Source organism: Soonwooa sp., from assembly GCF_030151385.1.
In the GTDB taxonomy this organism is placed as follows: domain Bacteria; phylum Bacteroidota; class Bacteroidia; order Flavobacteriales; family Weeksellaceae; genus Soonwooa.
This window is the reverse complement of record NZ_JASLDS010000073.1, coordinates 57,672-115,342: the sequence shown is the minus strand read 5'-3', so window position 1 is coordinate 115,342 and position 57,671 is coordinate 57,672. Positions and strand designations below refer to the sequence as shown.

The following is a 57,671-nucleotide window of genomic DNA, read 5'->3' as shown; positions in this document are numbered from 1 at the left end:
AAAACGTCCTGGCGCGAGAATCTCTGGATCGATGTCGGAAATATTTTTTGCAGCTCCAATCATCAGTATTTGCTCTTTCTCAAATTTGTCAATAGTATGGAAGATGATATTTTTGGTTTCCTTTAATTCCCAAGCATAACTGTCTTGACTTTCTTTTTCTTCCATAATCAAGTCAAAATCATCCAAAAACAATAGGATTTTTTCTTGCTTCATAATCGAAATCAAAAAATCATTAAAGTCCGATTTTTCGTGTGTGAAGAAATTTGTTTTTAAATAAGATTTTCGAATCTCCTCAAATTTATAATCAATAATTTTTGCAATGCGTTTTGCCCAAAATATTTTTCCACTTCCTGGAGGTCCATAAAGTATGATTCCTGCGGCACGATGGATTCCCCAATTGTTAAGCTGATTCTCATCAGTGAAAGGTTCCAACATGTCGATAATGTAGAAATACAAATCGCTGTAACCGATAAAATCTTTTTGGAAAAGCGGTGTTTTTTTACCAAAATAATCGTAAACAAATTGATAGTTACCACCTAATTCTCGATCGATGTTAAAACTAGACACCGAGGTTTTGTAAGGGCCGTTGTCGAAGATGTTTTTATGTTCTTTTTTGATGAAGTCGTCTACTTCTTCTTCAGGTTTCGAAATGGCTTCTGCAATATCTTTGGCGTTTTTTTCTTTGTTAAGATCATCACTGTATTTTGCAAGGAATTCTTTTTGTTCTTTTACGAACTTGGAAAACTCTGGTGTTGCTTGCATTTTATCATTGATCACAGAATTGATGTTAAGATCAAAATCTTGAACAAATCTTTTCAAATTTTCGATGGGTATGTTAATGTCTTTCGCAAGACTAGAAAAATCTTTAAGCATATTCTTTCTTTTGTTCTAAATTATCAAAAATTATACAAACTTGAGTCGTAAAGTCACTTGTTCAAGAAAATTATTCCATTTACTTTTGTGATATGACTTGGAATGAGATTTTAGAACCGATAAAAGAAAGTGCGTATTTTAAAAATTTGTGGCAAAATGTTAAACAAGAATATGCTACCAATAAATGTTTTCCGCCAAAAGAGCAGATTTTTCGAGCTTTGGAGTTAACGCCTTTTGATGAGGTTAAAGTCGTGATTATTGGTCAAGATCCGTATCACAACGATAATCAAGCAAATGGACTTTGTTTTTCGGTGACAGAGGGCGTTAAAGCACCACCATCTCTTAAAAATATTTTTACTGAACTAAAAAATGATCTCAATATTGACCGTTCCAAAACCGAGTTGGACGATTGGGGAAAACAAGGAGTTCTGCTGCTCAATGCAACATTGACGGTTAAAGCCCACGAACCGAATTCTCATAAAGATTTGGGTTGGGAAAAATTTACCGATTTTATCATTCAAAAAGTTTCTGAGGAAAAGGAAAATGTTGTCTTTGTATTGTGGGGCGCATTTGCACAAAAAAAAGCAGGACTTATCAATCCTGCTAAGCATTTTATTCTTCAATCTGCGCATCCATCACCGTTTTCGGTACATCGTGGATTCTATGGAAGTAAAGTTTTTTCTAAAATCAATGACTATTTAGTTTCTAAAAACGAAACTGCCATCAATTGGTAAATTAATTATCTTCTTTAATTTCTAAACTTACAGCATCTGCAGCGTTCGCGGATTTTCCGCTATTGGATGGGTAAGGCGACACATTTTGTAAGCTGATTTTGTAACCATACACATTTTCTGATTTTTTAAGACCGCGAGATTCCATATCCATGGTTGCCAATTGGATGGTTCTTGGACGAGAAGTTGTTGACATAACTTCTAATTCTGCAACAGCAACGCCTGCCCAAACGCAAGTCATGCCCTCTGGACAACGGCTATCCTCGATAATTCCGTTATATTTAATGTTAAGATTAGTGCCAGCAATTTGTTGGTAATCGCCCATTTTTAAAGTTACTTTTTTCACACCAGAGGTTGTTGTGCTGCTAGAGCTGGTTGATGTCGAAGTCGAAGTCGAGGTTGTTGTATTGGTTTTGGTAGTTTTCTTTTGAGCATCGCAACTTAATATCGCTAAAGATAAAATTGTTGTTAAAAAAATGGGACGTATCATAGTTTAATATTTTAAAAGTTCTAGGAGCTTATTTTAATTCTAAGGCTATTTTTTTAAGTTTTAAATGTATTTAAAAAAATGCATAATAAAGCACTACCAAAAACATTGCCATTCCGACCATAAAGTTAAAGCCTGTGCCATAAAGAAAGCCTATCAGTGCACCTTTCATTGAGTTAAAAGCTTTTTTCCGATCATTAATATCGTGTAAAAGTTCACCAATTAAAACACCCAAAAGCATCCCGATTAAAAAACCAAACGGAACGGGAATCAAAAACATACCAGCAATAGTCCCAACAAAAGAACCAATGCTTCCCCAACGTGTGCCGCCATATTTCTTATTGGTTCTTGCAGGAATGACGTAATTGAGAACAGCAGAAGCAAGAGTTAAAATCGCAAAAATCCAAACATATAACATGGGCATCGGCGAATCTGTTCCGAATTTAAAAATTAAAAATCCAGCCAAGCTGATAACCAAACCGGGCAATACAGGAAGAAAAGTTCCTAGAATCCCGATGATAAGGAGTATGATGCTAACCAATGTTATTAATCCGTCTTGCATATTTTAATTTGAGATAAAAATACGGAATTTCGGGTAGGTGAAGAATAAATTGTTAATTTTGTAAGTATGAAAGACGAGCTAAGCGATTACCGAGACATTTTGATGGATATTAGTGATAGCATTAATGTCTTTTTTGCGCAATTTCTTAATGGTAATGTTGCGTGGATTTTTCAGGTTGCCAGTAAGATTTTGGTTTTAGTAGCCTTTTTTCTTTTGGTGGATTTGGGAATTCGTTTTCTTTTAAAAATTCTGAAAACATCTTTATTTAAAAAAGATAAATATCCTTTTGTAGAAGCGCTCTTCGAGTCAAAATTTAATATTTCTATTGCGCATGTTATTGCATTAGGTTTGTGCAGTTTTGCCCTCGATTCACTTTTCTATAAAGGAATGCATCCTGCGACTAAATCGGTTTTGGATGATATTGTCAAAGTAATTCAAATAGTGGTTATTGGTGGAGCTGGCTTGCGCCTTTATCGTTCGGTTGAGATTTATTACATCATTATCAAAGAAAATTACAAGCTTATTGCTTTTAAAGCGATGTCCCAAATGTTAAAGATTTTGGGTGGCCTTATTTTGTTTTTTTTATTGGTGAAAATAGTTTTCAAGGTTAATAGTAGTACTATTTTAGGAAGCCTTGGGGCGATTACAGCAGTTTTGGTTTTGGTATTTAGGGATACTATTTTGGGTGTTGTTACTGGTATCCATGTTGCGACTTCTCGAAGTTTGAAAGTTGGTGACTGGATTGGTATTCCCAAATATAATTTGGAGGGTAATGTGATGGAGATAAGTCTTTTGACAACCAAAATTCTGAACTTTGATAAAACGATTTCGACGGTGCCAACTTATGATTTGATGACCACTGAGATTAGGAATTTTCAAGTGATGACCGAGGGTAATCTTCGACGTATAAAACGTTCCATGATTTTTAATATTAAATCTTTTCATTTTTTAGAAGAGGAGGATCTCGATCGTTTAGAAAAAGTGAATTTGATTTCTGACTATATTAGAAGAAAACGTTCGGAAATTGAAAAAGAAGAAAACGAATATCATAATCCCGAATATGATCTTAACCGTCAACAATTAACCAATATCGGCGTTTTCAGAAAATATGTTGAGACTTATCTTAAGCATAATCCAGATATTGAGCAGAACGAAATTATCCTTGTTCGACAACTCGAAAATACGACCCAAGGCCTCCCATTAGAAATTTATTGTTTCACAATCTACTCCAATCTTGCTGATTACGAACGCGTACAATCTGATATTTTTGACCATCTATTGGTCGCGACGCAGGATTTTGGTTTGGAAATTATGCAAGTGAATAAAATTTAAACAAAAACAAATAAGAAAATGACAACAAAATTAAGTGTCAATATTAATAAAATTGCAACGTTAAGAAATGCTAGAGGTGGCGATGTGCCAAGTGTAACGCAAATTGCAATCGATGCACAAAAGTTTGGCGCGCAAGGGATTACGATCCATCCACGTCCTGACGAAAGACATATCATGCGAAAAGATGTGTATGATCTAAAGCCTTTGGTGACAACAGAATTTAACATCGAAGGAAATCCTTATCCCGATTTTATTAAAATGGTTTTGGAGGTGAAACCTGAGCAAGTGACTTTGGTTCCTGATGCAGAAGATGCGATTACATCAAATGCTGGCTGGGACTGCAAAACGCATTTGGATAAATTGATGGAAATTGTTTCGACTTTTAAAAATGCGGGAATCAGAACTTCGATTTTCTTAGATCCAAATCCTGAAATGGTGGAGTGGGCTGCGAAAACGGGAACAGATCGAATCGAACTTTACACAGAAGCTTTTGCTAAAGAATATCCAAATAACAAAGAAGCAGCGATTAAAGACTATTACGAAACTGCCGTTAAAGCAACAGAATTTGGTTTAGGAATTAACGGGGGACATGATTTAAGTTTAGACAATTTAAAATACTTTTCGGACAATATTCCGAACTTGTTGGAGGTCTCCATTGGTCACGCTTTAATTTCGGAAGCTTTGTACATGGGACTAGAAAATACCATCCAAGCTTATCTGAAGCGACTGGCGAAGTGGTAGGATAAACACAAATCAATAATGAAAAAATATTTTAAAAATATCCTATCGAGTACTTTTTTGATGTTTGGCAGTTTGGCGTTTTCACAAGATAATGTAAAGGAATTTCAAATAAATTCTAAAAAAGGTTTAGCAGACGAAAATGGCGTCGAACTGATAGAGCCGAAATATAAAAATGTCGATACAAAGCAATCAGGAAATGTCTTTTTGTTTAATGACGGAAGCAATGTTGATGCCTACTACAATGCGAAAACTAAGAAGAGTCTACTTCTTAATAATCTAAGTTGGACAGTTATAAGGATGAATGACAAAGCTTATCTGAAATACTCTGATAAAGCTGATAAAAAGACTTTTTTGATTGACATTGATAATGACCAAGTCATGCCTTTGAAACAATATTATCACTCGATAAAGTCTGTGGGCGATTATCTTTTGACGATTGTTGAACCTACAAAATTGCCTGCCAAACCTGAACCGAAAATTATTGATAAAAAAACAGGTTTGCCTCAAATTCAGAAAGTTCCTGAGGATAAGTATTCCGAAGATTTTATAGTTTATAAAAATGATGGAAAGTTCGTTCCTATTTTCAAAGCTTATGCAACTAATTTTTATCCATTGTATGAGGATAAACTAAAAGTTGTAAAGGAAAATAATACAGACGCGCAGGAAGTTAAACTTGTCAATATTTCCGAACAGAATTCCGAGAACTTCGATTATTTGGCTTTGAGGGATTATCGAAAAAATAAAGACATTTTGATTTATGATTCAAAATTCAAAAAAGTTGGTGCTATCAATTATGATGGACTGGACGAATATAAAATTTCGAGTTTAGCTTCCGAACTTTTAAAAAAAGAATTGAGTGTGTCTCCTTTTTCGGGCTCTGGGATTGTTCCGCCTTCTGGTATATCGACTAAGAAAATTTTTTATCCTCACTTTGTGGTTGAGAAAGCTACTGACGGAAAAAATATCTTATATCAAGTGAAATCCGAAACTGAAAAACTAGCTTTGTTCTCAACTTCTAACACGATTGAGGTTTATGGATCTTCAAAAATTAAAATAGAGACAAAGGATAAAAAAGATGATGCAGCATTCTCAGTTGGCTTGGACAATGGGAAGATTTATTTTCCTAAAAAATATTGGGAAAAATTTGATATGAATTGACAATACTGGAAATATGACATTCTAAAGTATACAGTGAAGATTAAGCGATATTGTTATTGCTTGTGCTTTATCGTTTATTTGGAGTGTTTAATATAGTTTTAAGAAAAATCACAAATTATAAAAAATGATGAGAAAATATTTGCAATTTTTGTGTTTGCTTTTTGCAATTTCCACTTTTGCGCAAACCAAATATTTTGAATTTAGAACTAATTCTAAAATAGGATTAGTCGATTCGTCAGGAGAGGAAATTGTTCCTGCAAGTTTTCAATATTCTAATAGTTATAAGGACAATAAGGCCTTTGTTTTTAAAGATTACGACAAAGATGTTTATTTGTTTTTTAGTGCGGATACCAAAAAAAAACAAACCTATGCATCAATCTATACTAATCTTATTTACATAAAAAATAAAGCCTACTTGCTTGCGAAGAAAAAAGATAAATCTTATCTCATAAGTATTGATTATGGCTCAGAAATGCCTTTGAAAGATGAATTTTATAGCTTGCAGAATAATGGAAATTACCTTATAGGAATTTATACTCCTAGCACCGAAATTAGCAAACCAATTGTTGCCGAAAAGAAAACGACAGGTCAAGGTTCTAAAGTAAAAGCACTGCCTAGCATTGAACCTATAAAGTCTTTAGTTCAAGATAAGTTTATCATTATGAAGGATGATGGTAGCTTTACGCCTATATTTAATGCTGTTAGTGACAAATTTGTTGTCTTGTATGATCTTAACAAATCGAATGACGATGGATTGGCGAGAGATGAAAGTGTAAATTTGGATGACAGGAGTCGTAAAGCCTTTGATTATCTGCTATTGAGAGATATTACCGCAAGTAAAGCAAATTTATGGACGATATATGATTCTAAATTAAAGAAATTAAAATCTTTTGGAGAAAGTTTTAGTGAGGATGAAGCACTTGCTACTGCGGAAAAATTACTGGGAAAAACACTTTCTACATCATCATTTGCTGTGCCTCCATCAATGGGAATAGGTTCGTCAGCTAGTGCGGAAAAGATTAATTATCCAAGTCTTTTGAAAGAGACGGTGAACGGAGAAAATGTTGTCTATTTTTTAAAATCAGAAACTGAGAAGATAAAGCTTTTTAGCACTCCTTTGGAAGTTGAGTTATCGCCGAGAAGTTTTGATGTCACTGTGGAGAAAAACGATGATGATGCAGCGGTTTTTGTTGTAGATGAAAATACGAATAAAGTACTGTTCCCTAAAAAATATTGGGAAAAATATAAAATGAAATAATGGAAATATTACATTCAAAAATATACGGAGAAGATAAGGCTGGGACGCCTTTGTTGGTGTTACATGGACTTTTCGGAATGCTTGATAACTGGGGAAGTTTCGGAAAAGAATTCGGAGAAATGATGCCGACGCATTTGTTGGATCTTAGGAATCATGGCAGAAGTTTTCATTCGCCATCGATGACGCATGACGATCTTGCAAACGATATTATCAATTATATGGATGCTCACAATATTGATAAAGCGTATCTTTTGGGGCATTCTCTTGGTGGAAAAGCAGTGATGCAATGTGCGATTAATTTCCCCGAAAGAGTAGAAAAACTGATTGTTGTTGACATCTCTCCAAAGGCTTATCCGCCACATCATCAAGGTATTATTAAAGCTTTACAAACTGTTGATTTTTCTAAAGTTGAATCGCGTCACGATGTGGAAGATGTTCTTAAAGAATATATCCCAGAGACTTTTGTTATTCAGTTTTTGATGAAGAATCTTTATTGGACAGATGACAAAAAGTTGGATTGGCGTTTTAACTTACAAACTTTGGCAGATAACTATACAGAATTTGTATCTAACGCGATTAAGTTTGGTGTTTACAATGGACCGACTTTGTTTATTAAAGGTTCGAAATCCAACTATATTCTTCCACAAGACGATTTTTTAATCAAACAACAATTCCCTGATTCTAGTTTGGTAGAGATTGCAAATGCCTCGCATTGGGTACAAGCAAATAATCCAACGGATTTTGCAATTGCTGTTAAAGCTTTTTTGTTTGATAAATAGAGGTTTTAATTTAGAATTTCTATGCGTATCTTTGTCGGGATTTGATTTTTTAAAAACTACAGCTTGGAGGCATATCCGCAGGAAAAATACATTTTAGTAACTGGTGCAACGGGGATTTTGGGGCGCGTTATTGTTTTAGAACTTCTGAAACAAGGATGTAAAGTTCGTGCTACCAAACGACCAAATAGCAACCTGAAGGATGTCTTACATTCGTATAAATTCTATACAGACCAGCCAGATTTTTATTATAACCAAATCGAATGGGTAGATGCGGATTTTAACGATATTTTTTCTTTAGAAAAAGTAGTTGAAAATGTATCTGAAATTTATCATTGTGCCGCAAAAGTGAGTTTTCACCCGAAAGACCGCGATGAGATGTACAAAACCAATATCGAAGGAACAAAAAATCTACTTTATGCAGTACAAGATTCTGGTGTCGAAAAATTTTGTTTTGTAAGTTCTGTTGCTGTTTTAGATGGTTTTAATGAAGAGAAATTACAAGACGAAACCTGTGATTTTAATTCTAAATTAGATCATTCGGCTTACGCAAAGTCTAAGCATTTTTCCGAAATGGAAATTTGGCGCGCTGCTGCGGAAGGTCTCAATGTTGTTATCATCAATCCTGCAATTATTGTCGGTTCTGGTAATTGGTCGAGTAGCAGCGGCGAGATGTTCGGGCAACTTGCAAAATCGGGATTTTCGACAGATGGATCATCAGGTTATATAGATGTTCGCGATGTGGCAAAAGTTGCTGTGACTTTAATGGATTCCAATGTATTTGATCAAAGATTTGTTTTGGTTGAAGATAATGTTAAAAACGAAGTCATCGCTAATAAGGTTAGAAAAGCTGTTGACAAAGCGCCTGTAAAGCTTGTTTCGAAATCGGTGTTAAATATCGGGCGAACGCTTAATGCTTTATTTGGCTGGTTAGTCCCAAGTCTCCGAATGGCGAATAAAGTCAATATCGAAGCCATTACAACTGATTCTAAACTCAGTAATAAAAAAATAAAAAAACAATTGAATTTCGATTTTATTCCTGTTTCGGAAAGTTTTGATTTTCACTTGAAAAACTATACACAAGATCAATAATGAATATCGCAAATTTCCTTGTAAGCAATGCACAAAATTATCCTCTAAAACAGGCTATCGGTTTCAAAAGTGGAGCTGGCTGGTCGCATATTACGTGGAGAAAATTAAAGACCGTTGTTTTCAAAACGGCTAATGCGCTAAAGGAAGCTGGCATCCAAAAAGGTGACCGCGTTGCCATCTATTCGGACAATTCTGCAGAGTGGATTACAATGGATTTGGCGACTTTGGCAATTGGCGCGGTAACGGTTCCGATATATTCAACCAATACAAAAGATCAAGCCAAGTATGTAATTCAGGATTCTGGAGCAAAATTGATTTTGACGGGTAACAAGCAACATTACGACAACGCTATTGCTTTGTTGGAAGAATGTCCAAGCCTTGAAAAGATTGTCGTTACCAAAACTTATGAAAGAATTATTCATGATCAAAGTATTCATCTTCAAAAATTCATAAAACCTGCGAGCGAAGACTTGGAGATTTTGGACATGCAAGATGATGATTTGGCGACCATTATTTATACATCTGGTACAACGGGAACCCCGAAAGGCGTGATGTTGATGCACGGAAATTTTGTGAAAGCTTTTGACGCTCACTTCGAATTTTTCAAATTTAAAAACTTTGAAGATGAACATTCATTTGCTTTTTTACCGTTAACCCATGTTTTCGAAAGAAGTTGGACATTGTTAGCAATGACTGGTGGTGCAAAAGTTTCATTTTTGACAGATACCAAGGCGATTGCTGAAGAGTTGCCGATTGTACAGCCAACGATGATGTGTTCGGTTCCGAGATTTTATCAGAAAATTTATATTAAAATTCAGGAAACCATCCAAAGTTCATCACCAACAAAACAGAAAATTTTTAACTGGGCGATGGGGGTTGGTTCTCAATATCACGAATTAAAACGACAAGAAAAGTCAGTTCCATTGGGATTAGGCTTAAAATATAAAATCGCCAATACTTTAGTTTTCAAAAAAATTAAAGGACAGCTAGGAGGTAGATTGTGGTTTATGCCATGTGGTGGAGCATCAATTTCTCCCGAAATTGCACAGTTTTTTGATGCAATGGGCATCCATTTAACTGTTGGTTATGGACTAACTGAAACAACGGCGACTTTGGCACTTTATCCTTTGACCAAATATAAATTTGGGACAACTGGTAAGGCTCTTCCAGGCGTCGAATTAAAAATTGGTACGGAAGAAGAAATTCTTGCCAAAGGAAATGGCATTATGAAAGGCTATTATAACCGTCCCGAAGAAACAGCAAAAGTTTTCACCGAAGATGGATGGTTTAGAACTGGAGATTGTGGCTCAATTGACAACGAAGGAAATTTGACTATTACCGATCGAATCAAGGATTTGATGAAAACCTCGAATGGTAAATATGTTTCGCCTCAAGCAACGGAAAACCTTTTGACCAATGATGCTTTCGTACAACAAGCGGTTCTTATCGCTGAAGGACGTTCTTATGTAACGGCTTTAATTGTTCCGAATTTTGAAGCTTTGGAAGAAAAAGCAAAACAAGAAAACATCAGTTACCAATCTCATGAAGATTTGATTAACAATCCAAAAGTTGTTGATTTTTACAATCAAAAAATCAATGAACTTCAAAAAGATTTGGCATCTTACGAAAAGATAAAAAAAATCACGTTGTTGCCAAGAGATTTCCAAATGGACTTAGGCGAAATGACACCAACCTTAAAAGTTCGCCGCAAAGTTGTTTTAGAAAAATATGCTGACCTTATTGAAAAAATGTACCAAGGTCACTAAAAAAAATATGCAGTCATCCCGAAGGGATGAATGTACATAGCCTAGGATGTAATCCTAGGAAAAAGAGAACGCATTCCTAGAAAACCCCGAAGGGATAAATGTACATAACCTAGCACGCAGTCCTAGGAATTAAAAATAATATGCAATCATCCCGAAGGGATGAATTTTAATAGCCTAGGATGTAATCCTAGGAAAAAGTCGGACGCAGTCCTAGCAATAAAGAAAACATGGAGAATCAATTTATAAGAAATAAAGACTTTAATATTAGCAATCAGACTGTAACAGAATCTTGTCCGTCGAATATTGCGATTATTAAATATTGGGGAAAATACGAAAATCAGATTCCAGCGAATCCGAGTATCAGTTATACACTTAACAACTGTAAAACCAATACAACGATGGAATTTTTAGCAAACGAAGAATTTTCGGTTCAGACTTTTTTGGCTGGAAAAGAAGAAAAAAAGTTCGCTGATAAAATTGAAAAATATTTTAAGAATATCGGAAAATATTTGCCTTGGATTTTGAAAGGAAAGTTCATCATTAAAACTGAAAATACTTTTCCACATAGTTCTGGAATTGCAAGTTCGGCATCGGGTTTTGGAGCGATTGCTAAATGTTTGATGGCTTTGGACGAAAAATTTTCTTCAAATAAGCAACAACCGACAACCGACAACCAAAAAGCCAGTTTCTTAGCGCGATTAGGAAGTGGAAGTGCATGTCGAAGTCTTTACAATGGATTGATTGTTTGGGGAAAAACAAAAGAGGTTTCAGAAAGCTCTGACTTGTTTGCTGTTCCATATCCAAATGATGAGATTCATCCAATTTTTAAGCGATTTAATGATTGGGTGTTGTTGATTCATGAAGGAGAAAAAAGTGTTTCTTCGACGGTTGGACATGGATTGATGAATACCAATCCTTATGCGGAACGTCGTTTTCAAGAAGCTCATGAAAACTTTGAAAAGCTAAAAGATATTTTGGAGAGTGGAGATTTGGATGGTTTTATCAAATTAACTGAGCATGAAGCACTAACCTTACATGCAATGATGATGATGAGTGATCCAGCTTTTATTTTGATGAAAACTGGAACTTTGGAAGTGATTAATAAGATTTGGGAGTTCCGAAGAATTACAAGTTTACCATTGTTCTTTACGTTAGATGCTGGTGCAAACGTTCATCTTTTATTCCCGAATCATCTTGAACAAGATAAAATTGAAAACTTTATAAATCAAGAATTGTTACCATTTACACAAAAAGGAGGTGTTGTGAAAGATGTGATGAGGTTTTAAGTTTTAAATCATTAAAAATTTATGAAGTTGAGTGGAAAAAATTTACTCAACTTTTTTATTTAATGTTGATTAAAGAAATAAGAAAAATCAAATCATTCATTTTTGCGAACTTTTATCCTTTTGTGATTTAACCAAAACAAAGTTTCTGATTTTAAACGAAGTGAAAGATCAATTTTGAATAATATAATTCTAATTTTAAATCAAAAAAAATGAAAATCCACCATATTGCAATCATTTGCTCCGAATATGAAGTTTCGAAAAAGTTTTATACGGAAGTTTTAGACTTAAATATTATTCGTGAAGTTTATCGTGAAGAACGACAATCTTACAAATTAGATTTGGCGATTGATGACCATTATGTCATAGAGCTTTTCTCTTTTCCAAACCCTCCTAAAAGACCTTCACAACCTGAAGCTTGTGGATTGCGACATCTAGCTTTTTCGGTCGATGATGTAGAATTGAAAAGACAGGAGTTTATTTCAAAAGAATTAATCTGTGAAGAAATCAGAATTGATGAATTTACCGATAAAAAATTCTTTTTTACTCAAGATCCAGATGGATTGCCTTTGGAGTTTTACGAAGCTTAATTAATGTGCATAGCCACTAAAGAAACTCACAAACATAATTCCTAACACAATCAAAGAAATTACCACGTAGATATAATCTTTCTCCTTAAGGTAGCCGATTAGCGCAAAAATAATTCGCATAAGTGGTGTGATAATCAAAAGCAAAATCCCAAGCTGAATGATGCCCATTCCTTCAAGGTTTTTAAGAGAAATCCAAAAATGCTCCCAAACATTTTCACTTGGAATACTTAGTTGATCATAAGTTTTTGGCATTTTAAAACCCTCCAAAAAAAGTTTAATAAAACCAATAAGAGAAGTTGCAACGGATAAGATAACGCCCAAACGAAGAAGATTTCCGACAGAGCGATTGAGGTCGAGGTCTGTAAATTCTTTTCTCATTAGATGTTATTTAAAATTGTTTGTAATTCCGTTATACATCATATATACTGACAAAATTGTGATAACGATGGCGAAGAAAGTTTTCAGTTTTTTAGTTTTCGAAACCATTAAAGTTTTAGCTCCGATTAAACTTCCTACAACCACGCCAATCAATACTGGTGCAACAATTACAGGAATAATTTCGCCACGTTGGAAATAAATCAGCGCACCAGCAACTGCCGTTACACCAATCATAAAATTACTAGTTGTTGTTGATACCTTGAAGGGCAACTTCATCATATTGTCCATTGCCAATACTTTCAGAGCACCAGATCCAATACCTAATAATCCTGACATCATCCCAGCAAAAGCCATCATCAAAAATCCTGGAATGGTATTTCTTGCGGAATAGCTTTTAATAACACCTTTATCTGGAAAAGTACCGTAAAGCTTTAGTTTATCTTCGAGACTTCCTTTGATCAGCGGTTCTTGATGATCAGGTTTTCCTTTTAGGTTTAATATTACGGTCAAAAGTAAAATACTTGCAAAGATAATCCCAATGGTATTTGGGTTTAGCATTCCTGAAACCAACGCACCCAAAATGGCGCCTGCAGTTGTGGCAATTTCTAAAAACATCCCAATCCGCATATTGGTAAAACCCTCTTTTACAAAGGCTACAGCTGAACCAGAAGAAGTCCCGATTACCGAAATTAAGGATGCGCCAATAGCATAATGCATTGGTACGCCGAAGCCTAATGTAAGAAGTGGAATAATGATGACGCCGCCGCCTAATCCTGTCAATGAACCCAAAAGTCCAGCGGCAACTGCGCCTAAGAATAATATGATGATTTCCGTCATATCGCAAATATAATCGTATTGTGTCGCTTTTGCAAAAGAATTACTTATGTTTTTTTAGAAAATCTTGTAATTTTTATGCTTGGATTGAAGATCGTTTAGAAATTAATCTTCTCGCAAAGTGTTGTCGTGGGAATCTTGTATTTTTAGCTTCAAATACTGAGAAGGTGTCATGTCAGCGTATTTTCGAAAATCTTTGATAAAGTGCGATTGATCGGCATATTCCAAAAAGTTAGAAAGACTCGTCAAACTTTCTTCGTTTTTTATTAAAGATAAGGCTTTTTCGAATCTTTGGATGGATTGAAATTTATTAGGACTGACTCCAATTTGAGATTTAAAAATACGTTCTAATTGGCGTCTCGATAAGTTAATTTCTTTTGATACTTCATCGAGATTGGTATTATGTCGCAAAACTTTTTGACCAACTAGATGCTTAAGCGCAGGATGAAAAAGCTTTTTCTTGGATTGTATTTTTGTATAAGCAAAATGAAAAATGCATTCCACACGTTCGTCAGTCGTTTTACAACGAAGGATACAATCTGTAAGTTCTTTTGCCTTAAGATGATTAATATCGATTTGCATATCAATCAATTCTTTTGGAGCAATGTCAAAGATATCTTGTAAAGCATGTGGATAAAAACAAACGCCAATGATGTCGGACTTTGGGGCGATTACCGCAGTAGATTTTTGAGTGTCAATACCTTTCAGATGACAGATAGGTAAAGCTTTTCCAGTTTCTGTTCGAAGCTCCGAATCCTCTTTTGGATTATAGAAATACATTCGGGGATTGGTTTCTGCGAATTTGCTAATTCGGATTTCGGAAGGAATCGGATAAACAGATAAATCATCCGACCAAATGTATTGGATGTGATTTTGAAGACTTGTCGGAGGTTGAAACAATCGGATAGGCATTTCTACTTCATTTTCGTTTTACAAATATCGTTAAATATTGTATAAAATGTCGTTTTAATACAATTTTAGAATCTCTAGATTAATTTAATTTTGAACCGAAATACAAATGATGAAAAATAATAAAGTGATATAAGGTTCGCCTTGTGTCACTTTTTTCTTTTAAAACGGAAAGAATAGCTTTTTCGTTCTTTTATTGCTATTTTTGTGAATCAGTGAAAATCAAAAAAAAATCAGATTACTAAATTCTAATTTATTTAAAAATGAGCGAAACACACATCTGTCCAAAATGTCAATCAGAATATACTTATGAAAATGGAAACTTAATGACTTGTTCACAATGTTTTCATGAATGGGATCCCGCAGAAATTGACTTAGGTTCTCAAATTTTGGACTCAAATGGAAATATTCTTCAAGATGGTGATTCTGTGGTTGTCGTTAAAGATCTTCCTGTTAAAGGTGCACCAAAGCCTGTTAAAGCTGGTACCAAAGTTAAAAATATCCGTCTAAGACCAGATAGCGATCATAACATCGATTGCAAAATTGATGGTTTTGGCGCAATGGCTCTGAAATCTGAGTTCGTGAAAAAAGCTTAAAATTCAATCTAAATCTAATTTAAAAGTAAAAGAAAAATGAAAATCGGAATTTTAGGCGGTGGACAACTTGGTCGAATGTTTATTCAAAATGCATTAAAGTATGATGATGCTTTTTATACGCTAGATCCTGCATCTGATGCGCCTTGTCATAATATTTCTTATTTCACAAAAGGAAATTTCAACGATTACGAAACGGTTTTAGATTTTGGAAAAGATAAAGATGTTGTAACGATTGAGATAGAACATGTTAATGCTGATGCTTTGGCAGAATTAGAAAATCAAGGTATAAAGGTAGTTCCAAATTCTAAAATTGTCAAAACGATTCAACAGAAAATTCTTCAAAAGAAGTTTTATAAAGAACATAATATTCCTAGTCCTGATTTTGAAATTATGGATGGCAGTTCCGACGAAATAAAAATGGAGTTTCCCTTTGTGCAGAAACTTAATACCGGCGGTTATGACGGTAAAGGTGTACAGGTTATCAGAGATTCGGAGGACTTGAAGAAACTTTGGGTTGAAGATTCTGTTTTGGAAAAATTGGTTGATATCGATAAAGAGCTTTCTGTCATTGTTGCTAAAAATGAGCGAGGTGAAACCAAAACTTTTCCTGTGACCGAAATGGTGGCAGATCCTAAGCTAAACCTTTTGGATTTTAATATTTGCCCGACCAATATTAGCGAGGACGTATCTCTGCAAATTAAAGTTATTACAGATAAATTTTTAGAAGTTGTTGACTCTGCTGGACTTTTTGCGATCGAATTATTTTTAGATAAAAATGGAAAGGTTTGGGTTAATGAAACTGCACCGAGATTGCATAATTCGGGACATCAAAGTCAAGAAGGGAATGCAAATTCTCAGTTTGAACAAATGTATCGCGTGGTTACCAATTCGCCATTGGCAGACACAGAAGCTTTTACTTTTAGTGGTATGTTAAACTTAGTTGGTGTTGACGGATTTTCAGGAAAGGTAGTCTACGAAGGACTTGACGAAGTGATGAAGATGCCAAAAACTTATGTTCATCTTTATGGAAAAACCGAAACAAAACCAGGTCGAAAAATGGGACATATTAATGTCCTTGCAGATTCTCGTGAAGAATTATTAACAAAATTGATTGATATCAAATCTAAAGTAATTGTAAAAGCATAAATTATGAAATTCGGCTTATCTATTTTTTGCGTTTTCTTTTTTGCAAGTTTTGGTTTTGCACAACTTTTCTCAATAGATGATTTGTCTAAACTGAATGCAATGACCGAAACTGATTTTCAAAATGAAATGAAAAAGTATCAATTTTCTGGTTTTGATACTGTTGAATCCGATGCTAGCCGAATACTGATTTATAGCAATGATTATGAGCATTTTGCCATTGCAAAAGCGATTTCAAAAACCAAGAAATCTGCATCGAAAGTGATTTATAGTTTTGGTAATAAAGTCTTTTATGATAAATATTTAAGCTTAGTTTCAGACTTAAAATATCAGCCAATTGTCCAAGAACAATTTGATGGCGAAACAATTATGCATTTCAGAAAAGGAAATCAACTGCTTGATTTAATAACAACTCAAGATCCAGAAACCAATTCTAATATGTATAAAATTGAAGTTTCACAAGAATAAAATAAAGCCTGAACAAATTTTAATGTTCAGGCTTTTCTTTATTCGGTAACCAAATTCTTTCTTTGCTTCTTAAAGTTTAAATTTAATTTTAATTAAATTCTATTCTTGAATAAAATTTCCCAATTCAAAATTTTATCTTAGCTTTGCAGACGTCAGATGATAGGATGTCGAAGTTATGAATCAACCAATACAAAGAAAAAGTCTTGCAACAGAAGTTGCCGATTTATTGAAACACCGCATTAGAAGTGGTGCTTTTGCGGTTGATGCTAAATTACCTCCAGAGCCTGAGTTGATGAAGGAGTTTGGGGTTGGTCGATCAACGGTGCGTGAAGCGATTAAGCTTCTTAGTAATGCTGGATTTGTTGTGGTAAAGCACGGTCTGGGGACTTTTGTTGTCAGTCGTCATGGTACAGATGCTTTGCAAGAAGAAATTAAAAATGCCGATTTTGCGGAAATTTTTGAGGTTAGACGTATTTTAGAACTTCAAATTATTGAGAAATCGGTAGCAAATAGAAGTGGCGAAGATGTTGCGCTATTGCATAAAAACCTTGACGATCGTAAAAAATATGCTTCAGAAGATAATTTGTTGGATTGTATAGAAGCGGATATTAATTTCCATATCAACATTGCCAATGCTTGTGGAAATCGAATTTTGGCGTCGCTTTATAAAACGTTGTCACAGCATCTTGTGGAGTTTTTTAACGTTGTTCATAAGGATACAAAACCTTTTTTGGACTCGCAAGAAGCACATGAATTACTTTTAGAAGGTATCGAAGAGCAAAACATAGACAAAGCTCAGAAAGCAGCTCAAGTAATTTTAGGAAGAATTTAAATGCTAAAAAAATTTAAAACAAGACATCAGATGATGTGATGTCGAAAAATAATTATGAATAATACAAAAAACTCAACTTTAAGCGCAAACCAAACGGTATTTCCGATTTTGTTTGCAATCAGCTTTTCACACATGCTGAATGACTTGATGCAATCGGTGATTCCTGCGGTTTATCCAATTTTAAAAGAGAATTATGCTTTAAGTTTTACACAAATTGGGATTATCACGTTGGTTTTCCAATTGACGGCTTCTATTTTGCAACCTTTTGTAGGTCTATACACCGATAAACATCCTAATCCAAAATCCTTGGCATTCGGAATGATGTTCTCGTTCTGTGGTTTGCTTTGTATTGCCTTTGCATCCAACTTTTATTACATTTTGGCTTCCGTAAGTTTAATCGGAATGGGATCGTCAATTTTTCATCCTGAAGCTTCACGTGTAGCGCATTTGGCATCAGGCGGAAAGAAAGGTTTGGCACAATCTATCTTCCAAGTTGGTGGAAACTTCGGAGGTGCTATCGGACCTTTATTGGCAGCACTAATTATTCTTCCGTTTGGACAGAAATTTATTGGCTGGTTCGGGGTTTTAGCGATTTTGGGAATAATTGTTCTTACTTTTGTAGGGAAGTGGTACGGTGAAAATTTAACAAAGAAAAGCAATTCAAAATCATCTAATCAAGTTGTTGCTCAAAGTCCAGTTTCTAAAAATAGAGTGGTTATTTCCATCATAATTTTGCTTGTTTTGGTATTTTCAAAATACTTCTACATGGCTTCTATGACCAGTTATTTTACATTTTATTTAATTGATAAATTTAACGTAAGCGTTCAACAATCGCAGTTGTATCTCTTTGCATTTTTGGCTTCAGTTGCGGCAGGAACCATTTTAGGTGGTCCACTCGGCGATCGTTACGGACGAAAAGTAATTATTTGGGTTTCTATTTTAGGAGCAGCGCCGTTTACGCTGTTGTTACCACACGTTGGTTTGACGATGACGATTATTTTAGCCGTAATTATCGGACTTATTATTTCTTCGGCATTCTCCGCGATTTTGGTTTATGCAACCGAACTTATTCCTGGTAAAGTTGGCTTGGTTGCTGGTCTTTTCTTTGGTTTGGCATTTGGAATGGGCGGAATTGGCTCTGCCGTTTTGGGTTGGCTTGCTGATAAAACAAGTATCGAATATGTATTTCAAATCTGTGCCTACTTGCCGTTGATTGGTATTATTACGGGATTTCTTCCAAACATTGAAGGAACTAAGAAAAAGAAATAGTTGAAGCATTGAATATAAGATAAAAAGCATCATTCCAGAAATGATGCTTTTGTTTTTCACCGATAATTTTTTATTAAATCACCCAGTTTTTTCAAATCTTGTTCAACCTTATCCGTCCATTCCATGGCATAATTGAGGCGCATGCAGTTTTGATATTGCTGATGTTGAGAAAACATTCGCCCAGGCGCAAACGTAATATTCTGTCGAAACGCAACTTCGTACAAATTTTCTGTACAAATCTTTTTATCAAGCTCCAACCAAAGCATAAAACCGCCTTTAGGTTGAGAAATTTTGATGTTATCAGGGAAATACATTTCCACAGCTCGTCGGAATTGTAAAAAATTGGAATACAATTTACTTCTAAAACTTCGCAAATGATGGTCGTAACGTCCGAATTCTAAAAAGTCGGCGATGACTTCCGACATTAATGACGGAGAACAAACGGTTTGTGAAATCTTCTGACTGATAATTTGATTTTTAAACTTTCCAGGAGCCAGCCAACCAACGCGATAACCAGGCGCCAAAGTTTTTGAAACCGACGCACTCCAAAGTACCAAGCCCTCCTCATCATAAAATTTGCAAGGTTTTGGACGTCCCGAACCAAAATACAAATTCCCGTGAATATCGTCTTCTATTAGTGGAATATGATAGTGAGCGAGCATTTTTACCAATTCTTTTTTATGTTCATCTGGCATCAAATAGCCCAGTGGATTGTGAAAATTCGTTACAAACAAACAAGCTGAAATTTTTGGCAAAACCTTTTTCAAAGCATCTAAATCGACGCCCAAAATTGGGTCTGTCGGAATTTCAATGGCACGTAAACCCAATAAATTTAAAGCTTGTAAGAAACCAAAATAAGCAGGCGTTTCAATAGCAACAGCATCGCCAGGTTTGGTTACTGCTAGCAAACTCAAATAGATGGCATTCATCGCACCAGAAGTGATCACAAGGTCATCGTCCGTGATTTTTCCCTCCAAAACCATCGCCCATTTTGCAATACCTTTGCGCAGACGTTCGTTTCCTTGCACAGGTTCGTACGAAGTCCCTGCATCACTGCGTTTTCGAACAACATTCGCTAAAGTTTTGTTCAATTTTGCAACAGGCAAAAGATTCGCGCCAGGAATACTCAACCCAAATTGTGTAACATTCGGATTGCTAATAGTTTTCATGATTTTTTCGGCTAAATCTTCGGCTTCCTCAATATTGACTTCTGCATCCACCTTTGAAACCGTTGGCAAAGACAATTTTGGCTGTGTTAAAGGACCAACAAAGAATCCAGACCTTGGTTTTGCTCTAATAAGCGAACGACTTTCCAATTCCAAATAGGCAGATTTTGCAGTATTCAGGCTTACATTATAGAGTTTTTGGGCGCTTCTTACGGACGGCAATTTGTCGCCGACTTTCAAAACGCCTTTTTCAATTTGGTCCTGAATCGCTTTTGCAATATTCAAATACAGAATGCTGTCGTTTGCCATAAATTTATTTTAAGAATTCATCCAAAAAATAAAACTTTCGATGCTTGCTCCCAATTGTTCAGGGTTTTTAAAATTTCCGGTTTGCTTTTCTTCAATATAATTATTGAGAATGCTTGATATTTCCGATTGTTCGTCGGTCGAAATTTTCGCTAAATCAAAAATTTTATACTTTATTTTTTGTTCCTCATTCAGCACCAAACTTGCAAAACCAAGCACTTTTTTATCTTTACTAAACTGAACAATAGGAAGTCCGAAATTTCGGTCCACTTTATTCAAATTATTCAGCTCCAAATAGCTCTTTACCAAGTAAGCGATATTGTCGATATAGACTTGCGAATAACTTATCTGTTGGTTTTTTATCGTTGCATTTTCCATAATTTCATCTTTTATTAAGTCAAAATTAGGCGATGCTAAATAATGGATACAGATACAAAAATAATAAAAACTATGGTTACAGATTAATTTTAAATTAAAATTTAAAATTCAATAATCATAGCAATATTGGTGCGTTCATAAGGTGAAGCTATCCAGTCTACTTTTTTGAAGCCAAGTCTGTCGTAGAGCCTCATTGCAGAATCCAGTTTGGTATTGCTTACCAGAAAAATGTTGTCAGCAGATTTATTTTTAGCCCAATCAATTGCTGCTTTCCCGAGTAGAAAACCTGCGCCTTTTCCTTGTGCGAGCGGACTAACAGCCATTTTCGCCATTTCGTAATCAAGTCCTTTTTGGTCGGATTTCATAACAGCACAAACGCCGATAACTTTATTTAATTCAGAATCAAAAGCTATGAAAATTTCACCTCCTTTATCAATAATATATTCTTGAGGTTGCTCTAACACAGTGTAATCGGAAGTTTCCATTTCAAAAAAAGTAGAAATCCATTCGACATTTAGGTCTTTAAAAGCTTCTGCAAATTGAGGTTGAAAAGTTAGAATTTGGATGGTATTTTCAGTTGTCATTTTATTTAATTTTAAACAAATCTAAGGTTTAAAATAAGTAGGGTACAGATACAGAAAAGTGTAATTTCAATGGTTACAGATTTTAATTGAATTTCTAATTGATGCAGTTAATGATGATTTTAATGTTTTTTTATACTCTATTGGAGCGTACTATTAATAGAAATATTGACATCAATACAATTTTGCAAACCCATTTTCTAAACATTCAAAACCTGCAATATGTCATTTTTCGCAGATTTGTTTTGGTGGTGGACTAATTATTCTTAATTTTGTTATTTATAATTATTATAAATAAAATTAACAACGAATTTTTAATTTTAGCCTATGAAAAAGATGTTCTTTGCCGCTGTATTTTTAGTGGCTGCCGTATTTGGAAAAGCTCAAAAAAATACTTTATTGGATGGTGGTTTTTGGAAAAACAATCCTGATTTAGAAACTGTAAAAGCTGAAATCGCTAAAGGAAACAGCCCATCACAACAAAACGGAGGCTTCTTTGACCCTGTTGTAATGGCGATTAATAATAAGGTTTCTACGCCGGTTATTCAATTTATGGTGGAGCAATCTGGTAATTCTGTGGATAAAAAAACGCACCATTCCAGAACTTATTTGCAGTGGGCGGCGGCTTCTGGAAATTTAGAATTGGTGAATTACCTTTTGTCTAAAGGCTCGGATGTTCATTATAAAGATAGTCACGGTTTGTCGGTTATCGAATACGCTGCCGAAGGTGGAAATCAAAACACGGCTGTTTTTGATGCTTTAATAAAAGCTGGTGCAGACCCAAAAGCTAAGGATGAAGAAGGAACTTCTTTAATTATGATGAGCATTGCCAACGATACCGATCTTAAATTAGCAAATTATTTCGTGGCTAAAGGTTTATCGCTTCAAGATAAAGATGCTGCGGGGAGAACGGTTGCGGATTATGCGATGAAATTGGGAAATTTTCAAATTTTAGACCAACTAATTGCAAAAGGTGTAAAGCCAACCAACCAAGCTTTGTTCTTTGCAACGCAAGGTTCACGTATGAAAAGTAATGGATTGGACGTTTTCCAAACTTTGGTAGAGAAATATAAATTGAATCCAAAGACTTTAAATCCGAGTGGTGCAACGATTTTAAATTCGTTAGCGAGAAGACCAAATCTTGAAATTATTCAATATTTTTTAAATAAAGGTGTTGATGCAAGCATTGCCGACAAAGAAGGAAATACTGCATTAATGGTTGCTGCGCAAGGAAAAGATGCAAAAGTTATCGAAGCACTTTTGGCAAAATCTAAAAATGTAAATGCTGCCAATGCAAAAGGCGAAACCGCACTTATGAAAGCGATGGAAAATGGTTCTGCGGATGTTGCTGAGTTGTTAATTAAAAACGGTGCAAACGCAAAAGCTGTCGATAAAGCTGGAAATTCTTTGGCGTATTATTGGTTCAGTTCTTATAAAGCGAATCCAGAAGCGATTGCAGATTTTAATGCAAAACAAACTTTGGTGCAATCTGCAGGTATCGATTTTAAAGCAACTCCTAAAAATGGAAACTCTTTATTATTGTTGGCTGTTGATAAAGGTGACATCGATTTGGTGAAAAAAGCAGCAGAGTTGGGCGTTAATATTAATGCACAAGATGCCGATGGAAACTCAGCTTTGCACAAAGCAGCTTTGGTTTCTAAGGATGATAAAATGCTAAAAACTTTGGTGGATTTGGGTGTTAAAAAAGATTTAAAAACTGAATTCGATGAAACAGCTTACGACCTTGCTAAAAACAATGAATTTTTAACTAAAAACAAAGTATCAATCGACTTTTTGAAATAATATTAAAATGAAAAATAATTTTAAATTAATCATATTCAGCATTTTTGCGATGCTATTTTCTAATAGCATTTTTGCGCAAACTTCAAAATACAAAACCATGATTCAAATGGATGCCTATTCTGGAAAAAACGCGTATGTTGTGATTTCGTTAATCAATCCAAAAGGGCAGTACGAGCAGACTTTGGGCGTTTTGGGCGATGATAACGAATGGTATAATACATTGAAAGAGTGGGATAAATTTCAGAAAGTTAAAAAACAAAAACTGAACGGCATTACAGGCGCTTCGGTTGGAGGTGGCGCAAGAGCAACGCGCGTTATCGAATTTGATTCTTCGAAATTGGACAAAGGTTACAAAATCCGTTTTGAATCTGCTGTGGAAACGCAGAAATATTATAGTAAGGATGCCGAAGTACCGCTATCTTCGGACGTTTTGGACAGTAAAACTGCAGTTGCAGGAACAGGATATATCAAAGCAATCCGATTTTTAAAAGTTCAGTAAAAAATGACGTTATCCATTTGGCGGTATTCGCATTTGGCATTGGCAATTATTTCGTCGGCATTTCTCTTGATTTTATCGGTTACGGGCGTTATTTTGGCGTACGATGCCATTCAGGAAAAATCGCCCGCTTATCGAGTTGAGAATTTTCAGGAACTCAATCTGGGAAAAGTTTTGCCGACGCTTCGCAATTCGTATTCCGAAGTTATTGAAGTCAAAATAGACCACAACGATTTCGTGACCATCGATGCGATGGACGACAACGGAAATCCAATAAAAGGCTATATCAACCCAAATTCTGGAAAGAAAATTGGCGATATAAAACCCAAAAGCGACTTCATTAATTGGACGACCGCTTTGCACCGTTCGCTGTTTTTGAAAGAAACGGGAAGAACGATTGTTGGCGTGGTTTCGTTTATTTTGTTCTTGATTTCGATAAGTGGTTTTGTCCTAATTTTAAAACGTCAGCAAGGGATAAAACATTTTTTTACAAAGATTAAAAAAGATTTTTTCTCACAATATTTTCATGTCGTTTCGGGGAGATTGTTGTTGATTCCGATTTTAGTGATTGCCTTAACGGGAACCATTATTTTCATGGTTCGATTGGATTTTTTTAAAGGTGAAAATCAAGAGATAAAACATACTGTAAAAGCTGGTGAAGCCAAGGATTTAAAAGATATTCCTTTCTTTAAAAATACAGCTTTGGCGGATGTTGAGCGCATCGAATTTCCGTTTGTCCCTGATGATGAAGCCGAACCTTTTATCGTTCATTTAAAAGATAAAACCGTTTCGGTGAATCAAGTCACCGGCGAGATTATTTCTGAGACCAAATATCCGTATTCTGCGGTTTTAGAAAAGATAAATCTCGATTTACATACAGGGAAAACAAGCCGTGTTTGGGCATTTATTTTAGGTTTAGCCTCATTAAATATTGTATTTTTTATTTACACTGGTTTTGTGATTATGTTTCGCAGAACTCGAACTAAAATTAAAAATCAATACAAAAGCAAAGACGCCGAAATCATTTTGTTGGTCGGTTCTGAGAATGGTACAACTTTAACTTTTGCAGATAATATTCATAAACAATTGTTGGGGCAAGGGAAGAAATCTTTTTTGGCTCAAATGAATCAATATGAAACTTATCCAAATGCGCAACAGTTGGTGATTTTTACGTCGACGTACGGACTTGGTGAAGCGCCAACGAATGCCAATCGTTTTGAAAGTTTGGTTAAAAAGACGCCTCAAAATCATCCGATTTCGTTTTCGGTGGTTGGTTTTGGTTCAAAATCTTATGCCGATTATTGTGAATATGCAGTTTCGGTGAATCAACTTTTGAATGAACAATCTTGGGCAACCGAATTGGTGAATTTATGTACGGTAAACGATAGGTCAACGCAAGAATTTGTGCATTGGGCGCAACTTTGGAGCGAAAATAGTCTTCTGGCTTTGGCAACTGCACCAACAGTTTATGAAGCAAAAATTCCGAATGTTAAGGAATTTGAAGTGATGGAAAAATCGACTCCAACAGAAGAAAATTCTACTTTTAAAATTGTTTTAAAACCAACTAAAAAGCAAAGTTTTGAATCAGGAGATTTGCTTGCCATTTATCCTGAAAACAATAATAAAGAGCGTTTTTATTCGGTTGGAAAAGTGGGACAAAATATTCAATTGATTGTTAAATTATTTCCAAATGGTTTAGGTTCCGAATACTTGAATCAATTAAAAATCGGTTCCAAAATCAACGGTCGAATCATGGAAAATGCAAAATTCCATTTGCTAAAAGAGGTTCAAACGATTGCAATGATTGCAAATGGAACTGGAATCGCACCATTTTTAGGAATGATTGACGAAAATTCGAGCAAGAAAAATATTAGACTGTATTCTGGTTTTAGGTTTGATAATTCACAAGCCAAAGAATATCAAAAATTTGCAGAAGAACAGCGATCTAAAGGACAATTAGACCAATTGCAATTGGCTTTTTCTCGTGAAGAAAACAAGCAATATGTGATGGATTTAATTAAAAATGATGAAGCTTATTTCGCTGATTTACTGAAAAATAAAGGAATCATTATGATTTGTGGTGCCTTAAAAATGCAACGCGATGTTGAAAAAGTTTTAGAAGAAATCACTTTAAAATACCACCAGCAACCCCTAAGTTTTTACGAAAACCAAATTCTAACGGATTGCTATTAGGTCGATTTTGATTAAGCCTTGTCAAGGTTCAAAACCTTGACAAGGCTTTTTAATATTATATTTTCGAATAAATCTTTGTTTTTCTTTGCGTTAAAAAAAATCCCAATTAACATCATTTACAAAAGCTTTTGCTTGAGTTCTGATTTTCCTAAATGATACTTTAAATTTGCAGCATGCAAAATTCTACTCAGAAAGAACTTTCACGATTTCAGATTTTAATAATGTCAATAACGGCGGGCGTTAGCGTTGCCAATTTGTATTATGTACAACCCATTTTGGACGAAGTCGCGCATTCTTTACAAAAATCCGAAAACGAAGTTGGCTTGCTTCCCGCTTTGGCGCAGGCTGGCTATGGTTTAGGCTTGTTTTTTATCACACCTTATGGCGATAAATTCGACCGCAAAAAGTTAATTCTTATCATGCTTTTTGTTTTGGTTTTGGCACTTTTCGGAATGGCTTTTATCAATAATCTTTATGGAATTTTCGCGATGAGTTTAATTATTGGCGCGATGGGAGCGGCGGCGCAAGTCATAATGCCGATGGCGGCAACTTTAGCGACAAAGGACAAAGGAAAAATCGTAGGAACTGTTTTTACAGGCTTACTTTCAGGGATTTTGTTGGCACGTGTTCTCAGTGGTTATAGCGCGAGATTGTGGGGTTGGCATTCCATTTATATTATTTCGGCTTGCGTGGTTTTGGTGATGATGGTGCTCGTTTATTTTACGTTGCCAAACGTCGGAACACAGTTTTCGGGAAGTTACGGACAGCTTTTAAAAAGTACTATTTTTCAGTTTAAAAGATTCGGAACTCTGCGTCGATTGTCGATTTTAGGAGCTTTGGTATTTGGAGTATTTTGTTCATTTTGGACAACGATAACATTCCACCTCAGTGGCGAACCATTCTTTTTGAAAAGTGATAAAATTGGATTGTTGGGAATTGTCGCTTTGGGAGGTGCTTTGCTGGCGCCAGTTTTTGGAAAGAGAGCAGACAAAGGAAATCCAGCGCGAGGAATTTTGTTCAGCGTCCTTTTGGTGGTAGTTTCCGTGATTATGATGATGTTGTTTCCATCAAATATTTGGATGATCGTTTTGTCGGTTTTTGTGATGGATGTTGGAGTGCAAGCGATGCAAATCACGAATATTGCGACGATTTACACCTTAGACGAGTCTGCAAATAGCCGAATAAATACGGTTTATATGACGTGTTACTTTATTGGTGGTGCTTTGGGAACTGTAATTGGCGTTAATTGTTGGAAAGCTGGTGGCTGGAATTTGGTTTTAATTCAATTTGCTGTTTTGCTTGTTGTAGCGTTAATTATTGCTTTTTTCCATTTAAAAGCGAAAAAGAAATAAAAGCTATGTTACTTAAAAAGAGACATTTTTTTAACATTAAGAAATTAAGATTTTTACGTGGACTCACTTAAAGAATTTAACAAAAATCAATTTATTGATTTCTTATAATAATAAACAGTTTTGTTTTCTAAATTTGACTACGTCGAACCTTAAGGTTTCTTAATGTTTAAATAAGAATAAACTCCGTTTATTTTGTTTAAGTTCGACGTAGTCAAATTCTTTTTAAGAATGTAAAAACAGATGTTAATTTGAAATGTTTTTTAATTGAGCGTAAGCGAAATTTGCGTCTTAAAAACGTATTGTGATTTGAATCATTTTTGCGACTTAGCCTTTAACTTATTAAAATTTGAAATACTTAAAAATGAAATTTACATTCAAACATATTTACGTTTTCGTTTTACTTTTTTTAAGTGAAATTGTTTTTGCGCAAAAGTCCGTTATGGTCGAGCGTCAAGTGACTTTGATGGGTTCGGTTTTTAATATTACTTTGGTGGACAAAGATTCGGTGAGTGCAAATAAAAACATTGATTTGACCATTGCAGAGATTTCAAGAATTGAAAATTTAATATCCGAGTGGCAACCGCATACTCAAATTTCGCAAGTCAATCAAAATGCAGGAATACAGCCTGTGAAAGTCGATAAGGAAGTTTTTGACCTTACAAAACGTGCTATTGATTATTCTAAAATGTCGAATGGTGCTTTTGATATTTCAACGGTTTCGATGGATAAAATTTGGCGTTTTGATGGTTCAATAACGGAAATGCCAAGTGCGGAATCCATTAAAAAATCCATTGCCAATGTCGATTATCGCAATATTATTTTGGATTCTGTAAACTCAACAATTTATCTTAAAAATAAAGGTATGAAAATCGGTTTTGGCTCAATAGGAAAAGGCTATGCCGCAGATAAGGGTCGAGAATTAATGCAAAGTAAAGGTGTAATTGCGGGAATTGTAAATGCGTCAGGCGATATTGCGACTTGGGGAACGCAAATCAACGGAAAGCCTTGGGCAATCGGTATTCGCAATCCTTTTCAGCATCAAAAACTAATAAAGATTTTAAAACTTAAAAATTCTGGTGTTGCCACATCTGGCAGTTATGAAAAGTACGCCGAAATCAATGGTGTTCGTTATTCGCATATTATTAATCCTAAAACAGGTTTTCCTGCGACTGGATTAACGAGCGTGACCATCGTTGGTGAGTCTTCGGAATTTTGCAATGCGTTAAGCACATCTATTATGGTTTTAGGTGAAAAAGAAGGACTGAATTTAGTCCGAAAGTTCCCTAAATATCGTTATTTGTTGATAACTGACCAAGGGAAAATAAGAAAGTAATTCAGTCCTTTTTTAATTTAGAAATTCACGAAAACGCCGAGGTTAAAACTTCTTCCTCGTTCCAAAATTCGTTGTTGATTATTACTGCTCAAAGTTCTGCTCAAATGCTCTGCATAAGCACGATTGAACAGATTACTGACTTCAACTTGAAATTTTATATTTTTCTGAATACTAAAATTCGTGTACAAATCAACCACTGAGAAATCAGGCGTTTTTAATTCTTTAAAATCAGTATTCACACGGTTTTGAGCACCCGAAAAACGGTAATTAACTCCATAAGAAAATTGCTGATACTGACCCTCAAAATTCCATTTTAAATTAAGTGGTGCAATCTCTGCTAAAGGCATTTTACTATCCAAATCTTCGGCATAAGTGTAGGCAACGGCAATATCCGTTTTGTATTTTGGTGAAAATTGCCATTGCAAACGTGCTTCAACACCTGCTTTCATCGCTTTTTCAATATTCTGGATTTGTCTTACACCAGGACTTTGCATAGAGTTCGCTTTGATGTTGGGATTAACCACCGCACCAATGTAATTTTGCATGAAGGCATAAAAAACATCGGTTTGGAAATGGAAATTCGACGTGTGGAAAGTATAAATTAAATCTGCTTGATTATTGGTTTCAGGCTTTACCAAAGGATTTCCGACAACATCATAATTGTCATTTCCTACAGGAAAACGGTTGATAAACTGCTCCGTCAAGCTTCCGCTTCGTTGTGCCCGACCAAGCCAAATTGCCAAATCCGAATGCGCTCCAAATCGCTGCTGATAACCCAAACTAAAACTATGATTCAGTTGGTCGCTCTTCATACTGCCGTACAACTGCGTGAAAAGTTTTGACATTTCGCCCGCATTGGCAGAATTGTAATCCATTCTGTAGGAAGCTGTCAGTTTTGAAGTTTCAAAATTCTTCGAAAACTCATTAAACCAACCCACTTGGTCGATGTGAGAATCTTGCCACGATGTTCCGTCACTCGGCATCATCATTGGCATTTTCATAACTGATGCTGTGTTTTCGGCTTGTTCATGTTTATAGTCAAAACCAGAATACAAGTTCCAAGAATTTTTGCCCCATTTGCTTTCAATTCTGCCACCAAAAGTTTTCGAAGCAACATCGCTTACCATCATTCTCGCTGGATCGCCCATCGAATGATGAACCTGCGTGAAATAAGCATTATAAGACATTTCTTTTAAAAGTGAATTTTTGTAAAAACTCTTATGATTCAGTTGCGTCATCCAAGTTTTATCATAAATTAAATCCATTTTCAAAGCTGCAAATTCTACATTTCGCCCTTGATTGGTGTTAACTTGAAGACTCGTAATTTGATTGTCCGACCATTTGTATTGAAGTTTGGACCCCACCGAATAGCGCTTGAAAGCCGAGCGAACTTCGTTGCCATTTCCGTCTTTGTATCGGTCGCCATCGTTGTAACTGCCAAATAAATCGAAATTAAATTTTTTAGAAGTCAATTGCGACATCAATTCGTTTCTGAAAATAGAACCATTGCTATCATAACTACTCGAAAATCGATTTTTAAGCTCTACTTTATCCGTAAAAACTGGCTTTTCTGAAATAAAATTTATCGTTCCGCCCAAAGTAGAACCAAAACGGAATTGGTAAGGACCTTTGTAGATTTGGGCTTCTGTGACGCTGTTCATATTCACTTGCGAAATCGACGGATCCATACGGCTCGGACAAGCGTTAATCGCATAAGCGGCGCCATCGGTTACAATATTCAGTTGTTCATATTTAAAACCTCTCAAAACTGGGTCTGTTCCGAAGTTTCCAGCTTTTTTAATACCTGAAATTTCGGGTAGAGTTTTAAGGAAATTTCCGGCGTCGTGGTCGAGAAGTTGGGTCGAACTAACTTTTATTTGTTTTGAATTTTGATGATTTTGAATATTTAATTTCGTGATTTTCACCATTTCGATATTCTGAATTTTTGTGCTGTCTTGCTCTTGCGCTTGCACAAAGTTGAAGCTTGCCACCGAGCAGAATAAGCCGAAACCTATTGTGCAAATGGCTTTTTGTTGTTTTAGTAACATGTTTTGTATTGTTGAATAATTACTTTGCTGGATTCATTACAAATCCTGCGTCGAAAAAATAATTTGAAAAATTATCCAACAATGGGAGGCTCTTCCAACAATTTTGCAGTTGGAGATTGATAGAAATCGGTAATGAAATTTATTTTTTCTTTTTGAACAAAAGATTTTTCAATTTGAAGAGAAATAGCATCTGGAATTGGATTTAAGAAAATAAAATCGCTACAGATTTTTAGAAGTTGAGAATTGGCTGGCGCTTGCTCGTTTTTGGACATTTGACACTTTCCGTGGCACTGCATTTGTGGCCTGCTTTTGTTCTCGCAATGCAATTCATAAAAATCCTGATTCATAGAATAATCCACCCACAATAATGCAGATTGACTACTGCAAAACAACAGCAGACTTGAAAACACTATGGAAAACCAAATTTTCATAGCACAAATGTATCATCAATTTGTGCAAATTGGAATATGAATTTAATCATTTTAAAATAAAATACTTTTTAGTCTTTTATTTTTACATTTACATCGTTTAAAAATTGTATCAATTAAAAATGAGTCATTATGAGACGATTAATTCTTTTAGCAAGTATCGTTGGCATTGGGCTTTTGAAAGCTCAAGTTCCAAAAGGAACACAATATGTTTCTGGCCAAATAGGTTTTTCCACTACCAAAAATCATTCGAATAACAGCAGCGTGGAATCGTATAAGTTTTTGCCAACTTATGGCTATTTCTTCGCACCGAGTTGGGCGATTGTGATGAGTGCGGGTTATAAGCAGGAAACGGAGAAAACACAATCCCAAAATGCAAATTTAGATTTGCAGGATCTAGAATCGGTAAGTTCAGCTTTGGTTGTAACGCCATCGCTGCGTCGATTTTGGGTGTTGGATGATAAGTTTAGCTTGTTCTGCCAATTGGATTTTCCTCTAGAATTTGGGAATGTGAAATCTACAAGCCGCTTGGATAATAGTGGAGTAGAGGTTTCTAGCACGAAAAACTCTTATTCTAGTTATGGAGTGAGTGTGAAGCCTGGCATCGACTATTTCCTTAATCGTCGCTGGAAAATAGCAGCAAGTCTCGGCGAAATTGGCTATTATAACACACATTTCAAGGAAAGCAATACGAATAAAAACCGTTTTAATTTCGAAGGCAATTTTTCGAGTGTTCAGTTTGCGGTGAAGTATATTATTCCTGCTAAAAAGTAATCTGAGAATTGTCACATTAAAATAAAAGAGTTTTTTATCTTTTATTTGAAAATTAGTTTTATCTTTGTTGAAGAAAAATTGATAGAAATGTTTTCCAAAACTTGCGAATACGCTTTAAGAGCCCTGATTTATATTACCCAACAGACGAAAGATGGGGGAAGGATTGGTATTAAAGATATTGCGACAGGCATTGATTCTCCAGAATATTTTATTGCTAAGATTTTGCAGGATTTGAGTCGTAAAGGTTTTGTGCAATCGGCAAAAGGTCCAACAGGTGGATTTTATTTGGATAATGTGAGTCTTAATCGTTCTTTGGCGGAAATTGTTAAAGAAATGGATGGTGACAAAATCTTTACAGGTTGTGCATTAGGACTTAAAGAATGTTCGGAGACGCATCCTTGCCCTGTTCATAACGAGTTTAAGCATATTAGAGGAAATCTTCAAAAGATGCTTAACGATATGAAAATTGGTGATTTTGTTGACCAGTTGGATGCTCACGAAGCATTTTTAAAAAGATAGAATTAACAAATCTATTTTTTTAATATAGTAAAAGATAAAAAGGTATTAAAATATTAAATGTGAAATTTCAAGTTAAATATCCACTCGTTTTTGCAACAAGCTTTTTATGGCTAGGATTGGTGCTTGCGGTAAGTTTTCTAGAAACACCACTGAAGTTTCAAGTTCCTGGAATGACGCTTCCAATTGCATTAGAATTGGGAAAAATTATGTTTGGGATTTCAACGATAATTCAGATTGCATTGCTGTTTATCATAGGTTTTAGTTTCTTATTTAATCAAGAAAAACCCAATTCTAAAATCTTACTGAATCTATTTTTTTTAACCTTGATTTTAATTCTAGAAAAATTTTGGATGTTGCCCGTTTTAGACGCTCGAGCAGATGTTTTAGCAAGTGGAAAAGGGCTTCCTCCAACAACGTTTCACGATTATTTTATTTACGCTGAAGTTGCAAAAGTACTGCTGCTTTTCATATTACCGATTTTATCATTAGAAAAAGTAAAAGCAGATTCAAAAATTATTTTTAAAACATTAAAAACCTCTCATTAAAATGAAAAAATACATTCTTCCATTAGCCATTATTCTGGCAGGCTTTTCATTAAATGCTTGTAAACAGAACGCATCAGATTTAGATTCTAATTCAAAATCTGGAAATGCCGAAAACATCGCAGTTTCTGGAGCTGCCGAAGAGGCAAAATTGACTTCGGCACCCAATGTTCCTGCACCAATTGGTGACCGTGCTGCGAAAAAACTAATCGTTCGTCTCGAAACCATCGAAAAAACTGGTGAATTGGCAGACGGAACGCAGTACAACTTCTGGACTTTCGGAGGTTCGATGCCAGGAAGTTTCATCAGAGCGAGAGTGGGCGACGAAATTGAATTTCATTTAAAAAACAATGAAAATTCTGCCTTTCCACATAACATCGATTTACATGCTGTAAATGGTCCAGGTGGTGGTGCAGAAGCGACTTTTGTGGCGCCTGGGAAAGAAGCTGTATTTAATTTTAAAGCTTTAAATCCAGGTTTGTACGTTTATCACTGTGCGACTGCGCCTGTGGGAATGCACATTGCAAACGGAATGTACGGTTTGATTTTAATTGAACCAGAAGGCGGACTTCCAAAAGTGGACAAAGAATTCTACATTATGCAAGGGGACTTCTACACCAAAGGAAAGTATGGTGACAAAGGCTTGCAAGAGTTTGATATGGATAAAGCCATCGCCGAACATCCGGAATATGTTGTGTTTAACGGAAAAACGGGTGCTTTGCTAGGCGAAGGCGAGCTTCAAGCTAAAGTTGGCGAAAAAGTGAGATTCTTTGTCGGAAATGGTGGTCCAAATTTGACTTCATCTTTCCATGTTATCGGTCAAATTTTCGATAAAGTGTATATCGAAGGTGGTTCGAAAACCAATGAAAATGTCCAAACAACGTCTATTCCACCAGGTGGAGCTGCGATCGTAGAGTTTACTTCTAAAGTTCCAGGCGAATATGTGATTGTTGACCACGCAATCTTCAGAGCCTTCAACAAAGGCGCTTTGGGTAAAATTAAAATTACAGGAGACGACAATCCTAAAGTTTATAAATCAGAGAAAAAATAATCCATAGTTATAGTTTTTAGAACTTTTGGTTCACATTGAGGATTCAATTTTAAAATGAAATATTTTGTTTACATATTGTATTTGACTTTAATTTTTAGTTGTAGTAAAAAACAAGCTGCAACCGAAATTACAAAGGCGCAACCCGAGCTGACATTCATTTCCACAGATAAGAAAATGCTGAAGGTTGATGGCGGACAATACCGCGCTTTTGTTGGAAAAGAGAGCGATAGCTTGACTTCTGTAAAGTCTTTTATGATTGATGAAACTGCCGTTACGAATTTTGAATACCTCGAATTTTTGAAAAAGAATCCTCAATGGACCAAGAGTAAAGTTTTGAAACTCTATGCAGACAGCACTTATCTAAAGCATTGGAAAAGCGATTTCGAGATTCCTGCAGATGTAAGTCCAGATGCACCAGTAACGAATGTTTCTTGGTTTGCCGCGAAAGCTTATGCCGAAAGTGTCGGAAAACGTTTGCCAACCGTTGATGAATGGGAGTATGCAGCTAGAGCCAGTGAAAATTTAAAAAATGCGACTGAAGACCCCGAATTTACAAGACATATTTTGAATTTATATCAAGAAAAAGGAAAGTACAAACAAGCTGTAAAGCAGCATCAGCCAAATGCTTGGGGAATTTATGATATGTACGGAACGATTTGGGAGTGGACGGAAGATTTTAATTCTGTGATGATGACTGGCGAATCGCGAAAAGATACCGATGCCAACGAATCTTTGTTTTGTGCAGGCGCTTCGGTAACCTCTTCGGATTTGAGAAATTATGCGGCTTTTATTCGCTTTGCGATGCGTGGGAGCATGAAAGCCAATTATACAGTTAATAATCTTGGATTCCGATGTGCAAAGGATTTGGATGAAAATGAAAAATTGAGCATGAAGTAAAATCAACGTCAAAATTGTAAGAAAAATTGAAATGAAAAATAGTATAAAAATAATTGTATTTGCTTTTTTAAGTTTGATGATTTTTAATAGTTGTCAAGAAAAATCAAGTGAAAATCTGGATCCAAATTCCATATTTAATTTGTCGTCAAAATGGGAACAGCCCGATGGAAGCATAATAAAATTAGAAGATTTGAAGGGAAAAGTGCTCACAATGGTGATGGTTTACACTTCTTGTAAAACGGCTTGCCCACGACTAACATTGGATATGAAAGCTATTGAAGAAAAAGTAGGACACAAAAATCCTGATGATTTACGCTACGTTTTCATTTCCATTGACCCAGAACACGACACGCCAGAAAAGATGCAAGAATTTTTGAAAACCTACCAACTGGATGGTAAACAATGGGTTTTTATTAGAAGCAGCGAAGCAAATACCCGTGAATTAGCCAATGTTTTGGCGATGAAATACAAACAAATTTCGCCAATGGATTTTTCGCATTCTAATATCATAAGTGTCTTTTCGAAAGATGGTTTGTTGGTTCATCAAAAGGAAGGCATCAATATCGACATCGATAACACTGTAAATGCAATTAAAAACGAACTTAAATAATTAAAAAATAAACAAATAAATCAGCTATGAAAAAATTAGTTTTAACCTCATTATTAGCTTCATTAGCTATAGTTTCTTGTTCTAAAAAAGAAAATGTTGAAGCAGAAGCTCCACAACAAGAATCTAACAAAATGATTGAAGAGCCGACTGAAGCAGCAAAACCTGCTGTTGCCCTGACTCCAGTTGAAGAAGGAAAAAGTTTGGTTGAAGGTGCTGACTGTCTATCTTGTCATAAAATAGATTCGAAACTAGTCGGACCATCTTACCAAGATGTAGCGGCAAAATATACGGATGCAGATATTGACCATTTAGCGACAAAAATTATCGAAGGTGGAAAAGGTGTTTGGGGCGATATCCCAATGACACCGCATGCTGGATTGAGTCCTGAAAATGCAAAACTGATGGTGAAATATATTTTAGCTCAAAAAAAATAAAAACGAAAGCCTCATTGGTTTAAAATTCCAATGAGGTTTTTTCAAAAAAATTTAAAACAATAAAAGATAAAAAAGTATTTTATTATGAATGCGAAAACAGATTTAATAGGAGATATGGTTGCAGAAGATTTTAGAACAGCAGCTATTTTTAAAAAATATGGAATTGATTTTTGTTGCAAGGGTGGACGTACCATCGAAGATGCTTGTGATAAAAAGGATTTAGACCCGAACAAAATTTATTCTGAATTAGAAAATCTTCCATCGTTAGGAGCGATCGGAATTGATTTCAAAGCTTGGCCATTGGATTTATTGGCAGATTATGTGGAGAAAACGCATCACCGTTATGTTGAGGAGAAAACACCAATTATTCAGCAATTTTTGGATAAACTTTGCAAAGTGCATGGTGATAGACATCCCGAACTTTTTGAAATTCGAGATTTGTTTAATGCTTCCGCACAGGATTTAGCGGCACATCTTAAAAAAGAAGAATTGGTTTTATTTCCATTTGTTCGAAAAATGATGAATTCTAAAATTTCTGGTCAAGCGATTGAGCAGCCGCATTTCGGAACGGTAGAAAATCCAGTAGAAATGATGAAACATGAACATACTATTGAAGGCGAAAGATTAGAAAAAATTGCACAATTAACGAACAGTTATACACCACCAGCAGACGCTTGTAACACGTACCGAGTGACCTTTGCAATGCTTCAAGATTTCGAAAACGATTTGCACACGCACATTCATTTGGAAAATAATATTTTGTTTCCAAAATCAATTGAATTAGAAAAGGAATTTTCAGTGGTTAACAACTAAAAAACAAAAACTATGACACCTAAAAAACTATGGGGTTGGTTGGCTTTTGTCATCATTGCCTCCTTTGCGGTTCTCATTTTTTACGGCGTAGATATCTATCGTAAAGTCCCACCAGTTCCCGAAAAAGTAGTTACAACTGATGGAAAAGTCTTGTACACAGGTCAAGATGTAAAAGATGGGCAAAATGTTTGGCAATCGATCGGTGGACAGACAGTTGGTAGTGTTTGGGGACATGGTGCCTATATTGCTCCTGATTGGACTGCCGACTATTTGCACCGAGAATCCATACTTTTATTGGATGAATTGGCAAAAAAAGATGGAAAAATCTACAAAGATCTTCCAGACGAGGAGCAAGCGAAATATCAATCTTTATTAAAGAAAGAACTTCGCACCAATACGTTGGATGAAGCGACCCAAACCATTACGATTTCGCCAGAACGTGCAAAAGTTCAGGCAGAGTTGGCAGATTATTATTCCAAATTATTCATGGGCGATCCCTCGATGGACAAGCTTCGAGATGCTTATGCAATCCCCAAAAATACGGTTAAAGATCAGGCGAGAATGGACAAAATGAATGCTTTTTTCTCTTGGACAACTTGGGTTTGTATAACCAATCGCCCAAATGACACGGTTTCGTATACCAACAACTGGCCGCACGATCCTAGTGTTGGGAATGTGCCTTCGAGTTCTTTGCATTTATGGTCTGGTTTCAGTATTTTGATGTTGTTGGTGGGCGTTGGTGCATTGGTTTTCTATCATGCCAGAAACAAAGATGAAGAAATTTCGGAAGCTTTGCCGTTGGAAGATCCGTTGCGAAATATGAAGCCAACACCTTCCATGCGTGCAACCTTAAAATACATTTGGGTTGTTGCACTTTTGATTTTGGTTCAAATGTTAGCAGGCGTTATCACTGCGCATTACGGTGTGGAAGGAAGCGCATTTTACGGAATTCCATTGGATGAAATTTTACCGCAATCTGTATCTCGAAGCTGGCATGTTCAATTAGCAATTTTCTGGATTGCCACATCTTGGTTAGCAACGGGATTATACATTGCACCAGCAGTTTCGGGTTACGAACCAAAATATCAAAAATTAGGAGTTAATATTCTTTTCGGTGCTTTGTTAATCGTTGTTTTCGGTTCTTTAGCTGGACAATGGTTAGGCGTAATGCAAAAATTAGGTTATGTTGACAATTTCCTTTGGGGACATTCTGGTTACGAATATGTTGAATTGGGAAGAGTATGGCAAATTTTGTTATTAGTTGGACTAATTCTTTGGTTGATTTTAATGATTCGCGCCTTGCTTCCAGCATTGAAGAAAAAAGATGAAAACCGTCACATGTTGACATTATTTTTGATTGCGTCAATTGCTATTGCAATGTTTTACGGTGCTGGATTAATGTATGGAAGACAAACGCACATGGCAATCGCCGAATATTGGAGATGGTGGGTGGTTCACCTTTGGGTAGAAGGATTCTTCGAAGTTTTTGCTACCGTTGTTGCTGCATTCTTGTTCACTAGATTAGGTTTATTACGATTAAAATCAGCGACAATTTCGGTCTTATTTTCAACGATAATCTTCCTTGCAGGAGGAATTTTAGGAACATTCCATCACTTGTATTTCTCGGCAACGCCAACAGCAGTTTTGGCTTTGGGAGCGACGTTTAGTGCATTAGAAATTGTTCCGCTGGTGTTGATTGGTTATGAAGCTTATCACAATTATCAAATCAGTAAATCCACCAAATGGATCAAAGCATACAAATGGCCAATTTACTGTTTTATTGCGATGTGTTTTTGGAATTTCTTAGGAGCCGGAATCTTCGGATTTGCTATTAATCCTCCAATTGCGTTGTATTATATTCAAGGTTTAAATACAACAGCAGTTCACGGTCACGCTGCATTATTTGGAGTGTACGGAATTCTAGGAATTGGCTTAATGCTCTTCATTCTCAGAGGTTTGTATCCAGATAGACAATGGAATGACAAATTGATTGGTTGGGCGTTTTGGCTAACAAATATTGGATTGTTTGTAATGACAACCATTAGTATTCTCCCAATCGGAATTATGCAAGCCGTTGCTTCCATTCAGGAAGGTTATTGGTATGCAAGATCGGCAGAATTTATGCAAACGGAAATTATGCATTTCCTAAGATGGATGCGTGTTCCAGGAGATATTTTGTTGGCTGTTGGTGAATTGTTATTGGTGATTTTTATTATCGGATTAAAATTTGGATGGTCATTAAAAGGAAAGCGATAAACTAAATTTAATATTGTTGCCTCATCAGTTTTTTCGAAAATTGGTGGGGTTTTTATGTCTTTTGATAAAGGAAAAAAGTATAATCTAAAAAGCAAAAAAATATGAAACGTAACGAAAACATAATTCCACTTTCACACGACCATCATTTTGGATTGTTGTGTTGTTGGAAAATCCGTCAAGGTTTGAAGAAAGAAGTTGAACTTTCTAGAATTCAGAGGTATGTTGATTATTTCTGGAATCAACATTTGAAGGAACATTTCAAAGAAGAAGAGGAAATTTTGTTTCCGTATTTGGAAGATGATTTTTCAAATCGAGTTGAGAAAGAACATCAATATTTAGAAGTTTTGTTTAATGATATTTCTAAAAATCCTAATACTCAAGATCTAGAAGCGTTTGCAAATTTATTGGATGATCATATTCGGTTTGAAGAACGACAATGGTTTCCACATTTAGAAGAAAATTTAAATGAAAATCGGCTTTTAGAAATTGGAAAGGCGCTTGCAGAAGTCCATTCTGAGGAACAAGATGCTTTTGAAGATGAGTTTTGGAAGTAGAATAATTTTCATTCTGAAAATTCATAACTTTAAAATAAAAAATGAAAATCCTGCTTAAAAGAATTTATGAAGATTCTTCACCAACAGATGGTTACAGAGTTTTGGTAGATCGGCTGTGGCCAAGAGGAATCACTAAAGAACGAGCTGCTTTAGACGAATGGGACAAAGATTTGGCACCTTCTACAGACTTGCGATTGTGGTTTCATCACGATCCAAATCGATGGGAAGAGTTTTCTGACAAGTATTTAAAAGAACTGCAAGAAAATAATTTCGGCCCTGAATTTCTAAAAAGGTTGCAGAACCAAGAAGTTGTGACCTTGGTTTACGCAGCAAAGGATGAAAAACATTGTCATCCACTTATTTTAAAAGGATATTTACAAAGTTTAGAATCAATTAAATAATCCCTTTGATATACTGAACAAGGTCAGTTTCGGCATCCAAATCGAATTTTTTCTTGATGCGGTATTTGGTCATGCTCACGCTTTTAGGTTCGATGTTTAGGACGTTTGCAATTTGTTTGGTGTTCATGCCAAGGTGCATATAAGCGCAATATTTTAAATCGAGATCCGTAAGTCTTTGCTTTGCTTTTTCTTGAATCGACTTAAAAAAGTTAGGATGAATTTCTTGAATTTGAAACTTCGTATGTTCAAAATCTTTGTCTAAGAGATTTCCTTCGCGGATAATTCTATTGATGTTGACGTTGTCATCGTCGTTCAGTTTTTCTTTTAATTGATGAAGAATATTGGTTTTGTGCTCCAAATGTAGCTGACTTGCCATCACTTCATTTTGCAATTTTTCTTGTTGTAAAGTCAACACTTCTTGCTCGGCTTTCAAACGGGCTTGCTCTTCTTTTTGAAGTTGAACCTGCAAATCTGCCTCATTTTTCTCCGAAACCAATTGTTTTTGACGCTGCAAAGCGTATCTAAGACGGAAATGATAAGAACGGAACATATAAAAACTCCCCAAAAGCGCCAAAATTCCACCAACGATATACCAAATCTTCTGCTTTTTTTGTTGTTGAATTTCCTTTTCTTTTTTCTCAGATTCAAATTGTGCCTCCAATTTTTTTACGCTTTCAGCTTGCGTTTGGTCAAATAAAGAAACATTGTAATCTGTAACTTTTTCTTGAAATTCTAAAGCTTTTTCTAAATTGCCTTTCTTTTTGTAAACGCCAGCTAAACTTGTCGAAATCTGTATCAACATTGGATAATAAACTGGTTTTTGAGTTTGCAAGATGGCGTAAGCTTGTAGCAATAGATTTTCTGCTTCGTCCAAGCTTCCATTTTCCTCCGCCAAATAAGCCAGTATTCCGAGATTTCCTGCTTGTAAAGGCTGACTATTGGTACTACTTTTTGAACTGTTCATCGATTCCTGAACATTGAATTTTATTTTTTGGATAAGTTCAGGTGTTAATTGTGGATAGTAAGTCAGTAGATAGGTGGCAACATTATTTCTTGCCATTGCATAAGTGTAATTGGCAACTTGGCCAGGATATTTTTGGTACAAATCCGCTGCATCTTCTGCATACTTTATGGTTTGATCTAAATCTTGTTTGTTCTGCGATTTATTATAAAGATAAGAATAGGCGACAGATAGGGCAGAATAGGTGTTACTAAGATAATTTTTATTCTTGGACGCTTTGGCAGAATTTAGAGTTTCTTTCGCATATTTCATTGAATTTGTCAGGTCATTCCAGTTGGTATAAGTGCTATACAATATGTAATTTAACTTGAATTCTAACTCGTAATCTTTTTGGTTTTCAGCATTTGAAATCGCAGCAAGGGCATGTGCAACGCTCTTTTTTAAATCTTGAAGAGACATTTCTTGGTAAGCTTGCAAATACTCCGAATAAGCTTTTGGCAAAGCCACTCCAGATTTTGAAGCCGAAATTTTAGTTGAATCTATATAAAGACTGGTTCTGTCATATTGCTCCTGATTATTGGCGATGACACCCAAATAAGTATAAGCTTTGGTAATTTGTAAATAGTCTTTCTCAGCTTTTGCAAGACTCAAATACTTTTGTGCGTACTGGTTTGCAGTCGGATATTGCTCCTCGGTTCTATAAAGTTCCGTTAACAATCCAAAAACTTTCATTTTTTCTTTTACGGGTGTATTATCTTTTTGAACAATCGTTTTTAGACTATCCAAATATTTGTTTTGAGAATATCCAAGAATAGAAATGCTAATAAAAAAAAGAATAGAAAGTTTTTTCATCATGTTGATGTAAATATAGTGAAACTACAAAGTATCAAGAAAGTATTTTAGAATAATAAAATGTAATCCAATCGAAAATATTTAGTTAACTACTCTCAAAATAACGATGAATAAAGCCTTTTAGTATGTTGTAGTATGTTTGTAGTATGTCAAAAATTTAGGATGTAGACATATAGTAGGATATGTTTTGTTTGATTTTAATTTTAGTATGCTGAATTTTGAAATCAGAAAAACACAAGTGATTAAATCCTGATGAGACTGGCTTATCCAACTTCATTTCCATTTCTGCGGATAAGCAGTCTATCAGTATTATTTCAAAATTCTAAACATTAAAAATCAAAATAAAATGGACAACAAAACACTCGCAATCATTTCGTACATCCCTGTATTAGGTTGGTTATTCTCATTTCTTGTTGGAAAAGATAAAGCTGATAATTTTTTAAAATTCCATCTTAAACAAAGTCTAGCACTTTTTATTTTTGCCATTCTTTTTAATGCTGTTTTCTTTATCATTGTGATGATTGTACCAAGTTTATATTTCTTAGGATACATCGGTTATGTTGTTTGGGCATTGGTTATTATAGGAATTATTAATGCTGCAAATGACACCGAAAAGCCACTTCCAATTATTGGGGAATGGGCTGAGAAGAACATTAATTTCATCTAGGCACTTTTTATTAAAACACAAAGACACTATAGTCACCAAAGTTTTCTTTAAGACGTAAGCTATAATCAGCGATTATTTAACGCTAAAATTTTTCTTCGTTGATCTTCTTGCGTCTTAGAAATGCTTTTATATTTTTTTTTTCAGAATTAAAACAAAGCTGAATTTAGGTTTATCTTAAATAATTTATGTAATCAAAATTGTCAGAGTCATCTTCAAACTGTTTAATAATGGTTTAAGATGGCTTTTTTTATTGATCAGTGTCTACAAATTTTCTCAAGTCGTAATGCATAGAGTCATTTTCAAAGTAAGATTGCAGCTTTCCTTCTTTGTAGTATTTTATTAAAATAACTTTTCCATATTTATCGAAACGCTTCCAAGGTCCAAATTTAAACCAGTGACGCTCGTTAAAATCAGCATTGTCGATGGTTTGCATAGATTCACCACTTTCGTAGATTTTGCCATTTGGATAATAAGTTTTAGAAGTAATGTGATAAGAATAAAACTTTTTGATCGCATCATTTTCGACCATTTTTATTTTATCTTTTTGTGAAAGTGTGTCATTTATTTTTGTCGTCCAAGTTCCGATAGCTTCACCGTGCTTATATCTTCCTTTTGTTTTTATCTCGCCTTCGGACGTCTTTTTTGTGGTAATCCAAATTCCATGTTTTAATTTATTTTTGTCACGTTTGTTGGTTCCACAGCTGATTAATAGTATTAATATTGAAATTAAGAAAAGGTACTTTTTATACATGCTCTATATTTGTAGAGCTAAAATACTAAATTAAAATTTATATCATCGTTTTTTTGTAATGGATGTTTTCTGTTTTGTTAATTTTAAATATTCTTAAAACTAAATAGTCTTGCACCATTTTTGATACTTCAAGGAAAATTTGATTATGAAAAATGCGATTCTTTTGTTATCCATCGGAAGTTTAATGGCTTGTAATTCTCCAAAACCCGCGATGGTGGGAAATGATAAAGACAATCACGGTTGCAAAGCTTCGGCTGGTCAAACGTGGAGTGTTCTTAGGAATGATTGCATTCAGGTTTTTGATGTAGGAACTCGTTTGAATCCTATTAACGGCAAAGACGGAGAAGCAATTATCAGTGCGTTTATTTTATTTAATGACAATCAAAGCAAAGTCGAATTATTCATTGGTAATCAACCAAATATTATTTTGAATAAGAATTCAGAAGGAAATTTTGCTTCTGGAAAATACCTTTACAAAGCATCAGAATCGACTTTGTACATTAACGGAAAGGCTGAGTATCAGAAGAATTGATACTTTAAAATTAAATTTTCTATCTTTGCAAAACAAAATCAGTAGATAAACATGTAGGATATATTTTTCTTTCAACGACTTTTCTAAGCCTATTTCTGGGCTTCAAGTTTCATATTTAAAAGAAAAATCATGTTTACGTTACACAATATTACTTATCTGCATCCAGATAAAGAGATGCTATTTAATTCCCTCAATTTTACGTTGAACAAAGGCGAAAAAGTCGCTTTAATTGGTCAAAACGGTGTTGGAAAATCCACTTTATTAAAACTTATTTCGGGTGAAATTTCTCCGTCGCAAGGTCAGATTTTGTCCGATGAAAAAGTATATTTCGTACCTCAAATTTATGGTCAATTGGACGAAGTTTCAGTTGCCGAAGCTTTAAAAATAGATTCTAAATTAAAAGCTTTACACCAAATTTTGGAAGGCGACGCTTCCGAAGAAAATTTTGAAATCCTTAATGACGATTGGGATTTAGAAAATCGAGTTACCGAAGCTTTTTCAAAATGGAACATTGAAGATATTTCGCTTTCCGATTCGATGAAAACCTTGAGTGGCGGGCAAAAAACCAAAGTTCTTTTGGCTGGAATGGATATTCACGAAGCTGATTTTGTGATTTTGGACGAGCCGAGCAATCATTTGGATTTAGTAGCTCGACAATCGCTGTACAATTTCGTTTCTGAAACTTCGAAAACCTTATTGGTGGTTAGTCACGACCGAACTTTACTTAATTTATTGGATAAAGTTGCGGAGCTTTCTTCAAAAGGAATTCAAGTTTTTGGTGGAAATTATGAGTTTTATAAAGAGCAAAAAGAGAATGCCGACGCCGCACTTCAAGATGAAATAAAAAGCAAAGAAAAATCCCTAAAAAAAGCCAAGGAAGTAGAACGCGAAACTTTGGAACGTCAACAAAAATTGGATTCCCGTGGGAAGAAAAAGCAAGAGAAATCAGGTGTTGCCAGAATTATGATGAATACGCTTCGGAATAAAGCGGAAAATTCAAGTTCGAAAATGAAAGATGTTCACGCGGAGAAGATTGGTGGCATTTCTGAGGATTTATCGAAGCTCAGACGTGAAGTTTCGCACTTGCAACAAATGAAATTTAATTTTGATGATTCTGCTTTACATCAAGGAAAAATTTTGTTTGAGGTTAAAGACCTTAATTTTAAATATAATCAGGATTTTTTGTGGAAAGAGGAGTTGAATTTTCAAATTCTAAGTGGTGAACGTTGGACGATTAAAGGAAATAATGCTTCTGGAAAATCAACTTTAGTAAAACTTCTTCTTGGCAATTTAAAGCCATCAAAAGGAAATATTGAAAGAGCTGAATTTAAATCCATTTATTTAGACCAAAATTATTCGATTCTAAATGAAAGTTTTAGTGTTTTAGAACAAGCCGAACATTTTAATCAAACGCCAATTCCTGATCACGAATTGAAAACTATTTTAACCAGATTTTTATTTCGCAAAGAAGTTTGGGACAAAAAAGTATCAAGTTTAAGCGGTGGCGAAAGAATGAGATTGTTGCTAGCTTGTCTTTCAATCATGGGAAAAGCACCTGATTTAATCGTTTTGGACGAACCTACGAATAATCTTGATTTGGAAAATGTTGAAATCCTAACTTCGGCATTGCGAGAATACAAAGGAAGTTTGCTTGTTATTTCTCACGATTCCGAATTTTTAAAAGATTTGAATGTCGAAAAAGAGATTTTTTTGTAACTGGATTTTTAGAGACTTTATCGTCATACTCGCCGATTCGAGTAAAAATCTGGAAGATTTTGTATCGAGAATTTTATAAGGTTCTCGATATAAAATTACTCAACAACAATTTTATTATTGACTTTTTTAAACATTTCTGGTTTGTAATTGATGATGAAAACGCCACAAATAATGAGAATAGCTGCCACAATAAAGTTAACCGAAATATCTTCGCCAAGAATCAACCAACCCAAAAATATCGCGATAATCGTATTAATATAAGATAAAATAGAAACTTGAATCGGGCTGATTTTGGTCAAGGCATAATGAAATGAAAAAAATGCAATCACCGAACCAAAAACCGCCAAGTAGAGCATTGCTGCAATACTTTTCGACGTCCAATTTCCAAAATTGTAATTGTCGGTTACCAAGAATGCAAGGCAGATTTGGAAGACGCCAGCAAACAAAAATTGATATACTAAATTAAGCGAAATGTTCTCGGATTTGATGTTCATTTTCTTGGTGAAAAGTGTTCCGCCTGCCCAGCCGAGAATCGCGAAAAACATCATGATGATACCATTTCGATATTCAGGAATGGCAAGGTCTTGCAATCCGTCCCAAAAGATGAGTAAGATTCCACTAAAACAAATGATAACGCCGATTAACGCTCGAAAACTAAATTTCTGTAAACCCAACAAAAGACTTCCAATGAAAACCAAAATTGGCGAACAAGCGCTGATTAAAGCTGCCAAACTACTGCTCAGTTGTTCTTCCGCTACGGTGGTTAGTCCATTTGCCATCACCAACATCAGGAGTGAAAATACGATTTGAAGTCCAAAACTTTTCCAACCAATCCATTTTAGTTCCTTACGAAATAGGAGAATAGTCAACATTATTATTCCTGCCAAAAATTGTCGAATTCCCGCAACAAACCATCCTGGAATAGTTTCTACAGCGACGCGAATTCCCATAAAAGTTGTTCCCCACACAAGTGCGACGGTTAAAATGGCGAAAAGTAATTTGTAGTTTTTCAAGTTTTATTGAAATAAGAAGTAGCAAAGATAATCTTTTCCACAGCAGAATTAGGGTACAGATTTGTCTTCAATGGATTTTTGGGTGGTTTTGTCTTTTATTAATTTTTATCTTTGGACATCTAATAAAAATTGAAATGGTAGGAATTATTATGGGAAGTCAAAGCGATCTTCCAATTATGGAGCAAGCAGCAGATTTCCTTAAAAATCTCGATATCCCTTACGAATTGACAGTAGTTTCGGCGCACAGAACACCAGAACGTATGTTCGATTATGCACAAAAAGCGAAAGAAAGAGGACTAAAAGTGATTGTCGCTGGAGCAGGTGGCGCAGCGCATCTTCCAGGAATGGTGGCAAGCTGCACGACGATTCCCGTGATTGGTGTTCCGATTTTGTCAAGTAATTCTATTGATGGTTGGGATTCGGTTTTGTCGATTTTGCAAATGCCAGGCGGAATTCCTGTGGCAACAGTTGCACTGAATGGCGCGCTTAATGCTGGAATTTTAGCTGCAAAAATCCTTGGAACTTCCGACGAAAATGTTTCTAACAAAATGCAACAATACCAAGATTCTTTAAAAGAAAAAGTTTTGGGAACAGTTGACAATATTAAGATTCAGCATCCGAATGGATATGATAAATAAGGAAAAATCCTGTTTCGTGAGAAACAGGATTTTGTTTTAGTTCTTAACCAACTTGGTTGATTGTGTTTTGTTGTCTTTAGTTTTAACTTGAAGAATGTAATTTCCTTTTGTTAAAGATTGGATGTTAATGTCTTTCGCACTGTTTCCAGAAAGCAATTTTTGACCAGCCATATTAAAGATGTTGTAACTTTCAACAGCTTCTTTGCTATCGATGCTTACGGTATCTTTTGCCGGATTAGGATAGATTTTTAAACTTTTTGAAAGTTGAGCTTCATAAGTTGCAAGATTCTTTTCGTTTATTTTGATGTTGTCATAATAGGCATCTCCCGCATAATTGTTGTGCAGAAAGTTCATTCCTATTAGATTTACTTTCGACTCATTTGGGTTTTCGAAAATTTTAATATCGTCAAGATAGTAAGTAATTTTATCAGTAGTGATGTGGATTTTCATATTATACCACTTATTCGGCTCCCACGTCTTATCAGCATATCCAATTTGGCCAAAATTTTCGTTCCAAATATAAATCATTCCTCTGTTTTCGAAACCAACTGCTAACAAAGTGTCGTAATCTTGGTACTCTTCATTAATAGCATAAATTGCAAATTCGAAATCAGAACCGCCTTTTTGCGTAGCATAAAAATCGTAAGAAATAGTGGTATCATTAAAATCTAGAGGTGCTGCAAATGTTTTTTCGGCACCCATGATTGGCATCCATTGATCTTGGTATTCGCTAACGTGAGCATTTTTGAAAGAGAAATTTCCAGAGCTTGCCTTTTCGTTAGTAATAATTTGATTGGTTAAAAAACCATCACGCCCTTCAGTAACTTCCCAACCATTTTGTCCATTGATGTTACCAAGTGTAAAACCTTCTGAGGCTTCGAATGAAATTGCATTTTGCGAAAATGCTAAACTAGCAACAGAAAGTGTTGCTAATACATAAAACTTCTTCATAAATTAAATTTAGGGCTACAATAATACTGATTTATTTTTAAATAGATGAAAATCTAAGACTTTGTTAGGCTTTTGAAATCGGAATGAGTATTTTTGTACTATGGATCTTAACAAGCTTTTTACCAACCAACGCACCGGAAATCATCAACCAACTTTTGTGTCCAGAACGGACTTTCAGAGAGATTTTGACCGAATTATTTTTTCGTCTGCTTTCAGAAGATTACAGAATAAGACGCAGGTTTTTCCTTTGCCAGGAAGCGTGTTTGTACACAATCGTTTGACGCATTCTTTGGAAGTTGCATCTGTCGGTCGTAGTTTGGGAAGTTTGATTGGTGATTTTGTTTCAAAGAATTATAAAAATGATCTTAACGAAACCTCAAATAATTTTTACCAATATCAATTAAGTGATGTTATTGCAGCAGCTTGTCTTTGTCACGATATCGGAAATCCAGCTTTTGGACATTCTGGTGAAGATGCGATTGCAAGTTATTTTGAACAAAATGAAAATGATCTTAAACCGCTTTTCAATGAAAAAGAATGGGCAGATCTTGTAAACTTTGAAGGAAATGCTAATGCGATTCGGGTTTTGACACATCAACAACAAGGTAAAGACGAAGGCGGAACACAATTGACCTATTCGACTTTGGCAAGTATTGCGAAATATCCTTGCGAAGCAATTGCTAAAAAGAAAGCTATAATCCATCGTAAAAAGTTTGGCTTTTTTCAGAATTCTAAATCCACGTTTTTAGATATAGCTAATGCGACAGGCATGCAACGCGAGAGTGATGAACCAATTATCCATAAAAGACATCCTTTTGTTTGGTTAGTAGAGGCGGCAGATGATATTTGCTACAGTATTATTGACATGGAAGATGCGCATCGTTTGGGCATTGTTAATTCTAGAGATTGTGAAGATTTGTTCATCGATTTGATTAAATCTGTAAATCCTGACGATATCAAACGTGTTAATGATAAGCTCGATATTATTAAAAACCCGAACGAGAGAATTTCGTATCTGCGTGCGAAAGTTATCAACTCGTTAATCAATAAATCGATTTCGACATACCAAGCTAACTTTGATAAAATTATTGCAGGAACTATGGACACGGCGCTTTTGGATATTTTTAAACAAGAAAGTTCGTCTTTAACAGAAATCGAACGTTTTTCTATTGAAAAAATCTACAATCATAAAGCAGTCATCGAAATCGAAAATGCGGGCTACAATGTTATGTATGAGTTGCTGGATCATTTTATTCCATCTATTATTTTAGAAAAATCGGAGCGAAAAAACTATGATAAAATGGCTTTAAAACTTATTCCTAAACAATTTGTTTATGAAGAGGGAAGTGTCTATGACAAGGTTTTGGGCGTTTTGGATTTTGTATCAGGAATGACCGACAATTATGCGACCGATCTCTATAGAAAGATTAAAGGTATCGAAATCGGAATGACAATGTAAAATTATTTTTAATTTGATAATTATTTCAATGTTTTTATATGAGATTTATCGTATTTTTGATAAAAAGCAAGAATATGAAAAATCTTTACACAATTTTCTTTTTCATTTTTTTTCATTTTTATAATAGCCAACGCCCAATAGTAACGACCTGGGACACTAGTCAAGTTAAATACATTAAAATCAGCACGCAAGGTGATTTTGACTATTATTATGAAAAGGTAGATGAGCCAAACGTCAATTATTATGGATATTCTGTAGGTGGAAACCTCACGCTTAATCTTCCAAAATCAGGAGTTTATCGCATTGATTTTTATCCAAAATCAAAGTTTAGTTTTTTGTTTAAAAACCTTATGAAACTTGATGATAGGGCAAAATTAATTGGTGTCACGCAATGGGGTGATGTGAATTGGAATAGTGACCTTTCTGGAATGTTTTGGGATTGTGAAAATTTGAAAATTACGGCGCAAGATGTTCCGGATTTTTCTCAGGTCACAGATATGTCAATGATGTTTTTTAATTGTATTAACCTTGAAAGTATTCCGAAAGTTTCGCAATGGAAAACAGCAATGGTTAAAAATATGTCAGGAATGTTTGGGAGTGCAATATTATTTTCAGATGATCTTAATGACTGGGATACATCTAATGTTTTAGACATGAGTGGGATGTTTCGAGAAGCGAGTAACTTTAATGGTTTAATCGCTAAGTGGAACACAGCTAAAGTTGAGAGTTTTTCCTATATGTTTGATGAAGCACATAACTTCAATCAAGATTTGTCATTATGGAGCACGGGAAAATCTAAATATTTTATTAACATGTTTAGTAATGCTTTTCTTTTTAACCAAGATATTTCTAATTGGAATACTAGTCAAGGTATTTATTTTTATTCGATGTTTGAAAACGCGCGGAAATTTGACCAAAATCTTAACTCATGGAATATGTCAAATGCGGTGTCATGTGAGGCTATGTTTAGTGGGGCAACTGCTTTTAACGGTTTAGTTTCGAATTGGAATACTGCAAAGCTTGAGAATATTAAAAATATGTTTAATAATGCTGAAAATTTTAATCAAAATATAGGAAATTGGAATACATCAAACGTTGTTGACATGAGCGGGACTTTTTATGGTACAAAGTCTTTTAATCAAAATATCTCAAATTGGAATGTGGCTAAAGTAAATAATATGAGTTACATGTTCCAAAATGCTACTTCATTTAATCAAGATATTGGAAAGTGGGATGTGAGAAATGTTGAAAATATGCGTGGTGTCCTTTATTATGCTAATAAATTTAATCAGAATATTGGAGGTTGGGATTTGAAAAGTGTTACTAATCTGGAGTTTAGTCTTAGCTTTTCTGGTATTGATTGTGTTAATTATGCTAAAACGCTAAAAGGCTGGTCTGATCGAAACTCGACGCCGGAAAATTTAGTTATTAATATGCAAGGTTTAAAATATGGTCCTAATGGAGAAATAAGTCGTACTCGGCTTATTAATGAAAAAAAGTGGAAAATTTCTGGAGATACTTTTACAGAAAACTGTGAACTTAATGTTTCCGAAGTTAAGGATTTAACACATGTGTTTGTAATAGCTCCCAACCCTGTTACTGATTATCTTTATATTAATTCTAAGGTAAAAGCACGTGCAAAAATTTATAATACAAACCAGCAAATTATTAAAGAATATGATGTATCGGAAGGACGAAATGTGATTGATGTTTTAAATTTGCGTCCAGGTTTTTATTTTATAAAAATTAATAATGAAATGCAGAAAATCATTAAAAATTAGAAACAATAAAAAAGCGATTTCAATTTTGAAATCGCTTTTTTTAAAGAACCTGTTTAAATTTTATTGATAAAATTTTCATAGCTATTTTGAGATGAATTTTTTATTTCAGATTTGAAGATTTAGCGGGCTAAATCAAAAATGAGAAGTAAAAAATTGGCTTAAAAGAGCATTAAAATTTAGCAAAGAAGATGTGAATAGTTTAAAAATATATTTCGGTAAAATTTTTAAACAGGTTCTAAATCAATTCGCATTCAAAAACGTCTGCGAAATGTTTTTTAATTTTTGATTTTACTTCTTCAACATCGACTTCACGCTCCAATTCATTCTTAAGAGAAGCCACTTGTTTATCAGTAATTCCGCAAGGTACGATGTAGTCAAAATACTTCATATTGGTATTTACGTTTAAAGCAAAACCGTGGATGGTAACCCAACGAGATGCTTTAACGCCCATTGCACAAATTTTTCTGGCATAAGGTTTTCCAACATCTAGCCAAACACCAGTTTCGCCTGGAGAGCGCTCGCCTTTTAGACCATATTCTGCAATCGTTCGGATAATGACTTCCTCCAAATCGCGCATATAACGGTGGATATCGGTGTAGAAATTTTCTAAATCCAAAATCGGATAACCAACAATCTGCCCAAAACCGTGGTATGTGATATCGCCACCACGATTAACTTTAACATAAGTTGCTTCGATTTCTTTTAGTTTATCAGCATTTGCGAGCATGTTTTCCTCATGCCCACTTTTACCTAAAGTGTAGACGTGTGGATGCTCTACAAACAATAGATGATTATGAGTCATCTCTTGTGCGTCAGGTTCTGTATCTCGATTTTTTACTTTGATGTCTAGGTTCTCTTTTAATAAAGACTCTTGGTAATCCCAAGTAGGCACATAATCGCGAGTTCCAAGATCTTCAAATTTTACTATTTTGTTTTGTTTGTGGTTCATAATTGTAGAAAAATTATTCACACAAATTTACATTTATTTTTGTCGATATTAAAATGAAAAAGCCCACCAAATTTGGTGAGCCTTTGTGCAAATATTACTATTTGACCTCGATATGGATTTTTTACTTTACGATGATTTTTTTCGTTTCCGAAATACCAGCGTAATTAATTTTTAATAAGTAAGAACCAGAAGCCAATTGACTAAGATTCAGGTCTTGCTGATGAAGTCCATTTTGTTTAGTAAGTTTGGTTTCGAAGACTTTTTTACCAGAAAAATCATAGATTTCTGCACTTCCATTGCTGTTAGAGTTTTCTTTAACATCAAATAAGATTGTTGCTTTTTTATCAATCACAGGATTTGGATAGATGCCAAAACTTGCTTTTTTACCCAATTCGGTAACGCCAAGTTCTGAGGTAATGTTTTTGTATTTGAAGCCCATATTACCAGTTGTTGCACCTCCATTTTGCGTGAAGTACAAACGATAATATTGATTTCCCTCTTTGATGTAATATACAACATCAGAGTAAGCTCCGCTGGTTGGTTTCCAAGAATGTCCAATGCTGGTAATCATATCCGAATAACTTGCGTCCGCTGGTGCAGCATATGTAGCGCTCGCTTGAACTTCTGGTTGTATTTTAGCAACTTTAATGTTTGGATTTTGGATAACACCAGACATTCTGTACATCATAATGTTATTGTAGAAAGTGTAATATCTAGTAAACATAAAGCTCCACGCATTTTTCGCAGGTTCTATGTTGTTAACTTTTTCGCCAGAATCGAATGAAAAGTAGTTAAAATAAGCGTCGTCAGATCCATTGGCTACAGTTTTTGTTTGTATAGCTTCCCAAGCAGATCCATTCCATTTTGCATATTTGAAGGTGTAACCACCTTGGAATTGGTTAATAAAAAACTTGTAAATACTGCCGTCTCCGTATTCCAAAACAAAGGAAACTTTCCCTGTAATGATGTGCGTTACCATGTCGTAAGATCCCCATCCAAAATTGAATTGACCTTGTGGCAATAAGGTCGCATTGTCAAAAGCACCCTCCTGAATTCTGTTAGTGGTGTCAGGGTTGTACAAAGGATCGCCCCAAGATGATTTTTGAGAAAGATCGATGCTGTCAAATGCCGATGGTGTCGCCGAAACTTGATAAACTTTTATGTCTTTGGCATCATTAACTTTGATCCCCATATCCATAATAGAATTGCGGTAAAACGCAATATCCCACTGATTTGCCAATTGTGATTTTATATTTTCATTAGCCAAGTTGAAGTAAACTTGATTTTGGTATGAAGGTCCCATTGTTAAGCTAACTGTTTTGTAACCAAGCTCATCTGTTTGGGCTAAAACTTGAGTCTGTACCGTTAAGGCCAATATTGACGCTAATAATAGTTTTGTTTTCATAGAGAAAAATTTAATATGTAAAATTGTTATTTAGAATTATTCTACAAAACTATAGAATTATTTTTAATTATTCTAAATAAAATTATATATTTGTCAAAAATTTTTTAGTTCATGAAAAGGAAGCTACTGCCAATCTTTGTTTTAGCACTTTCGATAACAATGCAAGCGCAACAACAAGATTCTATAAAGAGCAAAAATATTGATGAAGTTGTCGTGACTACTGCACAGTATAAAGCGCAAAGTATTAACAAATCGATCTATAAAGTGGAGGTTATTAACGAAGCCCAAATTAGGTCGATGGCAGCAAATAATGTTTCGGAAGTCCTTAACCAAAGCCTTAATATGTTAATTGTCCCAGATTCGAAGTCAGGTAATTCTACAGCAAATATTCTAGGTTTAGGAGGCGACTATGTCAAAGTTTTGATTGATAATATTCCGGTTGTTGGTGACACAGGATTGGGCAGCAATAAAGATGACCAACTTCGAGATTTAACATTTTGGAATATGGGAAGCTTAGCAGCTGCAACTTGGACCAAAAACTTGGTACTTTTTGTAGTCTTAATAATTAGTTATGGCGTTCTTTTGCCAAAAGGAAAAGCGCTTAATGCGATGATGTTGGGCGAAAAAGATGCAGAACATCTTGGCGTTAATGTCGAGAAACTCAAAAAACAAATCGTCGTGATTACGGCTTTGATGGTGGGGACTTGCGTGGCATTTTCTGGGACAATTGGTTTTGTAGGACTTATCGTTCCTTATATTTTGAGACTTATTTTTAAATCAAATTATGTTTTGATATTGCCATTGTCAGCCATTTTTGGTGCAGTGTTGTTGTTAATTGCAGACACCATTATTGGCGATTGGTTTCAAGGCGCAGGATTTCAGTGCTTTTCAGTTTTATGATAAATCTGGAAAAGTTGTGAAAACCGACAAAATGATAAAATCTCTTTTGGGATATGATGTTGTTTTGTTTGGGGAGAACCATAATAATTCCATAAATCATTGGTTGCAATTGCGTTTGACAGAAGCTTTGTTTGAAAAGAATAAAAATCTAATTCTCGGTGCCGAAATGTTCGAGCGCGATAATCAATCAGGACTTAACCAATATTTAGCTGGAAAATTAGAAGTTAAAAATTTAAAAGATTCTGTTCGCCTTTGGAATAATTTTACCACCGATTATCAACCGCTTGTAGATTTTGCTAAATCAAATAAACTTGAATTTATCGCTACTAATATTCCTCGAAAATTTGCGTCGCAGGTTTCAAAGCAGGGTTTGGAATCCTTGAATCAACTTCCTGATTCTGATAAAAAAGATATTGCTAAACTTCCTATTAATGTGACTTTGGAAACGCCAGGTTATAAGGAAATGAAAGCCATGATGGGCGACCATGCTGATGATATGAAGGTAATGAATTTTGTCTCTGCCCAAGCTGTGAAAGATGCGACGATGGCAGAATCTATCCTTAAATCTTGGAAGTCTGGAAAGCTTTTTCTACACTACAACGGAAATTATCATAGCAAAGAATATGGCGGCATCTATTGGTATTTGAAGAAGGCAAATCCGAGCCTTAAAGTTGCGGTTATTACAGTTGTGGAAAGCGAATCCAAAGATTTAGCTTTTCCTGAGAAAGATTATATCCCGACAGAATTTAATTTGATTTTGCCATCTGATATGACAAAAACTTATTAAATTTATCTTCAAAAAACTATGAAAACATTTTTACTGCTCGTTACGATTTCTATCAATTGTTTGGCCTTTGGTCAAAAATACACGGCTGCAGAAATCAAATTAATCAATTCAAACGATAAAAATTCGGCGCTTCCAATTTATCAGACAACCGATGCACATCAACATTCTGTTCTGTTGGCAAAGTCCAAAGAGGTCAATCCCAAAGACCCGAATACGGCAACTTTGGTCCATCGTATGAAGTTGGCTTTGTTGGCGACAGATGGTGGTGTTGGGATCGCGGCACCACAAGTTGGTATTAACCGCGATGTAATCTGGGTGCAACGTTTTGATAAAGAAGGAAATCCACTGGAGTATTTTCTAAATCCAAAAATTCTGTGGAAGTCCGAAATTTTGAATTTTGGTCCAGAGGGCGATTTGTCGATTCCAGAATTTAGAGATATGTTTTACAGAAGTCAGGTGATACAATTAGAATATTGGAATTTGGCTGGCAAAAAAACGATTGAAATCGTTGAAGGATTTTCTGCGGTTATTTTCCAACATGAGATTGACCATTTATCAGGAATTTTGATTGAAGATAAAAGCAAAAATGAGACAGATTCTAACATTATGAAAGTCGATGCTTTCAAAAGAATGCCTCATTAATCGAAGTCTGCACGAAATTTGCAACAATACCAAAATGTATATTTAATAACCTAAAAAAATAAAACTATGCGATTAATTATTAACTTACTTGTGACCGCGGTTTCTGCATTTTTATTAAGCAAAATTTTGTCGGGTGTGCATTTTCAGGATTTTGGTTCGGCGATTATTTTTGCCATCGTTTTGGGGATTCTCAATATGTTGGTTCGTCCAATTTTAGCAATTCTTTCGTTGCCGATTACGATTTTGACTTTGGGGCTTTTCTCGTTGGTAATCAATGCCGTTATGATTTTGCTTTGTGACCATTTTATGGACAGTATGACGGTTGATGGTTTCGGCTGGGCATTTGTCTTTAGTATTTTGCTTTCGATTGTTAGCGCAATTATCGGATCATTGTTCACTAAAGATTAGTTTTAAAACACAAAAAAAATTAAAATTCGAAGTTTTGGCTTCGGATTTTTTTTATGTTTATTTAAATTTTAATAAAGCTTGTTTTGGAGTGTCATTGATAATTTTTGCCTTTAAGTTTATAAAATAACTTTCTTCCAAGCAACAACTTCCACACCTTTGGAATAATGTGTTAAATCTGGTTTTCGGTTGGTGAAATCAAGCGCTCCAAATTTGTATTTTGTTTCTAAATTTTTGATTTTAACCTCATTAATTTCCCATTCTTTGTGATGAATATCGTAACGAATATTTTGCCCGTTATGTTGTAAATACAAGCAATAACGCTCCGTTAACCAAAAGTCGAGATTTGTTTTTTGATTTAAAGGATTTCCGATTTCGTAATCGATATGGAGTTTTAGATTTTTTGAATCAAGTTGAGAATCATATTGTCCAGCGCTTCTCTTCATATTTGCTTTTTCATATGGAAGTCCCGAAAGTGCTTTTGCAATGACACATGACAATAATTTTCCACCCTCAATATTGATAAAATAGACACCTTTTTTACCGTCATTTTCAATATAAGTTCTGACATTAACTTCATCAAAATCTGAAATAAATGAAAGCGATGGCAACAATCTTGGACGAATCTTTTCCATTGTGAAAGCAACTATCGAAATGTAATAATCGCCATCGATTTGGTCTAGATTAAAAGTCTCAGGTACCAACTTTCGCAAACTTTCGTAATCGACTTTCCAGTGTAAGAAAACAGCGCGATTCCACTCTTGATAATACTGAAATTGCCCTTTTGGTAAAGGATAAGGACGATGTTGGATGTCTGATAATAAAGATGTGATATTACTCAAATGCTCAATTTTTAGGAAGACTTTTTATTGATGAGTAAATATACGGGTAATCCTGTCAATATCAAACCTAATCCAGGCCAAGTGTACTGCGGTTTGTAAATAAATAAAAGTACACAAAACGAAATACCGATTATTAAATAAATGGCTGGTGTAATAGGGTAGAGCCACGTTTTGTAATCGCGTTCTATATTTGGTTTTTTGATTCTGAGATAGATAACGCCAAAAACAGTTAGCATATAAAATAGAACAATGACAAATGAAATCATATCCAGCAAATCGCCGTATTGACCGCTAAGACAAAGCAAACTTGCCCAAATCCCTTGCATCCAAAGCGAATTGGCTGGCACATCGAAACGATTATTTTTAATAGCTGCTTTTAAGAATAAACCATCTTTAGCCATCGTTTG

Annotated in this window: 59 protein-coding genes and 1 pseudogene (2 of these 60 cut by a window edge); 41 read left to right on the top strand and 19 right to left on the bottom strand. The window is 35.0% G+C overall.

All coding sequences use genetic code 11. From position 1 onward, the window contains the following. Positions 1-873 carry the 5' portion of an ATP-binding protein gene (locus tag Q1V95_RS15220; protein ID WP_300675568.1) on the bottom strand. 483 nt of this gene lie to the left of the window's left edge, so only the first 873 of its 1,356 coding nucleotides appear in the window; it begins with the start codon at positions 871-873; its stop codon lies beyond the left edge, outside the window. 92 nt (positions 874-965) lie between these two features. Here Q1V95_RS15220 and Q1V95_RS15215 point away from each other — a divergent pair, with 92 nt between their 5' ends. After that, positions 966-1,607: a uracil-DNA glycosylase gene (locus tag Q1V95_RS15215; RefSeq protein ID WP_300675567.1), complete on the top strand. Its 642-nt coding sequence runs from the start codon at positions 966-968 to the stop codon at positions 1,605-1,607. Position 1,608: 1 nt separating this feature from the next. Here Q1V95_RS15215 and Q1V95_RS15210 read toward each other — a convergent pair whose 3' ends face one another. Next, positions 1,609-2,094 carry a hypothetical protein gene (locus tag Q1V95_RS15210; protein ID WP_300675566.1) on the bottom strand — a complete coding sequence of 162 codons (486 nt, stop codon included), beginning with the start codon at positions 2,092-2,094 and terminating at the stop codon, positions 1,609-1,611. A 70-nt stretch (positions 2,095-2,164) separates the two neighbouring features. Continuing rightward, positions 2,165-2,653: a DUF456 domain-containing protein gene (locus Q1V95_RS15205; RefSeq protein ID WP_300675565.1), complete on the bottom strand. Its 489-nt coding sequence runs from the start codon at positions 2,651-2,653 to the stop codon at positions 2,165-2,167. Positions 2,654-2,719: 66 nt separating this feature from the next. On the opposite strand from Q1V95_RS15205, the gene Q1V95_RS15200 reads away from it, so the two are divergent. The 9 genes from Q1V95_RS15200 to Q1V95_RS15160 all read left to right on the top strand — a co-directional run bounded on the left by Q1V95_RS15200 (position 2,720) and on the right by Q1V95_RS15160 (position 12,649). After that, complete coding sequence (locus tag Q1V95_RS15200; protein ID WP_300675564.1) at positions 2,720-3,985, top strand: mechanosensitive ion channel domain-containing protein; 1,266 nt, start codon at positions 2,720-2,722, stop codon at positions 3,983-3,985. 18 nt (positions 3,986-4,003) lie between these two features. Then, entirely contained in the window at positions 4,004-4,726 is a 723-nt protein-coding gene (locus tag Q1V95_RS15195) for a pyridoxine 5'-phosphate synthase (protein WP_300675563.1), read from the top strand. An 18-nt stretch (positions 4,727-4,744) separates the two neighbouring features. Then, entirely contained in the window at positions 4,745-5,884 is a 1,140-nt protein-coding gene (locus tag Q1V95_RS15190; RefSeq protein WP_300675562.1) for a hypothetical protein, read from the top strand. A 124-nt stretch (positions 5,885-6,008) separates the two neighbouring features. Further along, entirely contained in the window at positions 6,009-7,142 is a 1,134-nt protein-coding gene (locus Q1V95_RS15185) for a hypothetical protein (RefSeq protein WP_300675561.1), read from the top strand. Further along, a complete protein-coding gene (locus Q1V95_RS15180; RefSeq protein WP_300675560.1) occupies positions 7,142-7,921 on the top strand; it encodes an alpha/beta fold hydrolase in 780 nt (259 codons plus the stop codon). The genes Q1V95_RS15185 and Q1V95_RS15180 overlap by 1 nt, the downstream gene beginning before the upstream one ends. 63 nt (positions 7,922-7,984) lie before the next feature. Continuing rightward, positions 7,985-9,010: an NAD-dependent epimerase/dehydratase family protein gene (locus Q1V95_RS15175; RefSeq protein ID WP_300675559.1), complete on the top strand. Its 1,026-nt coding sequence runs from the start codon at positions 7,985-7,987 to the stop codon at positions 9,008-9,010. Further along, a complete protein-coding gene (locus Q1V95_RS15170) occupies positions 9,010-10,776 on the top strand; it encodes a long-chain fatty acid--CoA ligase (protein ID WP_300675558.1) in 1,767 nt (588 codons plus the stop codon). The genes Q1V95_RS15175 and Q1V95_RS15170 overlap by 1 nt, the downstream gene beginning before the upstream one ends. Positions 10,777-11,003: 227 nt before the next feature. Then, a complete protein-coding gene (locus Q1V95_RS15165; protein ID WP_300675557.1) occupies positions 11,004-12,062 on the top strand; it encodes a diphosphomevalonate decarboxylase in 1,059 nt (352 codons plus the stop codon). A 209-nt stretch (positions 12,063-12,271) separates the two neighbouring features. Further along, positions 12,272-12,649 (top strand): VOC family protein, encoded by a 378-nt coding sequence (locus Q1V95_RS15160; protein WP_300675556.1) that lies wholly within the window; start codon positions 12,272-12,274, stop codon positions 12,647-12,649. Here Q1V95_RS15160 and Q1V95_RS15155 read toward each other — a convergent pair whose 3' ends face one another. The 3 genes from Q1V95_RS15155 to Q1V95_RS15145 form a co-directional block, all read right to left on the bottom strand. Further along, positions 12,650-13,027, bottom strand: a complete 378-nt coding sequence (locus tag Q1V95_RS15155; RefSeq protein WP_300675555.1) for a DUF1634 domain-containing protein — start codon at positions 13,025-13,027, stop codon at positions 12,650-12,652. It lies immediately after the preceding gene. A 6-nt stretch (positions 13,028-13,033) separates the two neighbouring features. Then, complete coding sequence (locus Q1V95_RS15150; RefSeq protein WP_300675554.1) at positions 13,034-13,864, bottom strand: sulfite exporter TauE/SafE family protein; 831 nt, start codon at positions 13,862-13,864, stop codon at positions 13,034-13,036. Positions 13,865-13,966: 102 nt separating this feature from the next. Then, a complete protein-coding gene (locus Q1V95_RS15145) occupies positions 13,967-14,773 on the bottom strand; it encodes a response regulator transcription factor (protein ID WP_300675553.1) in 807 nt (268 codons plus the stop codon). 260 nt (positions 14,774-15,033) lie between these two features. On the opposite strand from Q1V95_RS15145, the gene Q1V95_RS15140 reads away from it, so the two are divergent. The 5 genes from Q1V95_RS15140 to Q1V95_RS15120 all read left to right on the top strand — a co-directional run bounded on the left by Q1V95_RS15140 (position 15,034) and on the right by Q1V95_RS15120 (position 19,078). Next, positions 15,034-15,366, top strand: a complete 333-nt coding sequence (locus Q1V95_RS15140) for a zinc ribbon domain-containing protein YjdM (RefSeq protein WP_300675552.1) — start codon at positions 15,034-15,036, stop codon at positions 15,364-15,366. A 36-nt stretch (positions 15,367-15,402) separates the two neighbouring features. Beyond that, on the top strand, positions 15,403-16,512 hold the full coding sequence (locus Q1V95_RS15135) for a 5-(carboxyamino)imidazole ribonucleotide synthase (RefSeq protein ID WP_300675551.1): 1,110 nt from the start codon (positions 15,403-15,405) through the stop codon (positions 16,510-16,512). A gap of 3 nt (positions 16,513-16,515) precedes the next feature. Continuing rightward, positions 16,516-16,977 carry a hypothetical protein gene (locus tag Q1V95_RS15130; protein ID WP_300675550.1) on the top strand — a complete coding sequence of 154 codons (462 nt, stop codon included), beginning with the start codon at positions 16,516-16,518 and terminating at the stop codon, positions 16,975-16,977. 175 nt (positions 16,978-17,152) lie between these two features. Beyond that, a complete protein-coding gene (locus Q1V95_RS15125) occupies positions 17,153-17,809 on the top strand; it encodes an FCD domain-containing protein (protein ID WP_300675549.1) in 657 nt (218 codons plus the stop codon). Positions 17,810-17,863: 54 nt separating this feature from the next. Beyond that, the gene (locus Q1V95_RS15120; RefSeq protein WP_300675548.1) at positions 17,864-19,078 is read left to right on the top strand and encodes an MFS transporter; all 1,215 of its coding nucleotides are present in this window, start codon (positions 17,864-17,866) and stop codon (positions 19,076-19,078) included. A gap of 56 nt (positions 19,079-19,134) precedes the next feature. Here Q1V95_RS15120 and Q1V95_RS15115 read toward each other — a convergent pair whose 3' ends face one another. From Q1V95_RS15115 to Q1V95_RS15105, 3 genes are all read right to left on the bottom strand, one after another. Continuing rightward, positions 19,135-20,553 (bottom strand): PLP-dependent aminotransferase family protein, encoded by a 1,419-nt coding sequence (locus tag Q1V95_RS15115; RefSeq protein WP_300675547.1) that lies wholly within the window; start codon positions 20,551-20,553, stop codon positions 19,135-19,137. Between the two features lie 9 nt (positions 20,554-20,562). After that, complete coding sequence (locus Q1V95_RS15110; RefSeq protein ID WP_300675546.1) at positions 20,563-20,928, bottom strand: hypothetical protein; 366 nt, start codon at positions 20,926-20,928, stop codon at positions 20,563-20,565. A 101-nt stretch (positions 20,929-21,029) separates the two neighbouring features. Then, positions 21,030-21,512 (bottom strand): GNAT family N-acetyltransferase, encoded by a 483-nt coding sequence (locus Q1V95_RS15105; RefSeq protein ID WP_300675545.1) that lies wholly within the window; start codon positions 21,510-21,512, stop codon positions 21,030-21,032. Positions 21,513-21,836: 324 nt separating this feature from the next. Between Q1V95_RS15105 and Q1V95_RS15100 the strand changes: the two genes are divergently transcribed. The 5 genes from Q1V95_RS15100 to Q1V95_RS15080 all read left to right on the top strand — a co-directional run bounded on the left by Q1V95_RS15100 (position 21,837) and on the right by Q1V95_RS15080 (position 28,686). Then, entirely contained in the window at positions 21,837-23,312 is a 1,476-nt protein-coding gene (locus tag Q1V95_RS15100; protein WP_300675544.1) for an ankyrin repeat domain-containing protein, read from the top strand. Between the two features lie 7 nt (positions 23,313-23,319). Next, positions 23,320-23,811 (top strand): DUF2271 domain-containing protein, encoded by a 492-nt coding sequence (locus tag Q1V95_RS15095; protein ID WP_300675543.1) that lies wholly within the window; start codon positions 23,320-23,322, stop codon positions 23,809-23,811. Between the two features lie 3 nt (positions 23,812-23,814). Next, on the top strand, positions 23,815-26,001 hold the full coding sequence (locus Q1V95_RS15090; protein WP_300675542.1) for a PepSY domain-containing protein: 2,187 nt from the start codon (positions 23,815-23,817) through the stop codon (positions 25,999-26,001). A gap of 173 nt (positions 26,002-26,174) precedes the next feature. Then, positions 26,175-27,353, top strand: coding sequence for an MFS transporter (locus Q1V95_RS15085; protein WP_300675541.1), 1,179 nt, complete (start codon positions 26,175-26,177; stop codon positions 27,351-27,353). A 361-nt stretch (positions 27,354-27,714) separates the two neighbouring features. Next, entirely contained in the window at positions 27,715-28,686 is a 972-nt protein-coding gene (locus Q1V95_RS15080; RefSeq protein ID WP_300675540.1) for an FAD:protein FMN transferase, read from the top strand. 17 nt (positions 28,687-28,703) lie between these two features. On the opposite strand, the gene Q1V95_RS15075 is transcribed toward Q1V95_RS15080, so the two are convergent. Both Q1V95_RS15075 and Q1V95_RS15070 read right to left on the bottom strand, forming a co-directional pair. Then, positions 28,704-30,734 (bottom strand): TonB-dependent receptor, encoded by a 2,031-nt coding sequence (locus tag Q1V95_RS15075; RefSeq protein ID WP_300675539.1) that lies wholly within the window; start codon positions 30,732-30,734, stop codon positions 28,704-28,706. 71 nt (positions 30,735-30,805) lie between these two features. Then, the gene (locus tag Q1V95_RS15070) at positions 30,806-31,006 is read right to left on the bottom strand and encodes a hypothetical protein (RefSeq protein WP_300675538.1); all 201 of its coding nucleotides are present in this window, start codon (positions 31,004-31,006) and stop codon (positions 30,806-30,808) included. A 288-nt stretch (positions 31,007-31,294) separates the two neighbouring features. Between Q1V95_RS15070 and Q1V95_RS15065 the strand changes: the two genes are divergently transcribed. The 11 genes from Q1V95_RS15065 to Q1V95_RS15015 all read left to right on the top strand — a co-directional run bounded on the left by Q1V95_RS15065 (position 31,295) and on the right by Q1V95_RS15015 (position 40,013). Next, entirely contained in the window at positions 31,295-31,936 is a 642-nt protein-coding gene (locus Q1V95_RS15065; RefSeq protein WP_300675537.1) for an outer membrane beta-barrel protein, read from the top strand. 87 nt (positions 31,937-32,023) lie between these two features. Next, positions 32,024-32,455: an Rrf2 family transcriptional regulator gene (locus tag Q1V95_RS15060; protein ID WP_300675536.1), complete on the top strand. Its 432-nt coding sequence runs from the start codon at positions 32,024-32,026 to the stop codon at positions 32,453-32,455. 59 nt (positions 32,456-32,514) lie between these two features. Continuing rightward, complete coding sequence (locus Q1V95_RS15055; RefSeq protein WP_300675535.1) at positions 32,515-33,000, top strand: hypothetical protein; 486 nt, start codon at positions 32,515-32,517, stop codon at positions 32,998-33,000. A gap of 1 nt (position 33,001) precedes the next feature. Then, positions 33,002-34,048, top strand: coding sequence for a copper-containing nitrite reductase (nirK, locus tag Q1V95_RS15050; RefSeq protein ID WP_366143301.1), 1,047 nt, complete (start codon positions 33,002-33,004; stop codon positions 34,046-34,048). A 54-nt stretch (positions 34,049-34,102) separates the two neighbouring features. Beyond that, positions 34,103-34,945: a formylglycine-generating enzyme family protein gene (locus Q1V95_RS15045; protein WP_300675534.1), complete on the top strand. Its 843-nt coding sequence runs from the start codon at positions 34,103-34,105 to the stop codon at positions 34,943-34,945. A gap of 31 nt (positions 34,946-34,976) precedes the next feature. Beyond that, on the top strand, positions 34,977-35,555 hold the full coding sequence (locus Q1V95_RS15040; RefSeq protein WP_300675533.1) for an SCO family protein: 579 nt from the start codon (positions 34,977-34,979) through the stop codon (positions 35,553-35,555). 26 nt (positions 35,556-35,581) lie between these two features. After that, positions 35,582-35,989: a c-type cytochrome gene (locus Q1V95_RS15035; RefSeq protein ID WP_300675532.1), complete on the top strand. Its 408-nt coding sequence runs from the start codon at positions 35,582-35,584 to the stop codon at positions 35,987-35,989. An 84-nt stretch (positions 35,990-36,073) separates the two neighbouring features. After that, the gene (gene ric, locus Q1V95_RS15030; protein WP_300675531.1) at positions 36,074-36,802 is read left to right on the top strand and encodes an iron-sulfur cluster repair di-iron protein; all 729 of its coding nucleotides are present in this window, start codon (positions 36,074-36,076) and stop codon (positions 36,800-36,802) included. 12 nt (positions 36,803-36,814) lie between these two features. Further along, the gene (locus Q1V95_RS15025; RefSeq protein ID WP_300675530.1) at positions 36,815-39,058 is read left to right on the top strand and encodes a nitric-oxide reductase large subunit; all 2,244 of its coding nucleotides are present in this window, start codon (positions 36,815-36,817) and stop codon (positions 39,056-39,058) included. A gap of 101 nt (positions 39,059-39,159) precedes the next feature. After that, a complete protein-coding gene (locus Q1V95_RS15020) occupies positions 39,160-39,612 on the top strand; it encodes a hemerythrin domain-containing protein (protein ID WP_300675529.1) in 453 nt (150 codons plus the stop codon). A gap of 41 nt (positions 39,613-39,653) precedes the next feature. Next, positions 39,654-40,013 (top strand): DUF488 domain-containing protein, encoded by a 360-nt coding sequence (locus tag Q1V95_RS15015; RefSeq protein WP_300675528.1) that lies wholly within the window; start codon positions 39,654-39,656, stop codon positions 40,011-40,013. Here Q1V95_RS15015 and Q1V95_RS15010 read toward each other — a convergent pair. Next, complete coding sequence (locus Q1V95_RS15010) at positions 40,006-41,829, bottom strand: LuxR C-terminal-related transcriptional regulator (protein WP_300675527.1); 1,824 nt, start codon at positions 41,827-41,829, stop codon at positions 40,006-40,008. The two genes, Q1V95_RS15015 and Q1V95_RS15010, sit on opposite strands and share 8 nt — an antisense overlap. Positions 41,830-42,172: 343 nt before the next feature. Here Q1V95_RS15010 and Q1V95_RS15005 point away from each other — a divergent pair, with 343 nt between their 5' ends. Then, a complete protein-coding gene (locus Q1V95_RS15005; protein WP_300675526.1) occupies positions 42,173-42,493 on the top strand; it encodes a DUF4870 domain-containing protein in 321 nt (106 codons plus the stop codon). Between the two features lie 247 nt (positions 42,494-42,740). Here the strand turns inward: Q1V95_RS15005 and Q1V95_RS15000 are convergent, their stop codons facing one another. Further along, positions 42,741-43,244, bottom strand: a complete 504-nt coding sequence (locus Q1V95_RS15000; RefSeq protein ID WP_300675525.1) for a hypothetical protein — start codon at positions 43,242-43,244, stop codon at positions 42,741-42,743. Between the two features lie 145 nt (positions 43,245-43,389). Here Q1V95_RS15000 and Q1V95_RS14995 point away from each other — a divergent pair, with 145 nt between their 5' ends. Then, positions 43,390-43,776 (top strand): hypothetical protein, encoded by a 387-nt coding sequence (locus tag Q1V95_RS14995; protein ID WP_300675524.1) that lies wholly within the window; start codon positions 43,390-43,392, stop codon positions 43,774-43,776. A gap of 129 nt (positions 43,777-43,905) precedes the next feature. After that, a complete protein-coding gene (locus tag Q1V95_RS14990; RefSeq protein WP_300675523.1) occupies positions 43,906-45,492 on the top strand; it encodes an ABC-F family ATP-binding cassette domain-containing protein in 1,587 nt (528 codons plus the stop codon). 95 nt (positions 45,493-45,587) lie between these two features. Here the strand turns inward: Q1V95_RS14990 and Q1V95_RS14985 are convergent, their stop codons facing one another. Then, positions 45,588-46,505 (bottom strand): EamA family transporter, encoded by a 918-nt coding sequence (locus Q1V95_RS14985; protein WP_300675522.1) that lies wholly within the window; start codon positions 46,503-46,505, stop codon positions 45,588-45,590. A 134-nt stretch (positions 46,506-46,639) separates the two neighbouring features. Between Q1V95_RS14985 and purE the strand changes: the two genes are divergently transcribed. Further along, positions 46,640-47,143 carry a 5-(carboxyamino)imidazole ribonucleotide mutase gene (purE, locus tag Q1V95_RS14980; protein ID WP_300675521.1) on the top strand — a complete coding sequence of 168 codons (504 nt, stop codon included), beginning with the start codon at positions 46,640-46,642 and terminating at the stop codon, positions 47,141-47,143. Positions 47,144-47,179: 36 nt separating this feature from the next. Here purE and Q1V95_RS14975 read toward each other — a convergent pair whose 3' ends face one another. Then, positions 47,180-48,094 (bottom strand): T9SS type A sorting domain-containing protein, encoded by a 915-nt coding sequence (locus tag Q1V95_RS14975; RefSeq protein WP_300675520.1) that lies wholly within the window; start codon positions 48,092-48,094, stop codon positions 47,180-47,182. Positions 48,095-48,194: 100 nt separating this feature from the next. Between Q1V95_RS14975 and dgt the strand changes: the two genes are divergently transcribed. Continuing rightward, entirely contained in the window at positions 48,195-49,553 is a 1,359-nt protein-coding gene (gene dgt / locus Q1V95_RS14970; protein ID WP_300675519.1) for a dGTP triphosphohydrolase, read from the top strand. A gap of 74 nt (positions 49,554-49,627) precedes the next feature. Then, on the top strand, positions 49,628-51,334 hold the full coding sequence (locus tag Q1V95_RS14965) for a BspA family leucine-rich repeat surface protein (RefSeq protein ID WP_300675518.1): 1,707 nt from the start codon (positions 49,628-49,630) through the stop codon (positions 51,332-51,334). A 235-nt stretch (positions 51,335-51,569) separates the two neighbouring features. Here Q1V95_RS14965 and lipB read toward each other — a convergent pair whose 3' ends face one another. Together lipB and Q1V95_RS14955 are read right to left on the bottom strand one after the other, a co-directional pair. After that, positions 51,570-52,283 carry a lipoyl(octanoyl) transferase LipB gene (gene lipB / locus Q1V95_RS14960; protein WP_300675517.1) on the bottom strand — a complete coding sequence of 238 codons (714 nt, stop codon included), beginning with the start codon at positions 52,281-52,283 and terminating at the stop codon, positions 51,570-51,572. A 121-nt stretch (positions 52,284-52,404) separates the two neighbouring features. Beyond that, the gene (locus Q1V95_RS14955) at positions 52,405-53,688 is read right to left on the bottom strand and encodes a T9SS type A sorting domain-containing protein (RefSeq protein ID WP_300675516.1); all 1,284 of its coding nucleotides are present in this window, start codon (positions 53,686-53,688) and stop codon (positions 52,405-52,407) included. 111 nt (positions 53,689-53,799) lie between these two features. Here Q1V95_RS14955 and Q1V95_RS14950 point away from each other — a divergent pair. From Q1V95_RS14950 to Q1V95_RS14935, 4 genes and pseudogenes are all read left to right on the top strand, one after another. After that, a pseudogene (locus Q1V95_RS14950) lies at positions 53,800-54,534 on the top strand (iron chelate uptake ABC transporter family permease subunit); the annotation flags it as partial. After that, positions 54,524-55,375, top strand: coding sequence for a ChaN family lipoprotein (locus tag Q1V95_RS14945; protein ID WP_300675514.1), 852 nt, complete (start codon positions 54,524-54,526; stop codon positions 55,373-55,375). The pseudogene Q1V95_RS14950 and the gene Q1V95_RS14945, both read left to right, overlap by 11 nt. Before the next feature lie 18 nt (positions 55,376-55,393). Then, positions 55,394-56,017 (top strand): peptide deformylase, encoded by a 624-nt coding sequence (locus Q1V95_RS14940; protein WP_300675513.1) that lies wholly within the window; start codon positions 55,394-55,396, stop codon positions 56,015-56,017. A 66-nt stretch (positions 56,018-56,083) separates the two neighbouring features. Continuing rightward, positions 56,084-56,425, top strand: a complete 342-nt coding sequence (locus Q1V95_RS14935) for a phage holin family protein (RefSeq protein ID WP_300675512.1) — start codon at positions 56,084-56,086, stop codon at positions 56,423-56,425. Between the two features lie 116 nt (positions 56,426-56,541). On the opposite strand, the gene Q1V95_RS14930 is transcribed toward Q1V95_RS14935, so the two are convergent. Beyond that, a complete protein-coding gene (locus tag Q1V95_RS14930) occupies positions 56,542-57,264 on the bottom strand; it encodes a DUF2071 domain-containing protein (RefSeq protein WP_300675511.1) in 723 nt (240 codons plus the stop codon). Between the two features lie 11 nt (positions 57,265-57,275). After that, positions 57,276-57,671 carry the end of an amino acid permease gene (locus Q1V95_RS14925; protein WP_300675510.1) on the bottom strand. 1,011 nt of this gene lie beyond the right edge of the window, so the window shows 396 of its 1,407 coding nt (coding positions 1,012-1,407); its start codon lies off the right edge, out of view — the gene reads right to left on this strand; it ends in the stop codon at positions 57,276-57,278.

Coding starts and splice junctions, on each gene's coding strand:
- Q1V95_RS15215 (WP_300675567.1), top strand. CDS start 966: ATGACTTGGAATGAGATTTTAGAACCGATAAAAGAAAGTGCGTATTTT.
- Q1V95_RS15210 (WP_300675566.1), bottom strand. CDS start 2,094: ATGATACGTCCCATTTTTTTAACAACAATTTTATCTTTAGCGATATTA.
- Q1V95_RS15205 (WP_300675565.1), bottom strand. CDS start 2,653: ATGCAAGACGGATTAATAACATTGGTTAGCATCATACTCCTTATCATC.
- Q1V95_RS15200 (WP_300675564.1), top strand. CDS start 2,720: ATGAAAGACGAGCTAAGCGATTACCGAGACATTTTGATGGATATTAGT.
- Q1V95_RS15195 (WP_300675563.1), top strand. CDS start 4,004: ATGACAACAAAATTAAGTGTCAATATTAATAAAATTGCAACGTTAAGA.
- Q1V95_RS15190 (WP_300675562.1), top strand. CDS start 4,745: ATGAAAAAATATTTTAAAAATATCCTATCGAGTACTTTTTTGATGTTT.
- Q1V95_RS15185 (WP_300675561.1), top strand. CDS start 6,009: ATGATGAGAAAATATTTGCAATTTTTGTGTTTGCTTTTTGCAATTTCC.
- Q1V95_RS15180 (WP_300675560.1), top strand. CDS start 7,142: ATGGAAATATTACATTCAAAAATATACGGAGAAGATAAGGCTGGGACG.
- Q1V95_RS15170 (WP_300675558.1), top strand. CDS start 9,010: ATGAATATCGCAAATTTCCTTGTAAGCAATGCACAAAATTATCCTCTA.
- Q1V95_RS15165 (WP_300675557.1), top strand. CDS start 11,004: ATGGAGAATCAATTTATAAGAAATAAAGACTTTAATATTAGCAATCAG.
- Q1V95_RS15160 (WP_300675556.1), top strand. CDS start 12,272: ATGAAAATCCACCATATTGCAATCATTTGCTCCGAATATGAAGTTTCG.
- Q1V95_RS15155 (WP_300675555.1), bottom strand. CDS start 13,027: ATGAGAAAAGAATTTACAGACCTCGACCTCAATCGCTCTGTCGGAAAT.
- Q1V95_RS15150 (WP_300675554.1), bottom strand. CDS start 13,864: ATGACGGAAATCATCATATTATTCTTAGGCGCAGTTGCCGCTGGACTT.
- Q1V95_RS15145 (WP_300675553.1), bottom strand. CDS start 14,773: ATGCCTATCCGATTGTTTCAACCTCCGACAAGTCTTCAAAATCACATC.
- Q1V95_RS15140 (WP_300675552.1), top strand. CDS start 15,034: ATGAGCGAAACACACATCTGTCCAAAATGTCAATCAGAATATACTTAT.
- Q1V95_RS15135 (WP_300675551.1), top strand. CDS start 15,403: ATGAAAATCGGAATTTTAGGCGGTGGACAACTTGGTCGAATGTTTATT.
- Q1V95_RS15130 (WP_300675550.1), top strand. CDS start 16,516: ATGAAATTCGGCTTATCTATTTTTTGCGTTTTCTTTTTTGCAAGTTTT.
- Q1V95_RS15125 (WP_300675549.1), top strand. CDS start 17,153: ATGAATCAACCAATACAAAGAAAAAGTCTTGCAACAGAAGTTGCCGAT.
- Q1V95_RS15120 (WP_300675548.1), top strand. CDS start 17,864: ATGAATAATACAAAAAACTCAACTTTAAGCGCAAACCAAACGGTATTT.
- Q1V95_RS15115 (WP_300675547.1), bottom strand. CDS start 20,553: ATGGCAAACGACAGCATTCTGTATTTGAATATTGCAAAAGCGATTCAG.
- Q1V95_RS15110 (WP_300675546.1), bottom strand. CDS start 20,928: ATGGAAAATGCAACGATAAAAAACCAACAGATAAGTTATTCGCAAGTC.
- Q1V95_RS15105 (WP_300675545.1), bottom strand. CDS start 21,512: ATGACAACTGAAAATACCATCCAAATTCTAACTTTTCAACCTCAATTT.
- Q1V95_RS15100 (WP_300675544.1), top strand. CDS start 21,837: ATGAAAAAGATGTTCTTTGCCGCTGTATTTTTAGTGGCTGCCGTATTT.
- Q1V95_RS15095 (WP_300675543.1), top strand. CDS start 23,320: ATGAAAAATAATTTTAAATTAATCATATTCAGCATTTTTGCGATGCTA.
- Q1V95_RS15090 (WP_300675542.1), top strand. CDS start 23,815: ATGACGTTATCCATTTGGCGGTATTCGCATTTGGCATTGGCAATTATT.
- Q1V95_RS15085 (WP_300675541.1), top strand. CDS start 26,175: ATGCAAAATTCTACTCAGAAAGAACTTTCACGATTTCAGATTTTAATA.
- Q1V95_RS15080 (WP_300675540.1), top strand. CDS start 27,715: ATGAAATTTACATTCAAACATATTTACGTTTTCGTTTTACTTTTTTTA.
- Q1V95_RS15075 (WP_300675539.1), bottom strand. CDS start 30,734: ATGTTACTAAAACAACAAAAAGCCATTTGCACAATAGGTTTCGGCTTA.
- Q1V95_RS15070 (WP_300675538.1), bottom strand. CDS start 31,006: ATGTCCAAAAACGAGCAAGCGCCAGCCAATTCTCAACTTCTAAAAATC.
- Q1V95_RS15065 (WP_300675537.1), top strand. CDS start 31,295: ATGAGACGATTAATTCTTTTAGCAAGTATCGTTGGCATTGGGCTTTTG.
- Q1V95_RS15060 (WP_300675536.1), top strand. CDS start 32,024: ATGTTTTCCAAAACTTGCGAATACGCTTTAAGAGCCCTGATTTATATT.
- nirK (WP_366143301.1), top strand. CDS start 33,002: ATGAAAAAATACATTCTTCCATTAGCCATTATTCTGGCAGGCTTTTCA.
- Q1V95_RS15045 (WP_300675534.1), top strand. CDS start 34,103: ATGAAATATTTTGTTTACATATTGTATTTGACTTTAATTTTTAGTTGT.
- Q1V95_RS15040 (WP_300675533.1), top strand. CDS start 34,977: ATGAAAAATAGTATAAAAATAATTGTATTTGCTTTTTTAAGTTTGATG.
- Q1V95_RS15035 (WP_300675532.1), top strand. CDS start 35,582: ATGAAAAAATTAGTTTTAACCTCATTATTAGCTTCATTAGCTATAGTT.
- ric (WP_300675531.1), top strand. CDS start 36,074: ATGAATGCGAAAACAGATTTAATAGGAGATATGGTTGCAGAAGATTTT.
- Q1V95_RS15025 (WP_300675530.1), top strand. CDS start 36,815: ATGACACCTAAAAAACTATGGGGTTGGTTGGCTTTTGTCATCATTGCC.
- Q1V95_RS15020 (WP_300675529.1), top strand. CDS start 39,160: ATGAAACGTAACGAAAACATAATTCCACTTTCACACGACCATCATTTT.
- Q1V95_RS15015 (WP_300675528.1), top strand. CDS start 39,654: ATGAAAATCCTGCTTAAAAGAATTTATGAAGATTCTTCACCAACAGAT.
- Q1V95_RS15010 (WP_300675527.1), bottom strand. CDS start 41,829: ATGATGAAAAAACTTTCTATTCTTTTTTTTATTAGCATTTCTATTCTT.
- Q1V95_RS15005 (WP_300675526.1), top strand. CDS start 42,173: ATGGACAACAAAACACTCGCAATCATTTCGTACATCCCTGTATTAGGT.
- Q1V95_RS15000 (WP_300675525.1), bottom strand. CDS start 43,244: ATGTATAAAAAGTACCTTTTCTTAATTTCAATATTAATACTATTAATC.
- Q1V95_RS14995 (WP_300675524.1), top strand. CDS start 43,390: ATGAAAAATGCGATTCTTTTGTTATCCATCGGAAGTTTAATGGCTTGT.
- Q1V95_RS14990 (WP_300675523.1), top strand. CDS start 43,906: ATGTTTACGTTACACAATATTACTTATCTGCATCCAGATAAAGAGATG.
- purE (WP_300675521.1), top strand. CDS start 46,640: ATGGTAGGAATTATTATGGGAAGTCAAAGCGATCTTCCAATTATGGAG.
- Q1V95_RS14975 (WP_300675520.1), bottom strand. CDS start 48,094: ATGAAGAAGTTTTATGTATTAGCAACACTTTCTGTTGCTAGTTTAGCA.
- dgt (WP_300675519.1), top strand. CDS start 48,195: ATGGATCTTAACAAGCTTTTTACCAACCAACGCACCGGAAATCATCAA.
- Q1V95_RS14965 (WP_300675518.1), top strand. CDS start 49,628: ATGAAAAATCTTTACACAATTTTCTTTTTCATTTTTTTTCATTTTTAT.
- lipB (WP_300675517.1), bottom strand. CDS start 52,283: ATGAACCACAAACAAAACAAAATAGTAAAATTTGAAGATCTTGGAACT.
- Q1V95_RS14955 (WP_300675516.1), bottom strand. CDS start 53,688: ATGAAAACAAAACTATTATTAGCGTCAATATTGGCCTTAACGGTACAG.
- Q1V95_RS14940 (WP_300675513.1), top strand. CDS start 55,394: ATGAAAACATTTTTACTGCTCGTTACGATTTCTATCAATTGTTTGGCC.
- Q1V95_RS14935 (WP_300675512.1), top strand. CDS start 56,084: ATGCGATTAATTATTAACTTACTTGTGACCGCGGTTTCTGCATTTTTA.